This window comes from Streptomyces sp. NBC_00377, from assembly GCF_036075115.1.
Classification (GTDB): domain Bacteria; phylum Actinomycetota; class Actinomycetes; order Streptomycetales; family Streptomycetaceae; genus Streptomyces.
Map to the genome: position 1 here is coordinate 4574622 of NZ_CP107958.1, position 57531 is coordinate 4632152.

General features: G+C 71.4%; 46 protein-coding genes and 1 pseudogene (1 of these 47 cut by a window edge). 22 read left to right on the top strand and 25 right to left on the bottom strand.

Annotated features, from left to right (window positions below; genetic code table 11):
• Positions 1-862: the 5' portion of a hypothetical protein gene (locus tag OHS71_RS20550; protein WP_328480836.1), read on the bottom strand. Its footprint begins 608 nt before the window's first position; 862 of the gene's 1470 nt are visible here — the first part of the coding sequence; the start codon lies at positions 860-862; its stop codon lies off the left edge, out of view.
• A 511-nt stretch (positions 863-1373) separates the two neighbouring features.
• Here OHS71_RS20550 and OHS71_RS20555 point away from each other — a divergent pair.
• Positions 1374-1820 (top strand): hypothetical protein, encoded by a 447-nt coding sequence (locus OHS71_RS20555; protein WP_328480837.1) that lies wholly within the window; start codon positions 1374-1376, stop codon positions 1818-1820.
• Between the two features lie 85 nt (positions 1821-1905).
• Here the strand turns inward: OHS71_RS20555 and OHS71_RS20560 are convergent, their stop codons facing one another.
• Positions 1906-2442, bottom strand: a complete 537-nt coding sequence (locus OHS71_RS20560) for an SH3 domain-containing protein (protein ID WP_328480838.1) — start codon at positions 2440-2442, stop codon at positions 1906-1908.
• Positions 2443-2575: 133 nt separating this feature from the next.
• Here OHS71_RS20560 and OHS71_RS20565 point away from each other — a divergent pair, with 133 nt between their 5' ends.
• Positions 2576-3484, top strand: coding sequence for a hypothetical protein (locus OHS71_RS20565; protein ID WP_328480839.1), 909 nt, complete (start codon positions 2576-2578; stop codon positions 3482-3484).
• Here the strand turns inward: OHS71_RS20565 and OHS71_RS20570 are convergent.
• Positions 3381-4757: an aminotransferase-like domain-containing protein gene (locus OHS71_RS20570; protein WP_328480840.1), complete on the bottom strand. Its 1377-nt coding sequence runs from the start codon at positions 4755-4757 to the stop codon at positions 3381-3383. The two genes, OHS71_RS20565 and OHS71_RS20570, sit on opposite strands and share 104 nt — an antisense overlap.
• A gap of 98 nt (positions 4758-4855) precedes the next feature.
• Here OHS71_RS20570 and OHS71_RS20575 point away from each other — a divergent pair, with 98 nt between their 5' ends.
• The 5 genes from OHS71_RS20575 (at position 4856) to OHS71_RS20595 (ending at position 12278) form a co-directional block, all read left to right on the top strand.
• Positions 4856-5668: an alpha/beta fold hydrolase gene (locus tag OHS71_RS20575; RefSeq protein WP_328480841.1), complete on the top strand. Its 813-nt coding sequence runs from the start codon at positions 4856-4858 to the stop codon at positions 5666-5668.
• Positions 5669-5848: 180 nt separating this feature from the next.
• Positions 5849-7801 (top strand): FUSC family protein, encoded by a 1953-nt coding sequence (locus OHS71_RS20580; RefSeq protein ID WP_328480842.1) that lies wholly within the window; start codon positions 5849-5851, stop codon positions 7799-7801.
• Positions 7802-8104: 303 nt separating this feature from the next.
• A complete protein-coding gene (locus tag OHS71_RS20585) occupies positions 8105-9895 on the top strand; it encodes a VWA domain-containing protein (protein ID WP_328480843.1) in 1791 nt (596 codons plus the stop codon).
• Between the two features lie 108 nt (positions 9896-10003).
• A complete protein-coding gene (gene metG, locus OHS71_RS20590; protein WP_328480844.1) occupies positions 10004-11620 on the top strand; it encodes a methionine--tRNA ligase in 1617 nt (538 codons plus the stop codon).
• 166 nt (positions 11621-11786) lie between these two features.
• Entirely contained in the window at positions 11787-12278 is a 492-nt protein-coding gene (locus OHS71_RS20595) for a hypothetical protein (RefSeq protein ID WP_328480845.1), read from the top strand.
• A 168-nt stretch (positions 12279-12446) separates the two neighbouring features.
• Here OHS71_RS20595 and OHS71_RS20600 read toward each other — a convergent pair whose 3' ends face one another.
• The gene (locus tag OHS71_RS20600) at positions 12447-13790 is read right to left on the bottom strand and encodes a pectate lyase family protein (RefSeq protein WP_328480846.1); all 1344 of its coding nucleotides are present in this window, start codon (positions 13788-13790) and stop codon (positions 12447-12449) included.
• 200 nt (positions 13791-13990) lie between these two features.
• On the opposite strand from OHS71_RS20600, the gene OHS71_RS20605 reads away from it, so the two are divergent.
• Positions 13991-14668 carry a hypothetical protein gene (locus tag OHS71_RS20605; RefSeq protein ID WP_328480847.1) on the top strand — a complete coding sequence of 226 codons (678 nt, stop codon included), beginning with the start codon at positions 13991-13993 and terminating at the stop codon, positions 14666-14668.
• 68 nt (positions 14669-14736) lie between these two features.
• Here the strand turns inward: OHS71_RS20605 and OHS71_RS20610 are convergent, their stop codons facing one another.
• From OHS71_RS20610 to aspS, 4 genes are all read right to left on the bottom strand, one after another.
• Positions 14737-15690, bottom strand: a complete 954-nt coding sequence (locus OHS71_RS20610; protein WP_328484579.1) for an intradiol ring-cleavage dioxygenase — start codon at positions 15688-15690, stop codon at positions 14737-14739.
• A gap of 142 nt (positions 15691-15832) precedes the next feature.
• The gene (locus OHS71_RS20615) at positions 15833-16519 is read right to left on the bottom strand and encodes a hypothetical protein (protein ID WP_328480848.1); all 687 of its coding nucleotides are present in this window, start codon (positions 16517-16519) and stop codon (positions 15833-15835) included.
• 213 nt (positions 16520-16732) lie between these two features.
• Positions 16733-17710, bottom strand: a complete 978-nt coding sequence (locus tag OHS71_RS20620) for an intradiol ring-cleavage dioxygenase (RefSeq protein WP_328480849.1) — start codon at positions 17708-17710, stop codon at positions 16733-16735.
• 202 nt (positions 17711-17912) lie between these two features.
• Positions 17913-19676 carry an aspartate--tRNA ligase gene (gene aspS / locus OHS71_RS20625; RefSeq protein WP_328480850.1) on the bottom strand — a complete coding sequence of 588 codons (1764 nt, stop codon included), beginning with the start codon at positions 19674-19676 and terminating at the stop codon, positions 17913-17915.
• Between the two features lie 167 nt (positions 19677-19843).
• On the opposite strand from aspS, the gene OHS71_RS20630 reads away from it, so the two are divergent.
• Entirely contained in the window at positions 19844-22102 is a 2259-nt protein-coding gene (locus OHS71_RS20630; RefSeq protein ID WP_328480851.1) for a SpoIIE family protein phosphatase, read from the top strand.
• Here the strand turns inward: OHS71_RS20630 and OHS71_RS20635 are convergent.
• Entirely contained in the window at positions 22018-23118 is a 1101-nt protein-coding gene (locus OHS71_RS20635) for an AI-2E family transporter (RefSeq protein WP_328480852.1), read from the bottom strand. The genes OHS71_RS20630 and OHS71_RS20635 overlap by 85 nt on opposite strands.
• A gap of 171 nt (positions 23119-23289) precedes the next feature.
• Between OHS71_RS20635 and OHS71_RS20640 the strand changes: the two genes are divergently transcribed.
• On the top strand, positions 23290-24219 hold the full coding sequence (locus tag OHS71_RS20640; protein ID WP_328480853.1) for a BRO-N domain-containing protein: 930 nt from the start codon (positions 23290-23292) through the stop codon (positions 24217-24219).
• 96 nt (positions 24220-24315) lie between these two features.
• Here the strand turns inward: OHS71_RS20640 and OHS71_RS20645 are convergent, their stop codons facing one another.
• Positions 24316-25287, bottom strand: a complete 972-nt coding sequence (locus OHS71_RS20645; RefSeq protein ID WP_328480854.1) for a pirin family protein — start codon at positions 25285-25287, stop codon at positions 24316-24318.
• A gap of 392 nt (positions 25288-25679) precedes the next feature.
• A complete protein-coding gene (locus OHS71_RS20650; protein WP_189923547.1) occupies positions 25680-26162 on the bottom strand; it encodes an SseB family protein in 483 nt (160 codons plus the stop codon).
• A 206-nt stretch (positions 26163-26368) separates the two neighbouring features.
• Between OHS71_RS20650 and OHS71_RS20655 the strand changes: the two genes are divergently transcribed.
• The 4 genes from OHS71_RS20655 to OHS71_RS20670 all read left to right on the top strand — a co-directional run bounded on the left by OHS71_RS20655 (position 26369) and on the right by OHS71_RS20670 (position 30785).
• Positions 26369-28210, top strand: a complete 1842-nt coding sequence (locus OHS71_RS20655) for an acyl-CoA dehydrogenase (protein WP_328480855.1) — start codon at positions 26369-26371, stop codon at positions 28208-28210.
• A 119-nt stretch (positions 28211-28329) separates the two neighbouring features.
• A complete protein-coding gene (locus OHS71_RS20660) occupies positions 28330-29652 on the top strand; it encodes a M18 family aminopeptidase (RefSeq protein ID WP_328480856.1) in 1323 nt (440 codons plus the stop codon).
• A gap of 91 nt (positions 29653-29743) precedes the next feature.
• Positions 29744-29995, top strand: a complete 252-nt coding sequence (locus OHS71_RS20665) for a DUF6458 family protein (protein ID WP_328480857.1) — start codon at positions 29744-29746, stop codon at positions 29993-29995.
• 295 nt (positions 29996-30290) lie between these two features.
• Positions 30291-30785, top strand: coding sequence for an LURP-one-related/scramblase family protein (locus OHS71_RS20670; RefSeq protein WP_328480858.1), 495 nt, complete (start codon positions 30291-30293; stop codon positions 30783-30785).
• Here the strand turns inward: OHS71_RS20670 and OHS71_RS20675 are convergent.
• Complete coding sequence (locus OHS71_RS20675) at positions 30782-31618, bottom strand: carbon-nitrogen family hydrolase (protein ID WP_328480859.1); 837 nt, start codon at positions 31616-31618, stop codon at positions 30782-30784. The two genes, OHS71_RS20670 and OHS71_RS20675, sit on opposite strands and share 4 nt — an antisense overlap.
• A 223-nt stretch (positions 31619-31841) precedes the next feature.
• On the opposite strand from OHS71_RS20675, the gene OHS71_RS20680 reads away from it, so the two are divergent.
• Entirely contained in the window at positions 31842-32666 is an 825-nt protein-coding gene (locus tag OHS71_RS20680) for a maleylpyruvate isomerase family mycothiol-dependent enzyme (protein WP_328480860.1), read from the top strand.
• A 302-nt stretch (positions 32667-32968) separates the two neighbouring features.
• On the opposite strand, the gene OHS71_RS20685 is transcribed toward OHS71_RS20680, so the two are convergent.
• Positions 32969-33871, bottom strand: a complete 903-nt coding sequence (locus tag OHS71_RS20685; protein WP_328480861.1) for a D-alanyl-D-alanine carboxypeptidase family protein — start codon at positions 33869-33871, stop codon at positions 32969-32971.
• 243 nt (positions 33872-34114) lie between these two features.
• Between OHS71_RS20685 and OHS71_RS20690 the strand changes: the two genes are divergently transcribed.
• Together OHS71_RS20690 and OHS71_RS20695 are read left to right on the top strand one after the other, a co-directional pair.
• Positions 34115-34786: a GntR family transcriptional regulator gene (locus OHS71_RS20690; protein WP_328480862.1), complete on the top strand. Its 672-nt coding sequence runs from the start codon at positions 34115-34117 to the stop codon at positions 34784-34786.
• A gap of 62 nt (positions 34787-34848) precedes the next feature.
• A complete protein-coding gene (locus OHS71_RS20695; RefSeq protein WP_398150450.1) occupies positions 34849-36096 on the top strand; it encodes an MFS transporter in 1248 nt (415 codons plus the stop codon).
• 533 nt (positions 36097-36629) lie between these two features.
• Here OHS71_RS20695 and OHS71_RS20700 read toward each other — a convergent pair.
• Genes OHS71_RS20700 through pdhA (OHS71_RS20710) form a run of 3 tightly spaced genes read right to left on the bottom strand, consistent with a single transcriptional unit; the run spans position 36630 to position 40366 of the window.
• Positions 36630-38138 (bottom strand): dihydrolipoamide acetyltransferase family protein, encoded by a 1509-nt coding sequence (locus OHS71_RS20700; RefSeq protein WP_328480864.1) that lies wholly within the window; start codon positions 38136-38138, stop codon positions 36630-36632.
• A gap of 10 nt (positions 38139-38148) precedes the next feature.
• Positions 38149-39141 (bottom strand): alpha-ketoacid dehydrogenase subunit beta, encoded by a 993-nt coding sequence (locus OHS71_RS20705; protein ID WP_328480865.1) that lies wholly within the window; start codon positions 39139-39141, stop codon positions 38149-38151.
• A 1-nt stretch (position 39142) separates the two neighbouring features.
• Complete coding sequence (pdhA, locus tag OHS71_RS20710; RefSeq protein WP_328480866.1) at positions 39143-40366, bottom strand: pyruvate dehydrogenase (acetyl-transferring) E1 component subunit alpha; 1224 nt, start codon at positions 40364-40366, stop codon at positions 39143-39145.
• A gap of 598 nt (positions 40367-40964) precedes the next feature.
• Between pdhA (OHS71_RS20710) and OHS71_RS20715 the strand changes: the two genes are divergently transcribed.
• Positions 40965-42344, top strand: coding sequence for a phosphotransferase (locus tag OHS71_RS20715; protein ID WP_328480867.1), 1380 nt, complete (start codon positions 40965-40967; stop codon positions 42342-42344).
• An 82-nt stretch (positions 42345-42426) separates the two neighbouring features.
• Here the strand turns inward: OHS71_RS20715 and OHS71_RS20720 are convergent, their stop codons facing one another.
• Positions 42427-44019: a protein kinase domain-containing protein gene (locus tag OHS71_RS20720; RefSeq protein ID WP_328484580.1), complete on the bottom strand. Its 1593-nt coding sequence runs from the start codon at positions 44017-44019 to the stop codon at positions 42427-42429.
• Between the two features lie 354 nt (positions 44020-44373).
• Here OHS71_RS20720 and OHS71_RS20725 point away from each other — a divergent pair, with 354 nt between their 5' ends.
• Complete coding sequence (locus OHS71_RS20725) at positions 44374-46008, top strand: Stk1 family PASTA domain-containing Ser/Thr kinase (protein WP_328480868.1); 1635 nt, start codon at positions 44374-44376, stop codon at positions 46006-46008.
• Positions 46009-46104: 96 nt separating this feature from the next.
• On the opposite strand, the gene OHS71_RS20730 is transcribed toward OHS71_RS20725, so the two are convergent.
• Complete coding sequence (locus OHS71_RS20730; protein ID WP_328480869.1) at positions 46105-46650, bottom strand: bacterial proteasome activator family protein; 546 nt, start codon at positions 46648-46650, stop codon at positions 46105-46107.
• A 163-nt stretch (positions 46651-46813) separates the two neighbouring features.
• Here OHS71_RS20730 and OHS71_RS20735 point away from each other — a divergent pair, with 163 nt between their 5' ends.
• Complete coding sequence (locus tag OHS71_RS20735) at positions 46814-47359, top strand: hypothetical protein (protein WP_328480870.1); 546 nt, start codon at positions 46814-46816, stop codon at positions 47357-47359.
• A 352-nt stretch (positions 47360-47711) separates the two neighbouring features.
• Here the strand turns inward: OHS71_RS20735 and OHS71_RS20740 are convergent, their stop codons facing one another.
• Positions 47712-48704, bottom strand: a complete 993-nt coding sequence (locus OHS71_RS20740; RefSeq protein ID WP_328480871.1) for an NAD(P)H-quinone oxidoreductase — start codon at positions 48702-48704, stop codon at positions 47712-47714.
• A 70-nt stretch (positions 48705-48774) separates the two neighbouring features.
• A pseudogene (locus tag OHS71_RS20745) lies at positions 48775-49473 on the bottom strand (potassium channel family protein); the annotation flags it as partial.
• A 138-nt stretch (positions 49474-49611) separates the two neighbouring features.
• On the opposite strand from OHS71_RS20745, the gene OHS71_RS20750 reads away from it, so the two are divergent.
• Positions 49612-50730: a potassium channel family protein gene (locus tag OHS71_RS20750; RefSeq protein WP_328480872.1), complete on the top strand. Its 1119-nt coding sequence runs from the start codon at positions 49612-49614 to the stop codon at positions 50728-50730.
• Positions 50731-50860: 130 nt separating this feature from the next.
• Here OHS71_RS20750 and OHS71_RS20755 read toward each other — a convergent pair whose 3' ends face one another.
• The 5 genes from OHS71_RS20755 to pdhA (OHS71_RS20775) all read right to left on the bottom strand — a co-directional run bounded on the left by OHS71_RS20755 (position 50861) and on the right by pdhA (OHS71_RS20775) (position 56768).
• A complete protein-coding gene (locus OHS71_RS20755; RefSeq protein WP_328480873.1) occupies positions 50861-52294 on the bottom strand; it encodes a molybdopterin molybdotransferase MoeA in 1434 nt (477 codons plus the stop codon).
• Positions 52291-53226 (bottom strand): NTP transferase domain-containing protein, encoded by a 936-nt coding sequence (locus tag OHS71_RS20760; protein WP_328480874.1) that lies wholly within the window; start codon positions 53224-53226, stop codon positions 52291-52293. Before OHS71_RS20760 ends, OHS71_RS20755 begins: the two co-directional genes overlap by 4 nt.
• Before the next feature lie 82 nt (positions 53227-53308).
• Positions 53309-54631, bottom strand: a complete 1323-nt coding sequence (locus OHS71_RS20765; RefSeq protein ID WP_328480875.1) for a dihydrolipoamide acetyltransferase family protein — start codon at positions 54629-54631, stop codon at positions 53309-53311.
• The gene (locus tag OHS71_RS20770; protein WP_328480876.1) at positions 54631-55635 is read right to left on the bottom strand and encodes an alpha-ketoacid dehydrogenase subunit beta; all 1005 of its coding nucleotides are present in this window, start codon (positions 55633-55635) and stop codon (positions 54631-54633) included. Before OHS71_RS20770 ends, OHS71_RS20765 begins: the two co-directional genes overlap by 1 nt.
• Complete coding sequence (pdhA, locus tag OHS71_RS20775; protein ID WP_328480877.1) at positions 55635-56768, bottom strand: pyruvate dehydrogenase (acetyl-transferring) E1 component subunit alpha; 1134 nt, start codon at positions 56766-56768, stop codon at positions 55635-55637. Before pdhA (OHS71_RS20775) ends, OHS71_RS20770 begins: the two co-directional genes overlap by 1 nt.
• A gap of 175 nt (positions 56769-56943) precedes the next feature.
• Here pdhA (OHS71_RS20775) and OHS71_RS20780 point away from each other — a divergent pair, with 175 nt between their 5' ends.
• Positions 56944-57519 (top strand): Lrp/AsnC family transcriptional regulator, encoded by a 576-nt coding sequence (locus OHS71_RS20780; protein ID WP_328480878.1) that lies wholly within the window; start codon positions 56944-56946, stop codon positions 57517-57519.
• The last annotated feature ends 12 nt before the right edge of the window (positions 57520-57531 follow it).

Sequence of the window (57531 nt, forward strand, 5' to 3'; positions counted from 1 at the left end):
CCCGGGCGGCGGGCACGGCCGACACGACGGGCGCGGGCGAGGTTGCGGGCAGGGGCACGGGCGAGGTTGCGGATGCGGGCACGGGCACGGGCACGGGCACGGGCACGGCCGACGCGACAGGCCCGGGCGAGGTTGCGGGTGCGGACGGGATGACCGGTGCGAATGCAGTGATCGGTGCCGGCGGGGCCATGGGTGGGGACGCAGACATCGGTGCCGACGCCGTCATCGGTGCGGTCGAGGGGGAGAAGACCAGGTCGCCCACCTCTCCCTCGCCCGCGATCCGGGCCAGCGCCGCCTGGTGCAGCCGTTCGACCGCCGGACGGCCGCCGCTGCGCAGTATCGTCGCGACCGCCTTCATGTACGACGGTGCGGCGACGGCCCGCCGTCCCGGTGGCGGGGCGATCCGCCCGTACACGGCCACCGCGGTCCCGCAGTCCAGGACGTTCCCCCGCAGCCAGCCCCAGGTCTCCGGGTCCGCGCGCAGATCGAGCACGACCGTCGTGGACCCGGGCGCCCGCAGCCGCAGCTCCTCCCGGAACCAGTGCCAGGGGAACGCCGTGTACCGCACGGTCGCGGCCGTTGTACGGGCGAGCGCCAGGTGCGGCAACCGCTGCCGCCGGTCCAGTTGCAGCTGCCCCGCGACGAACAGGGTAAGCGGCCCGGGGGTCACCGCGGCGGCCCGCAGCCGGGTCAGCACGGCCTGCGGTTCCAGCGGATCGGCGAGCTCGACGACGTTCGCGGTGTCGGTGCCGGCCAGTACGGGAGGCGGCACGGCGGCCAGCACGGGAAGTACGGAGGCCGCGTCCACCAGGCACCCCTTGCCCATGGGCGAGGCCGCGAGCAGCAGCACGGTTCCGGGCATGGTCCCCTCCCGCATGGTCCCCTCCCCTGTCGATCACGTACCTCAGCACCGTAACCGCTGCTGCTGCAAAGGGGAGCCTCAGGACTGCAAACGTCCCCGTACGGGGCCTTCGTCGGGCGGCGGCGACGGTCGCGGCTTCGGCGCTCCCGGCGCCCCGGGCGCCCCGGGCGGTGCGGCCCCGGTCAGGGTGGGGATGCGGGTGCGGGTGCGGGTGCGGGTGCGGGGCGAACGGCGGATGCCGCACCTCATGAGGTCAGCGAAGCACGAGGGCGGACCGCCCGCATCCGGGGACGGTCTCGGGCGGGGGCGCGTGGCCGCGGCAGCCCGAGCCCGGCGGCAGCGGGCGGAGCGCCTGGTCCGGACGGAGCCCGGGTCCCGCGCACCGGCGCTGTCCGCGACCCGCCGCACGCCGCTGGGCGAGATCCCGCGGACAAACCCGGTGCAGCCGACTTGCCACCGTCTCCGCACAGGTGTGCCCTGGAAGGCGGGGGCGAGAGAGAGGAGTGCTCTCATGGCTCACGCGGCACCCACACCGGGCATGCGGCCCACGCCCGCACGCACCCGTACACCCGACGTCTTCAGCGCACGGACCCACCGGATCGCGCAGGCGACGACAGCCGTGGTCCTGGGACTCGTCTACGGCTACTGGTGCGCGGCCAACAACCGTGACGGTGGCCCGATCACCAGCTGGAACCTCCTGCTGGGCTTCGTCAGCGCGATCGTGTTCGCGGCGCTCTACCTGGGCATCCACGCCCTGGCCCCGCACCTGCGGCGCGAACTGCACGCCCTGCTGTGGTCCGTGTTCGCCGGCTGCGCCTTCGGTTTCCTGTACAGCCAGGCCGACGAAGCCGTCCTGCGCTCCGCGGGCATGGGCCTGGTGATCGCGGGCGCCGTCTTCGCGACGCTGTTCTTCCGCTACTACACGCGCGAGGACGCGGCCGGACACCGCATCCGCTGACCCGACCACCGACCGCGTCCGCGTCAGGACGTACACGGGCCCCGGCGTTGTACGCCGGGGCCCGTGCCTTCCCTCATCCCTCCACTCACCGGCCGACCGGGACCCACTCCCAGTCACCCGACGAGGTACCTGACGTTCCGCCGACGCTGAAGCTCCAGGAGCCCGAGAAGCTGAACGAGCCGGAGGCCGAGACGCGGAACGAGCTGTCGGTGAACGGGTCGTCCCAGTTCGTCCAGTCGCCGTTCTTCCACCGCGGGCACGGGTCGGCGCAGTCGGGCACCCGTACGCCGCCGGTGTCGATCAGGGCCGCGCCGGCCCAGCCCTGGGCGTCGTAGAGCCAGTACCAGTCCGGGTTGCCGTTGACGCTCTGGCCCTTCACCCTGCACTGCACACGGTCGTGGCTGCCGGGCGCGAGCGCGGCGACGACGGGCGCGTGGGTGGTGGGTTCCTGTCGCACGTTCAGCTCGGTGCGGGAGACGACGGTGCCCCGGATCGGGCTGTTTCCGTCGCCGCCGCCGGTCTGTGGGGCCGCCGACGCCGTGGTGCCCAGCGTCGCGCCGGCGAGGGTGCCACCGGCGAACAGGGCTGCGGCCAGAGTCCGCAGGGCCAAAGTGGTGCGCATGATCGACCTCCTTCTCCCCAGATCCAGGAAACACCCGTTCGGATGAACCCTCCACCGGAAGGCGTGGCCGGCACGCCACCCGGACGGCCGTCATGGGCTCGCGCTCCGGGCCCGGGGCCCGTTGCCTGGAGAGGTGTCCCCAAGCCTGCGGACCGCCCTGTCGGCCGTCCTCGTCGCGCTGTCCTGCCTGCTCGTGCCGTTCGGCGCGCTCGCGGCCTGGGCGGCGTACGGCCTGACCGACACCCGCGGTTACGTCACCACGATGGCGCCGCTCGCCTCCGACCCGGCCGTACGGGACGCCGTCGCCGACACGGTGGGTGACGGGGTGGCACGTGAGGCCGGGATGAACCCGGTCTTCCTGCGCGACGCGGTCCGTTCCTTCACCGCGACCCGCGCCTACCGCAGGGCCTGGGACGCGGGCAACGAGGCGGCCCACACGGCCGTGATGAGGGCACTGAACGACGAGAGCGCCGACCGCGACTCCTACCCGGTCACCATGGACCTCGCGTCCGTGACCTCACCGCTGAAACGCCAACTGGCCGCCGACCGCATGCCGTTCGCCGACCGCGTGCCGGTGCGCCACACCCGCGTCGCACTTCTCCCGCCAGGTGAACTGGCCGTACTCCGGAAGGGCTACCACGTGCTCGACGTAGCCGGTTTCTGGCTGCCCCTGGCGGCCGTCCTGTTCGCGGTGGCCGGTATCGCCGTGGCGGCCTGCCGCCGCCGGGCGGTGACGGCGACGGCCCTAGGCACCGCCCTGGGCGGGGCGTTGCTGGGTCTCGCCGTCGCGATCGCCCGCCGCCTGACCCTGTCCGACCTCCCCGACGCGGCCCACCGCCCGGCGGCGGGCGCGGTGTACGACGCGCTCACCGCGACCCTGCGCACGGCCTCCTGGCTGCTGCTCGCCCTGGGCCTGACGGTGGCGGCGGCCACCTGGCTCACCCGCCCCCGCTCCCCGGCGGTCCGGCTGCTGCGACGCCGGCGAGCGTGCGCAGCGCCCGTGCCAGCTCCGCCTCCGGAGCCGACGCGAGTCCGAGCCTGACCGCGTCCGGGGTGCGGTGCGGGTCGACGGCGAAGGCGGTCCCCGGGGTCACCGCGATGCCGTGCGCCGCCGCGGCGGCGGTGAAGGTGTCGGCCCGCCAGGGCGCGGGCAGTTCCCACCAGGCGAAGCAGGCGTGCGGATCGGTCCGTACGGACCCGCCGCCGAGGCGCCCGCTCACCCAGTCGTGGGGCTGGACGAGATGCTCGGTGAGGATCGCCTGCCGCCGGGCGGCGTCCGCCCGTTTCGCCTCGACGAGCCGCCGCACCACCCCGTCCCCCGTCCACCGCACGGCCGCCTCCATCGCGAACCGGGCCGCACTCCACCCGCCGGACCGCACCGCGGCCGCGACGGCCTCCACCCGCTCGTGCGGCACGACGAGGAAGCCGACGGTCAGGCCCGGCGCGACCCGTTTGGACAGACCGTCGACGACGTGGGTGAGCCCGGGGGCGTGGGCGGCGAACGCGGCGGCGTCCGGGCGGAGGAAGGACCAGATGCGGTCCTCGACGACCGGCAGCCCCGACTCCACCACGAGACGGCCGAGTTCGCGCCGCCTTCGCTCGCTCATGGTGGAGGACGTCGGATTGTGGAGCGTCGGCTGAAGGTAGAGGGCGGAGAGCGGGGCGGCACGATGGACGGCGGCGAGGACGTCCGGCCGTACTCCTTCCGCGTCGCCGGCGAGCGGTACGAGGGCCACTCCCAGCCGCCCGGCGATCTCCTTGACCAGCGGGTACGTCAGCTCCTCCACCCCGACCCGGCCGCCCGGCCGGACCAGGGAGGCGAGGGCGGCGGCGATGGCCTGCCGGGCGTTGCCGGTGAACAGGATCTGTGCGGGGTCCGGCCGCCACCGCGGCTGGGCGAGGAGCCGGGCGGCGCTCTCACGTGCTGCCGCTGTCCCGTCGGCGGCGGCCGGACGCAGGGCGTCGGTCAGCACGTCGGTCCGCAGCAGCGGTGCGAGGGAGGCCGCGAGAAGCTCCGCCTGCCCCTCTGCGGTCGGGTAGTTGAGCTCCAGGTTGACGGGTGCGGAGGTGGCCGGCTCGACGAGCGCCCTCCCCTGCCCCACGGCCGGGGCGGCCCGCACGAACGTCCCCCGGCCCACCTCGCCCACCACCAGCCCCCGCCGCACGAGTTCGCCGTACACGCGCCCGGCCGTCGAGGGCGCGATCCGGTGCCGGCGCGCGAACCACCTTTGCGGGGGCAGGCGTTGGCCGGGGCGCAGCCGTCCGGCGGTGATGTCGTCCGCGATGCGGTCGGCGATGAGCCGGAAGTCGGCCATGAGCCCTCCAGAAACCTTCCTTCGAGCTTCGACCAGGATTGCACCGAGGGCAAAGATCTTATTGCACCGAGAAACCGGCCCGCCCTACTGTCGCTCCCATGGCACCCTTCCTCGCATACGAGGACAAAGGCGCGGATACGCCCCCGGCGGTCCCCCTGGTCCTCGTCCACGGCCACCCCTTCGACCGCACCATGTGGGCCCCCCAGATCGAGGCGTTCTCCACCTCCCGCCGGGTGATCGCCCCCGACCTGCGCGGCTACGGCGCCTCCCCGGTGGTCCCCGGCATCACGCTGCTCTCCGACTTCGCCCAGGACATCGCCGCGCTCCTGGACGAACTGAAGGTGGCGGACTTCGTGCTGGCCGGGCTGTCGATGGGCGGTCAGATCGCGATGGACCTCTACCGGCAGTTCCCCGACCGCGTCCGGGGCCTGGTCCTCGCCGACACCTTCCCGGCCCCGGAGACCCCGGGCGGCCGACTGGCACGCAACGCGATGGCCGACCGGCTGCTGGCGGAGGGCATGCGGGGCTACGCCGACGAGGTCCTGGAGAAGATGGTCGCCCCGTACGCGGCCCCCGAGGTCAAGGCCCACGTCCACCGCATGATGACGGCGACGTCTCCCGAGGGCGCGGCGGCCGCCCTGCGCGGCCGGGCCGAACGCCCCGACTACCGGCCCCTGCTGACCCGCGTCACCGCCCCAGCCCTGGTCGTCGTCGGCGAGGACGACGAGTACACCCCCGTCCCGGACGCGGAAGCGATGCACGCGGCACTCCCGCACTCGGCGCTGCGGATCGTCGAGGGCGCGGCCCACCTGCCGAACCTGGAGCGTCCGGACGAGTTCAACAGGGTGTTGGCCGAATTCCTGGCGAACACGGGGACCCGGCCCCCGGGAACGGGGACGCGGCCCACATGAAAGGGGCCGGACCCGAGAACCGCTCGGCGAGCGACGCCCGCTTCCTCCGCCTCGACGGCACCGCCCGCCGCGCACCGCGCACCGCGCACCGCGCACCGGTCGTGAACATCACTCTCCACCAACCCGGACAACCCGGACCTCGGACCCGTTCGGCCGAATCCCGCCGCTCATAATGAGCGCATGTCCCGCGAGTTCCCCATCGGCCTCACCCCTCCCGACTGGCTGGTCCGGAACCTCCGCTCTGCACCGTCCGCCGTCAACCGGCCCGCCGTCGCCCGCGCCGCGCTCGCCATGTCGCTGCCGCTGCTGATCGGCCTCGCCGCAGGACAGCCCGCTTACGGCGCGCTCGCCTCCATGGGCGCCCTGTCCGGCGTCATCGGCGACACCGCCGACGCCTACCGCATGCGGATCATGAACATCGCGATCCCGCAGCTGTTCGGGGCGGTGGGCGTCACCCTGGGATCCGCCGTGTACGGACACGGGTGGCTCGCGGTCACCGTCGTCACCGGCGTGGCCCTGGTCTCCGGGATGATCTCGACGATCGGGGCCGTGGCCTCCGTCTCCGGGCTGCTGCTCCTGCTCAACTCCGTGGTGGGGGCCGGGCTGTCGATGCCGGGCGAGTGGTGGCTGGCGCCGGCCCTGATGACCGGCGGCGGACTCCTCGTCCTGCTCCTCGCCCTGCTGGCCTGGCCGCTGCGCTCCGGAGTGCCGGAACGCACGGCCGTCGCCGCCGCCTACCGCACGGTCGCCGACCTGCTGGCCGCCTGCGGCAGCCAGGTCCCCGGCGAGTACGAGGACGCCCGCCACACCGTCACCCAGTCCCTGAACCAGTCCTACGACCTCGTCCTCGCCCGCCGCACGGGACACCACGGCCGCAGTCCCGAACTGACACGACTGGTGGCCGAGCTGAACGCCATCACCCCGGTGGTGGAGGCGGCCCCCGCGGCCCATCTGAACGGCCGCCCGCTCCCGGCGGAGGTCCCCACGGCCGTGCGCCACCTCGCGCGGGCGGTGGAGACCGGCTTCACCGGACCGATAGGACTCCGGCTGCCCGAGCCCGGCTCCGAGACCGCCCGCGCCGTCGATCACGCCCTGCGGCACGCGGCCGAGGTGGTCGCCGCCCCCGACCTCGACCCCGGGGGCGTCGACGACCGGCTCGGCCGGCCGGCGGGCCTGCGGGTCCGCGCCGCCCGCGCCACCCGCGACGTCGCCCTCTCCGCCGCGTCCTGGCGCTACGGCCTGCGGCTGGCGCTGTGCATCGGCCTCGCCCAGGTGCTGGTCTCGAGCGTCCCGGTGCCGCGCTCCTACTGGGTGGCCCTGACCATCACCTTCGTGATGAAGCCCGACTTCGGCTCGGTGTTCTCCCGGGCGCTGCTGCGGGCGCTGGGCACGGTGGCCGGGCTGGTGGTCGCGGCGGCGGTGCTGTCCCAGGTGCCGCGCGGGTGGTGGGATGTCCCGGCGATGCTGCTGCTGGCCCCGCTGATCCCGGCCCTGACACCCCGCGGGTACGGCTACCAGACCGCCGCGATCACCCCGGTCATCCTGCTGCTGTCGGACATCCTGAACCACCAGGGCACGGCGCTCCTGCTGCCCCGCCTGGTGGACTCGCTGATCGGCTGCGGCATCGCGCTCGTGGCGGGCTACCTGCTCTGGCCGGAGAGCTGGCACACCAGGGTCGGCGACCGGCTGGCGGACGCCGTCGCCGACACCGCCCGCTACGTCGACTCGGCCTTCGGCCCCGACGTCGACCCCGCCGAGCGCGCCCGGATGCGCCGCCGCCTCTATCGCGACCTGTCCGTCATCCGTACGGAGTTCCAGCGCGCCCTGACCGAGCCCCCGCCCACCGGACGCCGGGCCGCGGCCTGGTGGCCGCTGGTCGTCGCGGTGGAACGCATCGTGGACGCGACGACAGCGGCCCGGGTCCGGGTGAAACACGGAGCCGAACCGCCGTCGGTGCGGGAGGTCGGTCATGTCACGCTCCAACTGCGCGAACTGGCCGACGGCCTGCGCGACACGGACATGCTGTACCCCGTCCGCACGGACCTGACGGGCCCGCCGGGCAGCGTCCTGGAGCCCCTGCGCCAGGAGGTCGCGGCGGCGAGGGTGATCACCTCGCCCCACCCGCAAGGGTGACCGCGCGGCGTTCCGACCAGCGGCAGAAGCCAGTGCGCCTTTGACATCCCTTTACATATCCTTGATGCGCCCGTGACATCAGGAGCCCGTGTGTGCGCGGGCGCTGCCGCGGGATGAGCGGAGAGTGAAGCCCCGGCTGTCACAAGGGTGTTGGGCCGGCCCGGAGGGGGCGCCGAGGCGGTATTGACACACCCGGATTCCTTACACTCACCCCTGCCCAAGATCACCGCCCGGGGCCGCTAACCTTACGTGTCCGTCCTGGCCAGGGATTGACGGCTTCAACTCACGCGAAGGGTTGCGCACATGGGCATTCTCACTCTCCTGCGGAACGCGTTCGGACGGTCACGCAAAGAGCGGGCCGCCGATGCAGAGGGTGCGGAACAGGTTCCTTCGCAGGAACAGACCGCTTCCGAGGAGCGGGACCAGCAGTCGAACGGGACCGGCTCCGCATCGGCAGCCTCGCCGACGCCGGCGCCGGAACCGACGGTCCCGTCCCCCTCCCCCGAACCGACCCCGAGGCCCACCCCGACGGCCCAGGTCCCGGAACCCCGCCCGGCCTCCGAGGACGAGCACGACCTCGTCTCCGCCGCCTTCGACAACGTCACGGTCCCGAAGCAGACCCAGTCGACGGAGGCCCTCCGCACACCCACGCCGGAGCCGACCGAGCAGGCCGCGCAGGCAGAGCCGACCGAGCAGGCCGCCAAGGCAGCGAAGGCCCAGGAGGCCGAGGCCGCCGAGGCGATCGCGGAGGTCGAGCCGACAACGGAAGCCGCGGAGGCGGCAGAGGCCGCGGAGGCCGAGGAGACCGCGGCTGAAGCGGAACCCGCGGCTGAGGTGGCGCCGCAGGCCGAGGCGGAAGCCGAGCCGAAGCCCGAGCCGGAGCCGGAGCCCGCAGCGGAAACGGCGCACGAGCCCGAGGCCACGCCGGAGGCGGAGACGGCCGCCGTCACCGCCGAGCCCGCCCCCAAGGCCACCCCCGAGCCCGAGCCGACCGCCGTCACCGCCGAGCCCGAGGTCACCGAGCCCGCTGCGGCAACGGCCGACAAGCCCGCGGACGCCGACACCAAGGCCGAGGCCGAGCCCGAGCCCGAGGCCACCCCCGAGCCCGAGCCGACCGCCGTCTCCGACGAGCCCGAGGTCACGCCGGAGCCTGTGGCAGAGACGTCCGAGGCCGCTGCGCCTGCGACGGAGTCCGCCGAGCCCGAGGTCACCCCCGAGCCTGAGCCGACCGCCGTCACCGACGAGCCCGAGGTCACCGAGCCCGCTGCGGCAACGGCCGACAAGCCCGCGGATGCCGACACCAAGGCCGAGGCCGAGCCCGAGGTCACAACCGAGGCCGAGCCGACCGCCGTCACCGACGAGCCCGAGGTCACCCCCGAGCCCGAGCCGGCCGCCGTCACCGACGAGCCCAAGGTCACCGAGCCCGCTGCGGCCCAGGCCGGGACTCTCACCACCCCGGCCCTCCCCGCCGGCCTCGCCACCGCCTACGCCGCCGCGGCCACCGCCCTGGAGTCGGCGAACCTCACCGGCACCCGAGCGAAGCTCTACCTCGTACTGGACCGGTCCGCGAGCATGCGCTCGTACTACAAGGACGGTTCCGCCCAGGCCCTCGCCGAGCAGACCCTCGCCCTCGCGGCCCACCTGGACCCCGAGGCCAAGGTCCACGTCGTCTTCTTCTCCACGGAGCTGGACGGCACCGGCGAGCTGACCCTCACCGAACACGAGAACAAGATCGACGAGCTGCACGCCGGCCTCGGCCGCATGGGCCGTACCAGCTACCACGCGGCCGTGGAGGCGGTCGTGGGCCACCACGAGAAGGAAGCCGAGCCGGGCACCCCCGCCCTGGTGGTCTTCCAGACGGACGGCGCCCCGGACGCGAAGACCCCGGCGACCCAGTCCCTCACGGACGCGGCGAAGAACCACCCCGCCGTCTTCTTCTCCTTCGTCGCTTTCGGCGAGCACGACAACAAGGCCTTCGACTACCTCCGCAAGCTGAAGACCCCGAACACGTCCTTCTTCCACGCGGGCCCGTCCCCGCGCGAGCTCACCGACACGGAGCTCTACGAGGGCGTACTGGCCACCTGGCGCCCGTAGGCCTCAGCGGCGTCCACCGGGGGGTGGACGGAGCGGACCGTCCGTCCGCCCCGTCCACCCCCCGAACTCATGTGAGTGGATCTTCGTGGGCCCAGTAGGATTTCGGGCATGGCGGCCACTGGAACCGAGAAGCAGGGTGGCAAGGCGTTCTACGTCTCCACCCCCATTTACTACGTCAACGACGCTCCTCACCTGGGCCACGCCTATACGACCGTCGCAGGCGACGTGCTCACCCGCTGGCACCGCCAGCGCGGCGAGAAGGTGTGGTACCTCACCGGCACGGACGAGCACGGTCAGAAGATCATGCGCACCGCGGAGGCGAACGGCGTCAGCCCGCAGGAGTGGGCCGACAAGCTCGTCGACGAGGCCTGGCGCCCCCTCTGGGAGCACCTGGAGATCGCGAACGACGACTTCATCCGCACCACGCAGCAGCGGCACACCGACCGCGTCCAGGAGTTCGTGCAGGACCTGTACGACAAGGGCGAGATCTACAAGGGCGGCTACGAGGGCCCGTACTGCGTCGGCTGCGAGGAGTACAAGCTCCCGGGCGAGCTGCTCGACGGCGAGGGCGACTTCGCGGGTCAGAAGCTGTGCCCGATCCACAAGAAGCCCGTGGAGATCCTCAGCGAGGAGAACTACTTCTTCAAGCTGAGCGAGTACGGCGACAAGCTCCTCGCCCTCTACGAGGCGAACCCCGGCTTCATCCAGCCCGAGTCCGCGCGCAACGAGGTCGTGAACTTCGTCCGGCAGGGCCTTCAGGACCTCTCCATCTCGCGTTCCACCTTCGACTGGGGCATCCCGATCCCGTGGGACCAGAAGCACGTGATCTACGTGTGGGTCGACGCGCTGCTGAACTACGCCACGGCGGTCGGTTACAACGAGAACCAGGAGAAGTTCGAAGCCACCTTCCCGGCCGACGTCCACCTGGTCGGCAAGGACATCCTCCGCTTCCACGCGGTGATCTGGCCCGCGATGCTGATGGCGCAGGGCCTCCCGCTGCCCGGGAAGATCGCCGCGAACGGCTGGCTGATGGTCGGCGGCGAGAAGATGTCGAAGTCGAACCTGACCGGCATCAAGCCGCAGGACCTGACCTCGCACTTCGGCGTGGACGCGTACCGCTGGTACTTCCTGCGCGCCATCGCCTTCGGCCAGGACGGCTCGTTCTCGTGGGAGGACTTCTCCGCCCGCTACACGAGCGAGCTGGCGAACGACTACGGCAATCTCGCCTCCCGCGTGGCCGCGATGGTCGGCAAGTACTTCGACGGCGTCCTGCCCGGGGCCACCGCCGACAGCGAGGCCGAGAAGGCGCTGCACGACGGTCTGGCGAACGCCGTGGCGGTGGCCGACCGGAAGATCGGCGAGGAGCTGGACTTCCAGGGCGGCATCCTGGCCGTGTTCGACTTCGTCAAGCAGGTCAACGGTTACATCACGGAGCAGGAGCCGTGGAAGGTCGCGAAGGACGACTCGGCCGAGGGCCGGGCCCGCCTCGCGACCATTCTCTACACCGCCGCGGAGTCCCTGCGTGCTGTGGCCGTACTGCTGAACCCCGTCATGCCCGAGACCTCCCAGAAGCTGTGGGACTCGCTGGGTGCCGAGGCGGTCCTGGGTGCTCTCGCGGACCAGCGGGTCCAGGAAGCCGGCACCTGGGGCATCCTCCCGGCCGGTACCACGGTCACCAAGGGAGCGGTCCTCTTCCCGCGCCTGGAGGAGAAGCCGACCGCGTAGCGTGCGGGCCGGACTCCGCTGCGCGGTGACTGACGAGGGGGTCCGGGAACGAACCGTTTCCCGGACCCCGGTCAGAAATCCGGACCCCGGCCGGAAGACGCGGATGTGGCCCTGTAGAGGTCTCCCCGCCTCCGGTGTGTTCCCGCCAAGCCGTATGGTTTCCGCCATGGCAGTCCCCAACGTCATCCCGATCGCCTACGAGCCGAGGCACCGCACCGAGTCCATCGGGCGGTACGCGGACGGCCAGTTCCTCGCGTCGGTCACGTACGCCTTCCCGGAAGGGTTCCGTCTCGACGACGGCTGGGAAGAGCACAAACGCCTCTACACGGTGCTGCACACCTTCGACGAGGACGGCAACTACCGTGACTCGGACATCTGGTGCGCCGGTACCTGGGCCGAGCAGCAGCGGGACCCGCACGGCGACGACTCGGTCCTCACCCGGGCCCGTGTCCGCCTCGCCACCCTCCTGCGGAGCCTGCCCCGCCGCTCCTACACGGACATAGCCGTCCGCCCCTTCCGGCTCACCTACGAGGGCGTGCTGTTCGGCCTGGTGATCCGTGAGGACAAGGACGAGGACGGCGCCCCCGACACCTGGGCGGAGCTCTACCCGGACCGCCTCGCCTTCGCCGAACCCTGGGACGGCACGTACGACACGTGACGGGCCCCGCCCGGCACCCGGAGCTGTCCGGACTCGCGATCGGGCTCGGTGACGGGGGCCGCGGCACGCGGGTGTCCGCGCCGCGCACGCCTCGTCCGCGCGCGCTTCCCCGTTCGGGACGCGAGGGCCGGGGGCTCGTGGTCTCCCGGCCCTCGCGCGTCTGGTGTGTTACTTCAGGACGCCCGCGCCCGTGGTCGTCGCCAGCGAGGTCGGCAGGTTCTTCGCCGAGGTCTCCAGCCCCGCCGTCAGGGTCGGGGTCCAGTTGACCGTCGTCTTCAGGTCCTTCGACGAGGCCGCGTTGTACGCGGCGACGAGGTCGGTGGCCGTGCCGTTGACGAGGTTGCCGGTGCCCTTGACCGCGCCCGTTCCGTCGCCGCTGAGGAGCTTGGCGACCTTGCCGCCGGTCGGCACCTTCCAGTAGTTGTTCTCCGCGACGACCTGGGCCTTGGCGCGGGAGTTGATGCTGTACTGCGTCGCGTAGCCGTTGAGGGTCGTGACGTCGTAGTAGTTGTTGTAGATGTGCACCTGGCCGACCCGGGCCAGCGGGGCGCGCTGGACGATGCCCTTCCAGATGTTGTGGTGGATGGAGACGCGCAGCTTGCCGGCGGGCTCGCTGTCGCTGCTGCCGATCAGCATCGTCTTGTCGTGGTTGGTGAACTGGTTGCGCGAGACGGTCACCAGGTCCGAGCTCTTGGTGATGTCCAGGGCGCCGTCGTGGATCTGGTACTCGCGGCCGTAGTACTTGGGGTTGACGCTGTCGAGGTGGGGCGCGTCGGTGAACGTGTCGTGGTCGGCCCAGACATGGGTCGCGCCGCGCAGGGTGACGGAGTCGTAGTTGGAGTTCCAGTTGCCGTCGGCGCCGTCGGTCGGGTCCCACTGGGGGAAGCAGTCCTCGGTGGCGGCGAAGTTCAGGTTGCGGACGATGACGTTGTCCACGTTCTGGATCTGGAGCATGCCCCCGGATATCCCGGCCGCCGTGCCCGGCACACCGACCACGGTCGTGTTGGCCGGCACCTTGAAAACGATGTTCTTCGCCTGCTTGGTCTGCGCGGCGGCACGCGCCTTCTCCTGGGTGCCGGAAGGCAGTTTCGACCGGCCGTAGGAGGAGGGGTCGTACGCCTTCAGATAGGCGGAGAGCGAGTAGCCCGTGCCCGACGCGTAGTCGGCGCAGGTCAGCTTCTTGCCCGCGTCGTTCGTGTTGGCGTCGATCGTGCCCTTGACCTTGATGATCCGCGGGGCCGTGTCGGAGGCCGACCCGAGGGCCTTCACCAGCTCGGCGCGGGTGGAGACCGTGAAGGTGTGCGCGGCGTCGGCCTTGGTCCCACCGATGGTGCCCGTGCCGGAGGAGGCCCAGCCGTCCTTGGCGGCGAGCGTCTGGTGGTAAAGATCGACGGTCCCGGCGTTCGCGTTCATCACGACGACACCGGCGCCGACACCCGCGGCCACTGCGGCGGCCGTGACGAGGAGGGCGCGGCGCGAGCGGAGGGACCGGCGGTGGGAGGGAGCTGCCACGGGGGATCCTTACAGGGAGGAGCGGGGGTTACGTCCTGTCAGTGGTCGCCGCCGCGTGAAGAGTTGCCGCCCGATGAGGATTTTTTCGGAGACCCGCGCACAAAGGGCCGGCACAGGCCGCGGCACACTGGGGGCACGCACAGGGGCCGACGCCGGCGCGACTGCCACGCCCACCCGGTCACACCTGGTACGACTACTCGGTGGACCTTCTCCGACCCCACCTCCGTCTCCTCGCCGAGGCGTTCGACGCCGCCACCGCCGGCGCTCCCTGGGCGCTGGCCGGCGGCTATGCGCTCCAGGCACACGAACTGATCCAACGCCCGCACGCGAACGTGGACTTGGCGACGGAGAGCGCGGAGCCGATGCCCCGGCTCGCCGAGGCGCTGGCCGCGGCGCTCACCTCCGGGGGCCGTCACGAGGCGGCGCTACAGGACTCGGATCCGCTGTCCGCGCACCTGGCCGTGCTGGACCGCACCACGGACACGGTCCTCCGGTTGGCCCTGCACAAGGAGACCTTCTGGAGCCCGCCCGTAGCGACCTCCTACGGTCCGGTGCTCTCGCTCCCGGACGCGGTGGGCACGAAGGTCCGGGCGCTGTACGACCGTGGCCTGGCCGTCGACCTGATCGACGCGCGGGCGGCGTCCGCCCGTTTCACCCACCCCGACCTGGAGGAACTGGCCCGCCGCCACGCACGGGACGACTTCGACCTGCCCACCCTCCAGGCCCGCCTGACGGGCACGGACCACTACCCGGACTCGGCGTTCACGGCCTACGGCCTGGCCGAGGACCAGCTCACGGACCTGCGTGCGTGGGCCCAGAGCTGGTCGACGGACATCGCGGAGCGCCTGCTGGAGGAGGGCGCGTCACCGGACGAGTGAACGGGACGCCCCGGCCGCCGGATCAGCCGACGGGTCGGTCGACGCCCCGGCCAGGGGACCGGCCGGGATCAGCCGGCGGAGGCGGACGCCTCGGCCGAGGCCGTCTCGGACGCGCCCGGCTGGACGGCGTCGTCGGTGCCCTCGTGGGTGGCGTCGGGTTCGACGCCCATGGTGAGGGAACCCACGACACCCCTGGCAATGTTCTTCTTGTCGTACTTCAGCTTGAGCAGACCACCCTGGACGCCGCTCTGGTCGTAGATCGTGTCCTCGGTGAGGGTGGTGCGCTCGGTGGTGCTGGTGGAGTACGGCGCCACCTCGGCCGAGGCGAGCACGGACTCCTCGTCGAAGAAGAACTGCCCGGTGTGGCAGGTGTTTCCGCCCTCGTAACCGGCGTCGGTCCACTCACCGCCCACGTGCACCTTGGTGTGGATGTGGACGGTGCGGCCGCGGTACCAGCCGGGGAAGACCGTCTTGAAGGTGACGCGTCCCTGCCGGTCGGTCTTCCACGTCCCGCGCAGATAGCGCTCGTCGTCGGTGGGCTCCTCGTGCGTACCGCCACCCCCGCCGCCCCCGGACGGCGGCTCACCGGTCGGGGCGCCCGAAGGAACGTCGGTCGGCGTACCGGTCGGGGTGCCGGAGGGCGCGCCACCTCCTCCGCCACCGGTGGAGAGGCTCTCGTATCCCGAGTAGATGCCGAGGGCGTCGCAGTGCCAGACGTCCACGGCTGCGTTCACGACGGGCTTGCAGGTCTCGGAGTCGATCACCTTCAGTGCGAGGGTGAGCGGGATGCCCTCCTTGTCCTCGGTGATGTCCTGACGGAGCTTGTCCGCGTCGATGTAGTACGGGCCTTCGGTGGTCTCGGAGGTGAGCTTGTAGCAGGCCTCACCGGCGCCGGCGGAGGCGGCGGCCCCGGGCTTGCTCCGGCCCTTCTCCCCGGCGAAGGCACCGGCGGCGAGGGCCCCGCCCGCCCCGACGGCGACGGCCGCGCCCGCACCGGCGACGACCACCTTCCGGCGGGTCAGATCACGCTTGTGCCGGGGCCTCTGCCGGTCGTTCCCGGTACCGGCCGTGTTCGCTGCCTTCGCCTCGGTCTCTGTGTTCGCTGTGTTCGCTGTGTTCTCTGCGTTCTCTGCGTTCTCTGCGTTTCCCGTCATGGCCGCGAAGCTAGGACGCGGCCCTGTCAGGGGTGTGGGACTGACCTGTGAAATTCCAAGGGCAGGTAAAGGAGCGCTTCGGCGGGCGGACCGGGACGGCGGGACACGGCGTTCGTCCACCGCCCCAACGGGTCCTGACCGCGCACATCCCCACCGCTCCCGCCTCCGAGTCCTCCCCCGAGACAGGGGCCGCGACATGGGCCGACCCCGAGCCGATGTCCAGCGCCGCACGCGCCACCCGGAGATGTTCCAGCCCTTCCTTCGCCACCCGCGTGACCTCCCCGTACTCGCCCGCCGTACGGGCTCCCTCCAACAGCGCGCGCGCCGCGCGATGACACTCCGCCGCGCTGGTCAGCGCCCGCTCCGCCGAGTCGTCCGCGCCCGCCCAGGCCCGCGCGCCGGGTGGGACCAGACCGCCGCCCAGCCGTATCAGCCAGTGGTTCGCCTCCACCTCCGCGTCGAGGTCGGACGGTCCGGACGACCCGGACGATCCGAAGGGTCCGAACGGTCCGGGTGCCTTGGACGAGCCCGAAGATCGGGGCAGACCTGCCGGACCTGCCGTATCGGACGAACCTGCCGGGCCTGCCAGGCCGGACGGGCGCCGGGCGCGCGTCGTGCGGCGCCGGGCCACGCGCCCGGCCATCGCACCGGCGATCAACAGCACCGAGAGCGTGATCATGTACGCCGTGGATCCCATGGCTGTGGCTTCCTCCCCTCACCCCGCCGACCGGTGCCGGCGTACCACCAGGAGACGACGCGCCGCTGTGCTTCCCCCGCGGGCTTCCTGTGCGCCTCCGGTGAGGTTGCGGGGACGGGATCGGGGCGGAGCGGACCGGAGTGATCCGTGAAGCGGGCCACGCCCCCGGCGCGCGTCGGAGCGCAGGTCGGGGGCGTGGCCGGAAGGAATCCGTCAGGTTCCGGAAGCCGGGGGTGAGGCCGGGGCGGAGGCGAAGTCCGACGCCGAGGTGCTCGGTCGGGGCGGCGAGCCCTGGCCGTCCTCCGTCGCGTCCGGGTCGACGCCGACCGTGATCGACCCGTGGACGCCCCTCGCGATGTGCCGCTTGTCGTAGCGCAGCTTCAGCAGCCCGCCCCGGGTGCCGCTCTGGTCGTAGATCGTGTCCTCGGTGAGGGTCGTCCGCTCGGCGGTGTTGCTCGCGTACGGCTCCACCGCCGCCGAGGCGAGCACGGACTCCTCGTCGAAGAAGAACTGGCCGGTGTGGCAGGTGTGCCCGCCCTCGTATCCGGCCTCGGTCCACTCGCCGTCGACGTGCACCTTGACGTGGATGTGGACACACCGGCCCCGGTACCAGCCCGGGAAGACCGTCCGGAAGGTCACCTGACCGTGCCGGTCCGTCCGCCACGTGCCGCGCAGGTAGCGGCTGTCGTCCGTGGGCTCCTGGTGGCCGCCTCCCGGGGGCGCCCCGGTGGGGGCGCCGGTCGGAGGTTCGCCGGTCGGGGGCTCCCCCGTCGGAGCGGGGCCGCCGCCTCCACCGCCCCCGTTACCCTGGTCTTCGTATCCCGAGTACACCCCCGCGGCATCGCAGTGCCAGATGTCGACGGCCGCGTCACGGATCGGTTTGCAGCTCTCCGAGTCGATCACCTTCAGGCCGAGGAGCAGGCCAATGCCCTCCCGGTCCTCCGTGACGTCCCGGCGGATCTTGTCGGCGTCGATGTAGTAGGGGCCCTCGACCGTCTCCGAGGTCAGCCGGTAGCAGTCCTCCCCGTCGGTGCCGGCCCCGGTGCGGTTCGGTCTGCGGTGGTCGTCGGCGGCGCTCGCCGCGAAGGCGGTGCCGCCCAGGCCCGCCGTGGCGATGCCGCCCGCGGCGACGGCCACGACCTTGCGGCGCGATAAGTCCCGTTCGCTGTGTGGTTCCTGGGATCTCGTCATGAGGCCGGGACGTTAGGGACCCAACCTGTCAGGAGCATGGGGAAGGGCTGTCAGCTCCCGGGGAAAACGAGAGTGGCGCGGAACCGACGTCGGTTCCGCGCCACTCTCATTCGTTCACACCACGGGTCTCGTTCGTTCGCACCACGGGCTTCCGCCGTCACGACCGGCCTCCGCCGCTCGTGGCTGCTTCCGCCGGGTACCGCTACTTCGGCTGCGGCTTGCGCACCGAGAGGTGCAGCTCCCTCAACCGGGCCTCCTCCAGCTCCGTCGGCGCGCCCATCATCAGGTCCTGGGCGTTGCCGTTGAGCGGGAAGGAGATGGTCTCGCGGATGTTCGGCTCGTCGGCCAGCAGCATGACGATGCGGTCGACGCCCGGCGCGATCCCACCGTGCGGAGGGGCGCCGAAGCGGAACGCGCGCAGCATGCCGGCGAACTTGTCCTCGACCGTCTCCCGGTCGTAGCCCGCGATCTCGAACGCCTTGAGCATGATCTCCGGCTCGTGGTTCCGGATCGCGCCGGAGGACAGCTCCACGCCGTTGCAGACGATGTCGTACTGCCAGCCGAGGATGTCCAGCGGGTCCTGGGTCTCCAGGGCCTCAAGACCGCCCTGCGGCATGGAGAACGGGTTGTGCGAGAAGTCGATCTTGCCGGTCTCCTCGTCCTTCTCGTACATCGGGAAGTCGACGATCCAGCAGAAGCGGAAGACGTTCTCCTCGAAGTGCCCGGCACGCTTGGCGGCCTCGACCCGCACCGCGCCCATGATCTTCGAAACCTCGTCGTACTCGCCCGCACCGAAGAACACCGCGTGACCGGCGGCCAGCGACAGGCGCTTGGTCAGCTCGGCGACGTTCTCCTCGGTCAGGAACTTCGCGATCGGGCCGGTCAGCGAGCCGTCCTCGGCCACCCGGACCCAGGCCAGGCCCTTCGCGCCGAGCGTCACCGCGAAGTCGCCGAGCTGGTCGAAGAACTTGCGGGGCTGCGCGGAGACGTCCGGCACCGGCAGCGCGCGGACGTGCTTGCCCGCGAAGGCCTTGAACTCCGAGCCCTCGAAGATGTCGGTGATGTCGACGAGTTCCAGCTGAGCCCGCAGGTCCGGCTTGTCGGAGCCGTACTTCAGCATCGACTCGCGGAACGGGATGCGCGGGAACGGGGAGGTGACATGGCGGCCGCCGCCGAACTCCTCGAACAGCTCCGTCATGAGCTTCTCGATCGGCTGGAAGACGTCCTCCTGCTCGACGAAACTCATCTCGACGTCGAGCTGGTAGAACTCGCCGGGCGAACGGTCCGCGCGCGCGTCCTCGTCACGGAAACAGGGCGCGATCTGGAAGTAGCGGTCGAAGCCCGAGATCATCAGCAGCTGCTTGAACTGCTGCGGGGCCTGCGGCAGGGCGTAGAACCGGCCCGCGTGCAGGCGGGACGGGACGACGAAGTCACGGGCGCCCTCGGGAGAGGTCGCGGACAGGATCGGCGTCGCCATCTCGTTGAAGCCCAGCGCCGTCATCTTGTGCCGCATCGCCGAGATGACCGACGTACGCAGCATGATGTTGCGGTGCATGCGCTCACGGCGCAGGTCCAGGAAGCGGTACTCGAGGCGCCGCTCCTCGTTGACCCCGTCCTCGGCGTTGATCGTGAAGGGGAGCGGCTGGGCCGCGCCGAGCAGCTCCACCTCGCCGACCTCGACCTCGATCTCGCCGGTCGGCAGATCCGCGTTGACGTTCTCAGCGCCGCGCGAGACGACCTTGCCGTCGATGCGGACCGTCGACTCCTTGGTCAGCTTGTCGAGGGCCTCGTACGCGGGCGTGCCCGGACGCGCGACGAGCTGCGTGATGCCGTAGTGGTCGCGCAGATCGATGAAGAGGATGCCGCCCAGGTCGCGCCGATTGTGCAGCCAGCCGCTCAGCCGGACGTCGGTGCCGACGTCAGAGGCGCGGAGCTCGCCGCAGGTGTGGGACCTGTACCGATGCATCGTCGTTCATCCAGTCTTCGCGGATCAGGGGGCGCGTTTCACATGAAACAAGGCCCTGTTTCACGTGAAACAACCTCCAGCGTACCGGCCAGCCACTGATCACCTCCCCTCAATACCGGTCCGGCGATCAGTGGCACTTCTGGAGTCCATCTTCTTAAAGTGGGGCAATGCGCACTGGCGAGCCGTTGCCCGCCGTGGGGGAGGTCCTCGCTTCCCTCGCGACCGGCCTGTGGCACTGGGACACCGCCACCGGGCTGGTCACGGTCGATGCCGAGGCCGCCCGGCTGCTCGGGCTGCCCCCGGAGCAGGCCGTCCTCACCGAGGCCCAGACCCGGGCCCGTCTGCACCCGGTCGACTGGAACGAGATCACCGGGGTGATCCAGCTCGCCGTCGCCGAGGGCACGCTCGCCGAGGTACGCATCCGGATCATGGACGACCGCGGACGGATCGTCCGGGTCGTGCGCAGCCGCTCCAAGCCGTCCTTCGACCCGGACAAGAAGGCGTACGAACTGATCGGCACTCTCCAGGAGGTGACCGAGCCGACGCCCGGCACCCCCGCCGGACGGACCGCCGTCACCGGCGACTGGCGACGCTCGCGTGAGGCGTTCCTGCTGGACGCGGGCCGGGCGCTGGCGGAGGCGCGGTCCACCGAGGAGGTCCTGCGGGTCGCGGCGGCCCTGTCCATGCCGGGCTTCTCACCGGACGGGCTCGCCGTCTTCGGCGTGGAGGGCGACCGGCTGACGATCGTCGGCCACCACGGACACCAGTCGGGCGACGAGGAGCCCTTCACCCAGATGTCCATCCATACGGACTATCCCGCCGCCGAGGTGGTGCGCACCGGACGGGCCGTGTACCTGTCCTCCCCCGAGCAGTACAAGGAGCGCTACCCGCTGACCTGGCCGCTGGCCGCCGGCTTCGGCCGTCACTCGTGGGCGTTCCTGCCGCTGACGGTGGCCGGCCGCACGATGGGCGCCTGGATGGCCGCCTTCGCCTATCCGGTGGCGTTCACCCCGGACGAGCGGTCCGTGCTCACGACGGTCGCCCGCATGCTCGCCCAAGCCCTCACCCGGGCCGGCGCGGCGGAGACCCAGCGGGAGCTGACCGACGGCCTGCAACGCTCCATGCTCCCCACCCTCGGCCCCGAGATACCGGGGATGACCCTCGCCGCCCGCTACATACCGACCGGCGGCGGCCTCCAGGTCGGCGGCGACTGGTACGACATGATCCCGCTGCCCAGGGGACGGTTCGCCCTGGTCATCGGTGACGTCCAGGGCCATGACGTCCGCGCCGCGGGCCTCATGGGCCAGCTGCGCATAGCCGTACGGGCGTACGCCGCCGAGGGCCACCGCCCCGACGCCGTGCTCTCCCGCGCCTCCGGCTTCTTCCACGGCCTCACCGCCACGGACGGCGGAACCGGGACCGACGCGCGGTTCGCCACCTGCCTGTACATAGAGGTCGACCCGGTGACCGGTGTCCTGACGGCCGCCCGGGCCGGGCACCTGGACCCGGCGATCCGGATGGCCGACGGCACCGTGCTGGTGCGCGCCACCTCCGGCGGCCTGCCCCTGGGCATCGACCCGGACGCCGACTACCCCACCACCCGGCTCGCCCTGGAACCCGGCGAGGCGCTGATGCTGTGCACCGACGGCCTGCTGGAGACCGGCGGCCATGACCTCGACACCGGCTGGCGGCGCGTCCGCAAGACCCTCGAGACACACCAGGGCGACTTGGAGGAGCTGGCCGACGCCCTGGTCCAGGCGGTCCACGGCCCTTCCTCCCACCACACCACGGGGCCTCTCGCCGACCGCCGCGAGGACGACATCGCCGTGCTGCTCCTGTGCCGCCAGGGCGAAGGCGGCTGCGGCCCGGCTGCCGCCCTGGTACCGATGCGGCAGCCGGTGCGCCGCTCGATGCTGACGGTCGCGCAGGCCGAGCCCGAGCGGATCGCGGCGGCCCGGCAGCAACTGCGCGAGCTGCTGCACGACTGGACCTGCGAGGAGCAGGTCGACTCGGCGGTCCTCCTCGTCTCCGAGACCCTGACGAACGTCCTCGTCCACACCGACGTCGACGCGCTGCTCGTCGCCGAGGTCACCGGCGCCCCCGGCGAACGCCGGCTCCGCATCGAGGTCACAGACACCGGCGACGACCTCCCGCACATGCGCCGCCCCGGCGAACTGGCCTCCTCGGGGCGCGGCCTGGTCCTCATCGAACTGCTCGCGGACACCTGGGGGGTGGCACCACGAGGCAAGGGCAAGAGCATCTGGTTCGAGCTCGTCGAGCCCCAGGAGACCCACACACCCTCTGGATCCCACAAGCCCCACGAGCCCCGGCATCACGAGCCTTACGCGTCCTCCGCCGAGGGTGGCTCCGACGCGTACCCGCCGGAGACATCCTCGTCGGAGACGGGTTCGCCGGAGACCTCGTAGCGCCCCCGCAGCTCGTGCACGACCCCGAAAGCGGCGGCCGTCACGGGGACGGCCAACAACATGCCCAGGATGCCGGCCACGGAGGCCCCGGCCGTGATGGCGACCATCACCACCGCCGGATGCATCTGCACGGTCCGGCTCTGGATCATCGGCTGAAGCACATGCCCCTCCAGCACCTGCACGGCGAGCACCACCCCGAGCGCCCACAGCGCGATCACGAAGCCGCGGTCCGCGAGCGCGACCAGCACGGCGACGGCCCCGGAGAGGAAGGCGCCGAGATAGGGGATGTAGGCACCGACGAAGACCAGGGCGCCCAGCCCGACCGCGCCCGGCACATCGAGGACGAGCAGCCCGATCGTGATGCAGACGGCGTCGATGAAGGCGATGAAGGTCGTACCGCGCATGAACCCCTCCACCGCGCGGAAGGCCCGCCGGGCCATGGCCTCCAGGGTGTCGCCGGTCCCGCGCGGAGCGACCGACCGCAGCGTGCCGACGGCCCGGTGCGAGTCCCGCAGGAAGAAGAAGACGAGCAGCAGCGCCAGCACGGCCATCGCGATGCTCTCGCCGACGACGCTGACCCCGCTGATGACGTTGGAGGCGGCCGTCCCCCCGAACTTGGTGAGCAGTTCCTTCGCGTTGGACGCGAGGTCGTCGAGCGAGGTCCCGGCGGCACCGAAGTGCTCGGCCACACCCCGCGACGCCGACCTGAGCGCGGCGACGATCTGATCCCCGCTGTCGATCAGCGCGGCGACGACGATGTACACGGCACCGCCGACCACGGCGACGACGGCGACACACGTCAGCCCCGCCGACAGCGACCGGGGCACCCCGGCCCTCACCAGCCTCCGGTACAGCGGCCTGAGCAGCGCGGTCCCCAGCAACGCGAGCAGGACGGGCGTGACGGCCGTACGAAGCTCGGCGCACAGCCGGATCCCCACGTACCCGACACCCGACGCCAGAAGGATCACGGCGCACCAGGCGGCGAACCGGCGAGCGGGGACGGGGAGCAGGTGCACGGGTCCAGCGGATCACGGAAGCACCGGGTTGTCCTGACCTGACGGCCGCCCGGGTGAGGGGACATGACTCGGCCTCAGAATCGAACACCCGCTCCTGAAGGGTGAACATCCTTGCCTACGCGGCCCGTTGTCGTGGCATATGCCTACCGTCCGAGACGGAGGTGATGCTCGATGTACGAGCAGAACAACACACCGCCGCCGGACCGGTCGGCGGCACGGCAGGACGCGATCGATGTCAACGACTTCGTGTTCGCGGCGACGGGGGCGCGGCTGCGGAGGCTGACGCTGCCGCATGGGGAGCACTGGTTCGTGGCGGCGGACGTGGCTACGCAACTCGGGTACGCAAACACGCGCCAAGCGCTCCTTGCTCATGTTCCAGCAAACTGTCACACAGCACTGAGCGATCTTGCTCGAAGTGTCTATGGAGCAGACGCTTCACGCAAGATTGCAGTTCACGGGCTCAAGAAGTCGATGAGGATGGTGAACCTAAAAGGGCTCATCAGCCTCGTCAACGGTTGCAGCAAACCCGAGTGCGCACCATTCAAAGCCTGGGTCGACGAAGTCATCCAGACCGTCCAACAGCAGGGCTCCTACTCCCTGGAACCGGCCCCCGGACGACCCGCCCCCGTCGGCGGTACCGCGTACGTCATGCCCGAGCAGGTCGTCGAAGCCATCGTGCGGCTCGAGGAGCGCAACCTGTATGCGGACGAGATGCTGGCGGCCGCCACAGGGGAGCGCAACGACCTGCTGCGGCAGATCACCGACAGCCAGAACAGGATGGCCGACGCGCTGAGGGACATCGCCGAAGCCCTCAGGCGGCCCGGCCACAGCGCCCCCACGCCTGGACTGACTGCCCAGCAGCTTCTCGACACGTGGAAGAAGAGGCACCTCCTCGTCACGGATGACGTGCACACAGTCGCCGCCGTCCTCGCCCCGGCACTGGCGCGTGGTGAGGCCCGCTACCGCGTCGAGGAGATCGCCGCCCGGACCGGTATGTCGCAGGATCGCGTCCACGACTGCCTGCGCATGCTGCTCAAGCGCGGCTGTATGCGGCAGACCGGCTGCTCCACTGACGGAGCGCCCGTCTACGTACTGCCGTAGCGGCGTCACCGCGAGATGGGACAGGCCCGAAGTCGCAAACCAACGTTGCGGCTTCGGGCCTTGTCACACCGTAGCGGTTGCGGCGGGGCCGGGGGGCTAGATGCCCTCCGCCGTCATCCCGTGCACCGCCGGAATCGTGCCCAGGCGGCCCTTCTGGAAGTCCTCGAAGGCCTGCTGGAGCTCGTCCCTGGTGTTCATCACGAACGGGCCGTAGTGGGCCATCGGCTCACGGATCGGCTGACCACCGAGGAGCACGACCTCCAGGTCGGGCGTGTGGGAGTCCTGCTTCTCGTCCGCGCGGACCGTCAGCGAGGAGCCCGCGCCGAAGACCGCCGTCTGCCCCATGTGGATCGGGCGGCGCTCGGCGCCGACCGCACCGCGACCCGCCAGGACGTACGCGAGGCCGTTGAAGTCCTCGCGCCACGGAAGAGTGAGTTCCGCACCCGGCGCGAGGGTCGCGTGGACCATCGTGATCGGGGTGTGGGTGATGCCGGGACCGGCGTGACCGTCGAGCTCGCCCGCGATGACGCGCAGGAGCGCACCGCCGTCGGGGGAGGCGAGCAGCTGGACGCTGCCGCCGCGGATGTCCTGGTAGCGCGGGGCCATCATCTTGTCCTTGGCCGGCAGGTTCACCCACAGCTGGAGGCCGTGGAAGAGACCGCCGGACATGACCAGCGACTCCGGCGGCGCCTCGATGTGGAGGAGGCCCGAGCCGGCCGTCATCCACTGGGTGTCGCCGTTGGTGATGGTGCCGCCGCCGCCCTGGCTGTCCTGGTGGTCGAAGATCCCGTCGATGATGTAGGTGACGGTCTCGAAGCCGCGGTGCGGGTGCCAGGGGGTGCCCTTCGGCTCGCCCGGCGCGTACTCCACCTCGCCCATCTGGTCCATCATGATGAACGGGTCGAGGTGGCGGTAGTTGATCCCGGCGAACGCGCGGCGCACCGGGAAGCCCTCGCCCTCGAAGCCGCTGGGCGCGGTCGTGACGGTCAGCACGGGACGGGCGACAGCGTCGGCCGCCGCCGTGACGCGCGGCAGGGTCAGCGGGTTCTCGACGGTCACTGCAGGCATGTCCGTACCTCCTTGGGCGATGTGCGTCCCAGTTTAGTTGAGCATTGAACTTTCTGCCACCCGTAACGACGGGAACCCGGAGGACATTCCCATGAGGAGACGACCGCGAGAGACCGATGCGCGGGGCGCACGGGGGCACAGGGCGTACAGGGCGTACAGGAGGGCGCTGGGATGCGACCCCCGGGGAACCCTATGACATGACTTTGACAATCAGGGGCTGCTCCTGGCCCGCGGGAAGCCATCCCGGCAGCGCACGGTGAGAAACCCGGGCAGCGCACGGTGAGAAACCCGGGCAGCGCACGGTGAGAACCGGAGCCGCGGCGAAACGGGGCCGCGGAGAACCGGAACCGGCGAGAAGCAGAGGAGACAGGGAGAGGAGGACGGGCGGCTGCTCAGCCGTACATCCGCCGCATCGCGAACTCGACCATCTGCTCGACCGCCTTCGCGTCGAACACCATCCGGTGCTCGCCCTCCATGTCCAGGACGAAGCCGTAGCCGGTGGGCAGCAGGTCGATCATCTCGGAGCCGGTGATCACGAAGTACTTGGACTCCTTGCCCGCGTACCGGCGCAGCTCCTTGAGCGAGGTGAACATCGGGATCACCGGCTGCTGGGTGTTGTGCAGGGCGAGGAAGCCGGGATTGTCGCCGCGCGGGCAGTAGACCTTGGACGTCGCGAAGACCTGCTGGAAGTCCTCCGCGGCCAGCTGCCCGGTGGTGAAGGCCCGCACCGCGTCCGCGAGGGACGGCGGGGACGGCTCGGGGTAGAGCGGCGGCTGCTGACCGTACCCGCCGTGGCCGCCGGCCATCGGCTGCTGCGGCGGGGCGTACTGCTGCTGTGCAGCACCGCCGTCCATGGGCTGGCCGTATCCGTACATGGGCGCAAGCGTACCGAGCGCGCCCGGCGGACGGGGCGGTACGGGGGCCCGTCCCGGGCCGGCGTGACGCGTTACGCGTCACAGATGGCCGGATCGGGGTTGCGACTTATTACCGACGGGTAGCATCATCGGTAGCTACTTGTTGGTATCTGAACTAGCGCGAGGATCCCAGTCCCTCGCCGATCTCTCTTTACGGAGCCGTCGCCATGGGGCACTACAAGTCGAATCTCCGCGACATCGAGTTCAACCTCTTCGAGGTGCTCGGGCGCGACAAGCTGTACGGCACCGGCCCGTTCGGGGAGATGGACACCGAGACCGCGAAGAGCGTCCTCGAGGAGCTGACCCGCCTCGCGGAGAACGAGCTGGCGGAGTCCTTCACTGACGCCGACCGCAACCCGCCGGTCTTCGACCCCGAGACCAACTCCGCGCCGGTGCCCGCGTCGTTCAAGAAGAGCTACCAGGCCTTCATGGACTCCGAGTACTGGCGGCTGGGCCTGCCGGAGGAGATCGGTGGCACGACCGCCCCGCCGTCCCTGATCTGGGCGTACGCGGAGCTCATCCTCGGTGCGAACCCGGCCGTGTGGATGTACTCCTCCGGCCCGGCCTTCGCCGGCATCCTCTTCGACGAGGGCAACGACGTCCAGAAGAAGATCGCGCAGATCGCCGTCGACCGGCAGTGGGGTTCCACGATGGTCCTCACCGAGCCGGACGCCGGCTCGGACGTCGGCGCGGGCCGCACCAAGGCGGTCCAGCAGGAGGACGGCACCTGGCACATCGAGGGCGTCAAGCGCTTCATCACGTCCGGTGAGCACGACATGTCGGAGAACATCCTCCACTACGTCCTCGCCCGCCCCGAGGGCGCCGGCCCCGGCACCAAGGGCCTGTCCCTCTTCCTCGTCCCGAAGTACGAGTTCGACTTCGAGACCGGCGAGCTGGGCGAGCGCAACGGCGTGTACGCCACGAACGTCGAGCACAAGATGGGCCTCAAGGCCTCCAACACCTGCGAGATGACGTTCGGCGACCGGCACCCCGCCAAGGGCTGGCTGATCGGTGACAAGCACGACGGCATCCGCCAGATGTTCCGCATCATCGAGTTCGCCCGCATGATGGTCGGCACGAAGGCCATCTCCACCCTGTCGACCGGCTACCTCAACGCGCTGGAGTACGCCAAGGAGCGCGTCCAGGGCTCGGACCTCGCGCAGTTCGGCGACAAGGCCGCGCCGAAGGTCACCATCACGCACCACCCCGACGTGCGCCGCTCGCTGATCACGCAGAAGGCGTACGCGGAGGGCATGCGCGCCCTCGTCCTCTACACGGCCTCGATCCAGGACGCGATCGCCGTCAAGGAGACGAACGGCGAGGACGCGAAGACCGAGCACGCGCTCAACGACCTGCTCCTGCCGATCGTCAAGGGCTACGGCTCCGAGAAGGGCTACGAGCAGCTCGCCCAGTCGCTCCAGACGTTCGGCGGCTCCGGGTTCCTCCAGGAGTACCCGATCGAGCAGTACATCCGTGACGCCAAGATCGACACCCTGTACGAGGGCACCACGGCGATCCAGGGCCAGGACTTCTTCTTCCGGAAGATCGTCCGCAACCAGGGCGCCGCCCTGAACTCGCTCGCCGAGGACATCAAGAAGTTCCTGGCACTCGGCACCGGCGGCGAGCAGCTGGCCGGCGCCCGTGAGCACCTGGCCAAGGCCGCCGTCGAGCTGGAGGCCATCGTCGGCCTGATGCTGACCGACCTCGCGGCCACCGAGCAGGACGTCAAGAACATCTACAAGGTGGGCCTGAACACCACCCGCCTGCTGCTCGCCTCCGGCGACGTCATCGTCGGCTACCTGCTCCTCAAGGGCGCGGCCATCGCCGCCGAGAAGCTGGAGTCGGCCTCCACGAAGGCCCTGTCCGCCAAGGACGTGGCCTTCTACACCGGCAAGATCGCGGCGGCGAAGTTCTTCGCGGCCGACGTCCTGCCGGGCGTCACCCTGGCCCGCAAGGTCGCCGCGGGCGTCGAGCTCGACCTGATGGAGCTGGACGAGGCCGCCTTCTAGCACCCAGAGGCCGCGTTTAAGGACGCATCCGCACAACCGCGCAGCACTCCACATTGTCCTCACGAGGGCCCGCTCCCCATCACAGGGAGCGGGCTCTCGTACGTCGTTAAGGTGAACCCATGAGCGCACCCTCCCGCTTCGACCGCGGCCACACCGACGACCTCATGACGTTCCTGACGGCGAGCCCGTCGCCGTACCACGCCGTGGCGAACGCGGCCGAACGCCTGGAGAAGGCCGGGTTCCGGCAGGTCTCGGAGACGGACGCCTGGGACGCCGAGGCATCGGCGGCCTCCGCCGCGGGGACCGGTGGCCGATACGTGCTGCGCGGGGGAGCGATCGTGGCCTGGTATGTCCCGGAGGGCGCCGCGCCGCACACACCGTTCCGGATCATCGGTGCGCACACCGACTCCCCGAACCTGCGCGTCAAGCCGCAGCCCGACTCCGGGGCGCACGGCTGGCGCCAGGTGGCCGTGGAGATCTACGGCGGTCCGCTGCTCAACTCCTGGCTCGACCGCGACCTGGGCCTGGCGGGCCGGCTGACCCTGCGGGACGGCTCCACGCGCCTGGTCGACGTCGGCCGCCCGCTGCTGCGCGTCCCCCAGCTCGCCATCCATCTGGACCGGGCGGTCAACACCGACGGACTCAAGCTCGACAAGCAGCGCCATCTCCAGCCGGTCTGGGGTCTGGGGGGCGATGTGCGCGACGGCGACCTCATCGCCTTCCTGGAGCAGGAGGCCGGGCTGACCGCGGGCCAGGTCACCGGCTGGGATCTGATGGCGCACTCCGTGGAACCGCCCGCCTATCTGGGCCGTGACGAGGAGCTGGTGGCCGGCCCCCGGATGGACAACCTGCTGTCCGTGCACGCCGGCACGGCGGCGCTGACGGCCGTGGCGACCGGCGGCGAGAGCCTGCCGTACATCCCGGTGCTGGCAGCGTTCGACCACGAGGAGAACGGCTCGCAGTCGGACACCGGCGCGGACGGCCCGCTGCTGGGCAACGTGCTGGAGCGTTCGGTGTTCGCGCGCGGTGGGTCGTACGAGGACCGGGCGAGAGCCTTCGCGGGGACCGTCTGTCTGTCCTCCGACACCGGTCACGCCGTCCACCCCAACTACGCGGAGCGGCACGACCCCACGCACCATCCAAGGGTCAACGGCGGCCCGATCCTCAAGGTCAACGTCAACAACCGCTACGCGACGGACGGTTCAGGCCGGGCGATCTTCGCCGCCGCCTGCGAGAAGGCGGGCGTGCCGTTCCAGAACTTCGTCTCCAACAACTCCATGCCGTGCGGCACGACCATCGGCCCGATCACCGCGGCCCGGCACGGCATCCGCACGGTCGACATCGGCGTGGCCATCCTGTCGATGCACAGTGCCCGGGAGTTGTGCGGTGACGCCGACCCGTACCTGCTGGCCAACGCGCTGGTGGCGTTCCTGGAGGGCTAGCAAGTCGGCGGCCGCGCATGGTAGTCGGACCTCTGGGTACCCGGATCGTGGTGAGCCGGAACGGCCGGTACACCGGACAGGAGGCGACATCATGGGCCTCGGCGGGTGCATCATCCTCATCGCCGTGGGAGCCATCCTCACGTTCGCGACCGACTGGGACATGCAGGGCGTCAACCTCGACCTGGTCGGCGTCATCCTGATGATCGTCGGTCTGATCGGCGTGACGACGTTCAGCAGCATCGCCCGGCGCCGCCGGGTGATGGTGCCTCCGGCCTCGACCACGGTCGTCGAGACGGAGCGGCACCGACGCGGCGACGGCTACAACGACGGCTACGGCGCCTGACCGCGGCCCTGACCCCGATTCGTGGTCAGGCGCCCGGTCCGGCAAGCACCGAGTACATCCGGTCGGCCCCACCCCCCCCTTGGGGCCGACCGGACCTTCCCGGCCTTCGACCGGGCCCGTTCGGGCCTGCCCGCCTGCTGATCGAGCGGGGTGAGCGGCGGCCGGACGTGGTGGCCGCGAGCCGTGGTCCGGGCTCCGCGACGAGTCCGCGCACATGGGTGGGACACCTGGCCGGACTCGGCCCATCGGCCTACCGGCGGCGTTTCGGACCGGCCGCCGGGGAAGCCGTAACGGCATGAGATTCCTCGTGCGCGACCGACTCCTCGGCATCGGTGACGACTACTGGATCGAGGACGACCACGGCAACAAGGTGTACCTCGTCGACGGCAAGGCGATGCGACTGCGGGACACCTTCGAGCTGAAGGACACCCGGGGGCGGGTCCTGATCGACATTCACCAGAAGATGTTCGCCCTGCGGGACACGATGGTGATCGAGCGGGACGGCGAGCCGCTGGCCACGATCCGGCGCAAGCGCCTGTCGCTGCTGCGCAACCACTACCGGGTGGCCCTGTCGGACGGCCGCACCGAACTCGACGTCAGCGGCAAGATCCTCGACCGGGAGTTCGCGGTCGAGTACGACGGCGAACTGCTGGCCGTCGTCTCCCGGCGGTGGCTGCACCTGCGCGAGACCTACGGAGTCGACGTCGTACGGGAGGACGCGGACCCGGCGCTGCTCATCGCGGTGGCGGTCTGCGTGATCCACCTCGCCGACAAGGAGCGGGAGGACTAGGTCCGGCGTCCGGGGGCGGGCAACCCGAGCACCCGGTCCTTCAGGGCCGGGAACTGCTCCCGGGTCGCGGCGACCCTGGACGGATCGAAGTCGACCGTCAGGACCTCCTCGCCGGGACCCGCCTCCGCCAGCACCTCGCCCCAGGGATCGACCACGATCGAGTGACCCGCCTGCGGAACTCCGGCGTGCGTCCCGGCCGTTCCACAGGCGAGCACGAACGCCTGGTTCTCGACCGCCCGCGCTCGGGCCAGCAGCGTCCAGTGCGCCCGGCGGCGCTCCGGCCAGCCCGCGGGGATCACCAGGGTCTCGGCGCCGGCGTCGACAAGACCGCGGAAGAGTTCGGGGAAACGGAGGTCGTAGCAGGTGGCGAGGCCCACGGTCGTCTCCGGGAGGCGGACCGTCACCAGTTCGTCGCCCGCGCCCATCAGTACGGCCTCGCCCTTGTCGAAGCCGAAGCGGTGGATCTTGCGGTAGGCGGCCGCCGGCTCACCGGAGGGGGAGAAGACGAGAGACGTGTTGTAGAGGGGGCCGAGAGGACCCTCACCCGTGGCGGAGCCGCTGGGGGAAGGCGCCCGCTCCGGGATCGAACCCGCGTGCAGCCAGACGCCCGCGTCGCTCGCGGCCTTGGCCATCGCCTCGTACGTCGGCCCTTCCAGGGGCTCTGCCCCGCTGCCGAAGTCCTCATAGGCGAACGCGCCGGTCGTCCACAGTTCCGGCAGCACCACGAGGTCGGCGGCACCCGCCTGTTCTCTTACCAACCCGGCGACCCGCAGCCGCCGCGCTTCGACCGATTCGCCCTCTTCTACAGCGATCTGGATGAGGGAGGCGCGCACACTACCACCGTCCTGGCATTCGAGTCGTCCACACGGGCCTACGATCGTCACACGAAAGCACTGCCGGGGTGCCTCCCAGCAGCGTAACTTGGGGATCCCCCCGACCTCGAGCGCAGCCGGGAGCCGGGGGACCACCCGAGACACCCGCCGACACCCTGCCACCTCCCGCTGGCATCGCCGCCACAACCCACCCGAGTACCGACCGCCGAGGGGTCCCGTTTCCGTGAGTCTGCATCCCACCCTCCAGCCCTACGCCGACGCCTGGACCCACTCCATCGAAGCGATATCCGAGCTGGTGCAGCCGCTGGTGGAGGCGGACTGGAACCGCCGGACGCCGTGCCCGGGCTGGTCGGTCCGCGACATCGTGTCGCACGTCATCGGGCTGGACTGCGAGATGTACGGGGATCCGCGTCCCATCCACACCCTCCCGCGCGACCTGTTCCACGTCACCAACGACATCCAGCGCTACATGGAGATGCAGGTCGACGTCCGCCGCCACCACACGGCCCCGGAGATGACGTCCGAGCTGGAGTACACGGTCATCCGCCGCAACCGTCAGCTGCGCAACGAGTCGCGCCAGCCTGGCACGGTGGTGCGCGGCCCGCTCGGTACCGAGCTCACGCTCGAGGAGTCCATGCACAGGCACGCGTTCAACGTGTGGGTGCACGAGCAGGACCTGCGTACCGCGCTCGGCCGCCCCGGCAACCTCGACTCCCCCGGCGCGCACATCGCCCGCGACGCGCTGCTCGCCGAGCTCCCGGCGGTCGTCGCCGAGAAGGCCGACGCCCCGCGCAGTTCGGCGGTCGTGTTCGACGTGCACGGGCCGATCGAGTTCCTGCGCACCATCCGCGTCGACATCCAGGGCCGCGGCACCCTGGAGACGGCGCCCGCGCTCGGCCCGGCCGCCGCCTTCACCCTCGACTGGGAGACCTTCGTCCGGCTGGCCTGCGGCCGGGTCACGGCGGAGGCGGTCTCCGACCGGGTGAAGGCGGAGGGAGAGCCGGAGCTGACGGCGGCGATCCTGCGGAACTTCGCGGTCACGAAGTAGGAACGGTCACGAAGCGACGGCTCCTACGAAGCAGGGGCGGTCGAGCGAGGGCTGTCCCGAAGCGGGGGCGATCAGCGGGGGCTGTCCCGAAGCAGGGGCGGTCGAGCGAGGGCTGTCCCGGAGCGGAGGGAGCTCCGGCCGGGTCTCACCGGCGGGGCGCTCATTCCGCAGAAACGGTCGCTCCGGGCGGAGACGGTCGTCCGGACGGGCGCGCCTCTGGACCGGGCGCTCCACACGACGGAGCGGGCCCGCCGTGACGATCACGACGGGCCCGCTCCATGGACCTGGCGGTCGAGCGGGTGTCAGCCCAGCCGGGCGAAGCCGTAGTTCAGCAGCTTCGTCGCGTCGGCGGCGCGCACCGTCGCGTTGGTGGAGGCCAGCACCGTGCCCACGACGGTCTTGCCGTTACGGGTGGCGGCGAAGACGAGGCAGTACTTCGCCTCAGGGCCGGAGCCCGTCTTCACGCCGATCGCGCCGCTGTAGCTGCTCAGCAGCGTGTTGGTGTTGATCCAGGCTCCCATGGTGCGGGTGGAGCCGGTCTTGGTGATCGTCTTGGCCGTGTAGGACTTGGTCTTGACGATCGCACGGAAGTTCGCGCTCTTCAGCGAGTTGCTGGCGAGCTTCGTCAGGTCCTTGGCGGTCGAGTAGTTCGACCCGTTGCCGATGCCGTCGAACGAGTCGAAGTGCGTCCGCGTCATGCCGAGCGTCTTCGCCTTGCTGTTCATCTTGGCGATGAAACTCTTCACGCGCGCGGCCCGCGTCGTGCCCGTGCCGAACTTGTCGGCCAGGGCGTACGCGGCATCGCAACCGGACGGCAGCATCAGCCCGTAGAGCAGCTGACGCACGGTCACCTTGTCGCCGACGATGAGCCGGGCGGACGAGGCGCTGTTCGCGACGATGTAGTCGCTGTACGCCTTCTGAATGGTGACCTTGGTGTCCAGGTTCAGGTTCGTCTGCGACAGCACGACGTTCGCCGTCATGATCTTGGTGGTGGAGCCGGTGGACAGCTTGGTGTCCATGCCCTTGTTGTAGAGCGCCGCACCGTTCGCGTTGTTCATCACGTAGCCGGTCTTGGCGGCGATCGTGGGCGTCGTGACTGCCTGCGCGGGTGCCGCGGTGAGGGCTCCGGTCGCGAGCACTGCGCCGGCGGTGACGGCAACGGCGGTGGCCCTGCGGACTCGAATGCCCTTGATGGCGGTTATCAACTGAAATACCCCGATTACGTCGAATGCCCCTGCGATGCGGCCAAGTTGAAGGGGGGAAAAATGGGCCGCACATGTGTGACACGTAAGTAGCACACAAAGTTGTGCGTCTGCCGGGCAGAATTTCCGATTACTTGGCCTGACTCATACCCGGACCGCCGAACCGGCCCCGCCCGGCCCCGTCACATCAGGTCCGCATACTGGAACGGCCCCCCGATGCGTACGTGTTGTATCTATCCTGTGGGCATGCCGTCCTCCGCCCCGCCCGCTCCCGTTCCCGTGAGACAGCCGCCCGCCGCCGACCGCGTGTACGCCCACGTCAAGCAGGGCGTACTGGACCGCCGTTACGAGGGCGGCACCCTCCTCACCGAGGGCGAGCTCGCCGACGCCGTGGGCGTCTCGCGCACACCGGTGCGGGAAGCCCTGCTGCGCCTGGAGGTGGAGGGGCTGATCAAGCTCTACCCGAAGAAGGGCGCGCTGGTCCTGCCGGTCTCCGCACAGGAGATAGCGGACGTGGTGGAGACCCGCCTCCTGGTGGAGGAACACGCGGCGCGCAAGGCGGTGCCCGCCCCGGCCGGACTGATCGAGCGCCTGGAGGAACTGCTCGCGAAGCAGAAGGAACAGGCGGCCGCGGGCGACCTGGCAGCGGCCGCCGTGACAGACCGCTGCTTCCACGCGGAGATCGTCCGCAGCGGCGGCAACGCGATCCTGTCGAGGCTCTACGACCAGCTCCGTGACCGCCAGTTGCGGATGGGCGTCGCCGTGATGCACTCCCACCCCGACCGGATCGCCAAGACGCTGGGCGAGCACGAGGAGATCCTCCAGGCACTGCGCTCCGGCGACGCCGAGGCCGCCGTCGAGATCGTGCACCGGCACGTCGGCTGGTTCTCGCACCTGGCCCGCGGGGAGGTCCGATGAGCACCGCGTCCCGCCGCGTGAACTCCACCCTTCCGGGTGATCCGCCGGGCGGACGGCGCGCGATGGCCGTCTGGGGGATCGGAGTCTCGGTCTACTTCGTCGCGGTCATCTTCCGCACCTCCCTCGGAGTGGCCGGCCTGGACGCCGCCGACCGCTTCCAGGTGAACGCCTCGGCCCTGTCCACCTTCTCCATCCTCCAGCTCCTGGTCTACGCGGGCATGCAGATACCGGTGGGCCTGCTGGTCGACCGGCTCGGCACGAAGAAGGTGCTGACCATCGGCGTCGTGCTGTTCACGGCAGGACAGCTCGGCTTCGCCTTCTCCCCCTCCTACGGCACGGCCCTCGCCTCCCGCGCGCTGCTCGGCTGCGGGGACGCGATGACGTTCATCAGCGTGCTGCGGCTGGGGACCAGGTGGTTCCCGGCGCGCCGCGGACCGATGGTCGCCCAACTGGCCGGCCTGGCGGGGATGGCGGGCAACCTGGTCTCGACCCTTGTCCTGGCCCGCCTCCTGCACGGCGTCGGCTGGACCGCGGCCTTCGCAGGCAGCGCGCTGGCGGGAGTGGTCGTGCTGGTCCTGCTGCTGCTCTTCCTGAAGGACCACCCCGAGGGGCACGAACCCGAGCCGTTCCCGCACCGGGGCGCGGCCTACGTCCGCCGCCAGATCGCCGCGTCCTGGCGCGAGCCCGGCACCCGTCTCGGTCTGTGGGTGCACTTCACCACCCAGTTCCCGGCGATGGTGTTCCTGCTCCTGTGGGGCCTGCCGTTCCTCGTGGAGGCACAGGGCCTGTCACGGGCGACGGCCGGCGAACTGCTGACCCTGGTGGTGCTGTCCAACATGGTCGTAGGCCTGGTCTACGGCCAGGTCGTCGCCCGCCACCACGCGGCGCGGCTGCCGCTGGCCCTGGCCACGGTCGGCGCGACGGCCCTGATGTGGGCGGCCACGCTGCTCTACCCCGGTGACCGGGCGCCGATGTGGCTGCTCGTGGCGCTCTGCGCGGTTCTGGGGGCGTGCGGCCCCGCCTCCATGCTCGGCTTCGACTTCGCCCGCCCGGCCAACCCGCCCGAGCGTCAGGGCACGGCCTCCGGCATCACCAACATGGGCGGTTTCGTGGCGTCGATGACGACGCTCTTCGCGATCGGCGTGCTGCTGGACGCGACGGGCGACGACTACACGATCGCCTTCTCCTGCGTCTTCGTCCTCCAGGCCCTCGGCGTCAGCCAGATCCTGCGGCTGCGCCGACGGGCGGCCCGGCGTGAGCGGGAGCGACTGGTGGCCAGCCGAGTGGAAACGGTCCACGTACCGGCGTAGTCCGGGGCCGGCGTAGTCCGGGGCCGGCGTAGTCCGGGGCCCGGCGTAGGCCGGGGCCCGGCGTAGGCCGGGGCCCGGCGTAGGCCGGGGCCCGGCGTCCGGCGTTCCGGCGTCACGGCGTCACGGCGTCACGGCGTCACGGCGTCACGCCAACCGTGTCCGGGGCCCGACGTTCATGGCTCCGGCATACGGCGTTCCGGCATCACACCAACCGCGCCCGGGGCCCGGCGTCATAGCTCCGGCATACGGCGTTCCGGCATCACGCCAACCGTGCCCGGAGCCAGGCGTTCCGGCATCACGCCAGCCGTGGCGGGGGCCAGGCGTCCGGCATCACGGTTCCGGCCTCACGCCAACCGTGGCGGGTGCCACCCGCCACCAGACCCGGCGTCATGCCAAGGCACCCGGGGCGACCTCCCGCCGCCTGGCCCGGCTCACGCACCGGCGTCCGGCGTCACGCGCCCTTGGATAGGGCCGTGCGTCCGGCAGCCGGCTGGAGCGGGGCCGCGCCTTTCGGGGCGCGGCCCTTCCTTCGGCTAGCCCCAGGTGATCAGCTTCTTCGGCTGCTCCAGGATCGCCGCCACATCAGCCAGCACCTTGGAACCCAGCTCCCCGTCCACGAGCCGGTGGTCGAAGCTCAGTGCCAGTGTGGTCACCTGACGTGGCTTCACCTTGCCCTTGTGGACCCACGGCTGGAGCTTGATCGCGCCGATCGCGAGGATCGCGGACTCGCCGGGGTTGAGGATCGGCGTGCCGGTGTCGACACCGAAGACGCCGACATTGGTGATGGTCACCGTGCCGCCCTGCATGGCGGCCGGGGACGTCCGGCCCTCCCGTGCCGTCGAGACCAGCTCGCCCAGGGACTCCGCCAGCTGCGGCAGCGTCTTGGCGTGGGCGTCCTTGATGTTGGGGACCAGCAGTCCCCGGGGAGTCGCGGCCGCGATGCCCAGGTTGACGTAGTGCTTGACCACGATCTCCTGTGCCGCCTCGTCCCAGGAGGCGTTGATCTCCGGGTGGCGCTTGACGGCGATCAGCAGGGCCTTGGCGATCAGCAGGAGCGGATTGACCCGCAGGCCCTGCATGTCCTTGTCCTGCTTGAGCTCCTCGACCAGCTTCAGCGTGCGCGTCACGTCGATCGTCACGAACTCCGTGACGTGCGGCGCGGTGAACGCCGAGCCGACCATCGCCGCCGCGGTCGCCTTGCGGACACCCTTGACCGGGACACGGGTCTCCCGGGTCGTGTCGTACGACGGCACGAAGCCGGGCGCGGGGGCCGTGACCGGGACCGGCGCCATGGGCGCCGCCGGCTGGACGGCGGGTGCGGCCGGAGCCGCCGGGCTCACCGCCGCGTGGACGTCCTCGCGGGTGATGATGCCGTCCGGACCGGACGGGACCACCGTGGCGAGATCGACCCCGAGGTCTTTGGCCAGCTTGCGCACGGGCGGCTTGGCCAGCGGCCGTTCCTTCACGGCGGGCGCGCCGCCGTGTCCGTTCAGCTCCGCCTGGACCGTGTCCGGAACCTGGGGGACCGCGATCTGCGGGCCCTTGCGCGGACGGCGCTTGGTGGAGGAGGCGGCCACGCCGTACCCCACGAGGACCGGCTGCCGGCCCGAGCCCACGGACTTCGCCGCCTCGGCCTTCGGTTCTTCGGCGACCGGTGCAGCGGCGGTGGACGCTGCGGCCGTGGATGCTGCCGCGACCGGCTCCGGCCTCGGCTCCTGGGCGGCCGGCGCCTGCGCGCCCGCCTGCGCCGGCACCTCGGCCACCGGGGCGCCCCCGGCTCCGCCCGCCACATCCACCGCGATGATCGACATCCCCACGTCGACCGTGGTGCCCTCGGGGAAGTGCAGCGCGCGGACCACCCCGTCGTAGGGGATGGGCAGTTCGACGGCGGCCTTGGCCGTCTCGACCTCGCACACCACCTGGCCGTCCGTCACGGTGTCACCGGGCTGGACGTACCACTTGAGGATCTCGGCCTCGGTGAGCCCCTCGCCCACGTCGGGCATCTTGAACTCGCGTACGGACGCTTCCGTCATCGTCGTCACGACCCTCTCCTCAGTACGCCAGGGCACGGTCGACGGCGTCGAGCACCCGGTCCAGGCCAGGCAGGTACTCCTCCTCCAGGCGCGCCGGCGGGTACGGGGCGTGGTAGCCGCCGACCCTGAGCACCGGGGCCTCCAGGTGGTAGAAGCAGCGTTCGGTGATCCGGGCGGCGATCTCCGCGCCCGAGCCGAAGAACACCGGCGCCTCGTGGACGACGACCAGGCGGCGGGTCTTCTCCACCGACGCCTGGATCGAGTCGAAGTCCAGCGGCGACACCGACCGCAGATCCAGGACCTCCAGGTTCTTGCCCTCCTCGGCGGCCGCGGCGGCGACCTCCTGGCAGAGCTTCACCATCGGGCCGTAGGCGACGAGAGTCAGGTCCGTGCCCTCGCGGACCACCTGGGCCCGGTGCAGGGGGCCGGGGATCGCCTCGGTGTTGACCTCGCCCTTGTCCCAGTAGCGCCGCTTCGGCTCGAAGAAGATCACCGGGTCGTCGCTCTGGATGGCCTGCTGCATCATCCAGTACGCGTCGGACGCGTTGGACGGGGAGACGATCTTCAGGCCCGACACGTGCGCGAAGAGGGCTTCCGGCGACTCGGAGTGGTGCTCGACCGCGCCGATGCCGCCGCCGTAGGGAATGCGGACGACGACCGGCAGTTTGACCTTGCCGAGCGAGCGCGCGTGCATCTTCGCGAGCTGGGTGACGATCTGGTCGTAGGCCGGGAACACGAAGCCGTCGAACTGGATCTCCACCACCGGACGGTAGCCGCGCAGGGCCAGTCCGATGGCGGTGCCCACGATGCCGGACTCGGCGAGCGGGGTGTCGATGACGCGGCTCTCGCCGAAGTCCTTCTGCAGGCCGTCCGTCACCCGGAAGACGCCGCCGAGCTTGCCGACGTCCTCACCCATGATCAGGACCTTGGGGTCCGCTTCCAGGGCGCGGCGCAGCGACTCGTTGATCGCCTTGGCCAGGGCCAGGTTCTTGGACGTCACACTCTCCGCCATGTCAGTTTCCCCCCGAACCCGCGGCGAAGCCGCTGTCAGATTCCGTCGCGAACGATGCCTGGTAGGCGGCGAACTGGGCCCGCTCCTCATCGACGAGGGCGTGTCCGTCCGCGTACACGTTCTCGAAGATGGCGAATCGGTCCGGGTCCGGCATGGCGCGGACCGCTTCGCGCACTCGCCTGCCCAACGCCTCGCTCTCGGCCTCGAGTTCCGCGAAGAATCCCTCGTCCGTGTGGTTTGAGGCCTCGAGGTAGCGGCGAAGGCGCAGGATCGGGTCCTTGGCCTCCCATGCCTCGCGCTCCTCGTCGGCCCGGTACTTCGTCGGGTCGTCGGAGGTGGTGTGGGCGCCCATGCGGTACGTGTACGCCTCGACGAGCGTGGGTCCGGCGCCGTCGCGGGCCCGGTCCAGCGCCCACCGGGTGACCGCGAGGCAGGCCAGGACGTCGTTGCCGTCGACGCGGACGCCCGGGAAGCCGTAGCCCTGTGCCCGCTGGTAGAGGGGCACCCGGGTCTGCTTCTCGGTGGGCTCGGAGATCGCCCACTGGTTGTTCTGGCAGAAGAACACCACCGGCGCGTTGTAGACCGCCGAGAAGGTGAAGGACTCCGCCACATCGCCCTGGCTGCTGGCGCCGTCGCCGAAGTAGGCGATCACCGCGCTGTCCGCGCCGTCCTTGGCGACTCCCATCGCGTAGCCCGTGGCGTGCAGCGTCTGGGAGCCGATGACGATCGTGTAGAGGTGGAAGTTGTTGCCGTTGGGGTCCCAGCCTCCGTTGTTCACGCCCCGGAACATGCCGAGCAGGTTGGTCGGGTCGACCCCGCGGCACCAGGCGACGCCGTGCTCCCGGTAGGTCGGGAAGACGTAGTCGTCGTCGCGCAGCGCCCGGCCGGAGCCGATCTGGGCGGCCTCCTGGCCGAGCAGCGAGGCCCACAGACCCAGCTCGCCCTGACGTTGCAGGGCGGTGGCCTCGGCGTCGAAGCGGCGGGTGAGCACCATGTCGCGGTAGAGGCCGCGGAGCTCCTCGGGGGTGACACCGGCGACGTACTTGGCGTACTCGGCGTTCTTCGCGTTCTTGACCCGCTTGCCCTCCGGCGTCAGCAGCTGCACGAGTTCGGGCTCGGCGGCCTTCCTGGCGGTGGTGCGGGTGGTGCGCTCGGCGCCGGTGGTGCCGGCCTTGCTTCCGGCGCTGCGTCGCGGCTTGCGCGCGGCAGTGCTCTCCACGGTCACGTGTGCTCCTCCGTCGGTCCGGCCCCCGGGGTTGCCGGGATACCAGTGCGGCTCACCATTTCCGACACTCGTGCACGGGGTGGGTGCCACTCGGTCGGAACAGGTGTGACAGGTGCCCCGGCGAGCGCCCTGCGGTCATCACGTTACCCAGTGCTTCACATTTCTGTGAAACCCCTCCTGACCTGCGTTTTTGCTTGGATTTCCAAGTAAATCGGCAAAGTCGGGAGAGAGCCTGGTCACAGCCTTGCAGGAGGCCGGAGCAACGGCACGTTATCCCGGCCACCCAGTCCACGGGAAGACTCCGTTTGTGAGACCGGGTACACACCCGAAGGTGGAAAAGTCATTGTTTTTCCACTCGCCGACCACCAGAAGGTGCGGCGCGGAATCAGTGCGACGCCGTCGGTCGAGGGCGATTTCGAGACGGTCGACGGAGCCGCCCGCCCCCGGGGTCGGTGACCGTACATACACCGGGCGCGACCTGAAGCGACCGCGTGTGACACCTGTTGATCTTTGGTGACTGTCTGTGACAATGCCCAGCTCACAGCCTAGGCTCGTGCCCTAACATCGGGGCGTGCCGCGCTCCTGTGTACCCCCCTCCATGCTCCACGCGCCCCCTCTGGGCGCCCTGCTCCGCCGGTACGCCGCCGGCACCGCGCTCGCCTGCGAGCCCGTCGACGAAGGGCTGCTGAACCGCGGCTACCGGCTGCGCACCACTCGCGGCCGCTACTTCCTCAAACATCATTTCGACCCGGAAACGGCCGACCCCGTCTCCATCGCCCGCCAGCACCGGGCCACCGAGCGTCTGGCCGCGCTCGGCGTCCCGGTCGCCCCGCCGCTGTCCTGCCACGACGGACGCACGGTCGCTGTCGTCGGCGGGCACGCCTACGCCCTGCACCCCTGGATCGACGGCCGCCACCGCCACGGCGCCCAGCTCACCCCCGGCCAGTGCGGCCGCCTCGGAGCCTTGCTGGGGGTGGTGCACGCCAGCCTGGAACAGGTGATGCGGGCGCAGGGCGAGCGGCCGCCTCCCGGGCGCACGGACCGGCCGTCCCCCGCGCGCGGGGAGCGCGTTCCCCAGGAGCGCGCCCACGACGCGGGGCGCAGGGACAGCCGAGGGCGCGGCGACATCCCAGGCCGTGAGGGCATCGGCCCGAGCCGTGGGGGCGGCGCAGGGCGCGGGGACGGTGCGCCACCGGCTCGCGAACCGGAGCGCCGCAACACCGCGTCCGAGCGGTCCGAGCGCCTCGCCCGCCCTGCAACCACGGGTCTCCCCGAACAGCGCGCCCGTGGTCAGGCCCTCAAGGGGCCTGCGCCCTCTGCCGAGCACGCCACGTCCGGCGAGCGCGCCACCGGTGCCGGGTGCGTCCCGCCCGGCGGGACCGCTGCCCCCGGCGTGACGGCCGCGCCCGTCACGAGCCCCGACCCCGCCGACACCTTCGTCCTCATCGACGACCTGCTCGCGCGCGTGCGCCGAGACCGCCCCGCCGACTCCTTCGACGAGCTCGCCCGCCACCGCCTCCTGGAGCGGCGCACCCTGCTGGAACGGCACGCGGACCGGCGTCCCCCGCACAGCGGCCCGGCCGGCTGGGTGCACGGGGACTTCCACCCCTTCAACCTGCTCTACCGCGGGGACGCCCCGGCCGCCATCGTCGACTGGGACCGGCTGGGCGTGCAGCCCCGCGCCGAGGAGGCCGTGCGCGCCGCCGCGATCTTCTTCGTCCGTCCCGACGGCACCCTCGACCTGCCGAAGGCGAGGAAGTACGCACGCGCGTACCGGCGCGCGGCCGGGGCCACGCCCTCCGAACTCGCGGCGGCCGTGCACCGCGTCTGGTGGGAGCGCCTGAACGACTTCTGGATGCTGCGCTGGCACTACGAACGGGGCGACACCCGCGCGGACTCACAGTTCCCGGCGGCCTCGGCCCTCGCGGTCTGGTGGACCCGGGAGTACGACGCGGTGTGCGACGCGTTCGCGGAGTGACCCCGACCGCCCCGGAACGCACAAGCGCGCGTGGAGCCCGGCGAGGGGCCCACGCGCGCGTGAGGCGGATCGAGACGTGCGGTCAGCCGAGGCTGCCGAGCGTGGTACCGCCCTGGTCCGCACCGCTCGTGGTGCCGCCCGTCTCGCCGGTTCCGCCGTCCGTCCCCGGGTCGGACGACTCCGGGGCGCTCGGCTCGTTCGACGGCTGGGGATCCGTCTCCTCCTCGCTCGGCTCACTGCTGGCCGACGGGGAGGAGGAGTACGACGGCTTGGACGAGGGCGTGTACGAGGGCGACCAGTTCGAATCCGTGTTCGAACCGGAGCTGTCGTCCGAGTTGTTGTCCGAGGCCGTGTCGGACGGCTCGTCGCTCGGCGTCGCGCTCGCCGCGCCGTCCGAAGCGGACTGCGAGGTGGACGGCGACGGCGAGGTGTCCGCGTCTCCGCTGCCCTTGCCCTTGCCGTTCAGCGCCAGTGCGACGCCCGCGGCGATGGCGATCACCGCGAAGACGGCGAGGATCCACAGCTTGCCGCGACCGCTGCCCCTGTTGCCGTGCCCCTCGAAGCCGCCGTCGTCACCGCCGCCGTAACCGGTGGGAAGGATCGGCTGCGGGATCTGCGAGGTGCTGGAGCCGCCGTCGGCGCCGTGCGGCAGCACGGTCGTACTCGCGAAACCGCCCGCGGACGTGCCGCGGCCGTCGGTCGCACCGACCGGGCCGGTGTTCCAGGTGCCGGTGTGGCCGCCCTGGTCGTACAGCATCTGGAGTCCGTACTGGACGAGCCCGCGCATCTCCTCGGCCGTCTGGAACCGGTCGTCGGGGTCCTTGGCCAGGGACCGCATGACGAGACCGTCGAGTTCCGGAGGGCACTCCCCCTCGGAGGTCTGCGACGGCGGCACCGGAATGTCCTGCACGTGCTGGTAGACAACGGACAGCGGCGTCTCACCGGTGAAGGGGGGCCGCAGGGCGAGGAGTTCGTACAGCAGACAGCCCGTCGCGTACAGGTCGGAGCGGTGGTCGACGGCCTTGCCGAGCGCCTGCTCCGGGGAGAGGTACTGCGGGGTGCCCATGACCATGCCGGTCTGCGTCATCGTCGTGGACGCGCCGTGCAGGGCGCGCGCGATGCCGAAGTCCATCACCTTGACGGCGCCGTTGTGTGTGATGATCACGTTCGCCGGCTTGATGTCGCGGTGCACGATGCCGTGCTGGTGCGAGTAGGCGAGCGCCTCCAGCACACCCGAGGTGATGATCAGGGCCTGCTCGGGGCCCGGCGCCTCGGCGTTGAGGAGCAGGTCGCGGATCGTGCGCCCCTCGACGATCTCCATCACGATGTACGGCACGCTCTGGCCGCCCACGAAGTCCTCGCCGGAGTCGTACACGGCGACGATGGCATGGTGGTTGAGGCCGGCCACAGACTGTGCCTCGCGCGTGAAGCGGGCCTTGGACACCGGGTCCTCGGCCAGGTCGGCGCGCAGCAGCTTGACCGCGACGGTGCGTCCGAGGCGTACGTCCTCGGCGGCGAACACCTCGGCCATGCCACCTCGGCCGAGTCTGCGGGTCAGCCGGTATCGGCCGTCCCCGACCAGTCCGCCGTTGCCCCAGTTCTCCGGCGCATCTGACATACCGCCGCCAGTCGCCTCGGGGTCGGACGGGCCCTGAGCGCGCTGCTGTGCCATCAGTCCTCGCCGTCGTTTCTGCCCGCGGTGCGCGCGGTGTTGTCACGGTCTCCGTCGGCCACGCTACAGCCTCCGCGCAAGCCTCCGGCCCGGGACGATCCCCGGAACACCGCCCGGGACGGGCCCGGGTGCCGGTCCTGGACCGGCCGGTCATCAAACCTGCACTCCGTACCGACGTGCAAATTCCGTGTACCGGCCGTACGGCACCTGTAACGCTTGCGCGACGCTTCTTTCTCGTAGGGTCACGGAACGGGCACCGAGCTTGACGTGTCGGTGCCCTGCGGCAGACTTGGCCCGAATAGCACTATCGATCAACGACAGTCAACGGCGCCTGAGGGCCTACGGGGGACGCAGAAGATGAGCCAGGACGGCGCGCAGGGCCGGTACGCGGGGCGGGCGCTCGCCGGCCGCTATCAGCTGCGCGACTTGCTCGGCGAGGGCGGTATGGCCTCGGTGCACCTCGCCTACGACGCCGTGCTCGACCGTCAGGTCGCGGTGAAGACACTGCACACCGAACTCGGCCGCGAGCAGGCCTTCCGCGAGCGCTTCCGCCGCGAGGCCCAGGCCGTGGCCAAGCTCACGCACACCAACATCGTCTCCGTCTTCGACACCGGCGAGGACGACGTCGGGGGATTGACGACCCCGTACATCGTCATGGAGTACATCGAGGGACGCCCCCTCGGCTCCGTGCTCGACGAGGACGTGCGCCGGCAGGGCGCCATGCCCGCCGACAAGGCGCTGAAGATCACCGCGGACGTGCTGGCCGCGCTGGAGATCAGTCACGAGATGGGGCTCGTCCACCGCGACATCAAGCCCGGCAACGTGATGATGACCAAGCGTGGCGTGGTCAAGGTGATGGACTTCGGCATCGCGCGCGCGATGCAATCCGGTGTCACCTCGATGACGCAGACCGGCATGGTCGTCGGCACCCCGCAGTACCTCTCGCCCGAACAGGCCCTGGGGCGTGCGGTGGACGCCCGGTCCGACCTGTACTCGGTCGGCATCATGCTGTTCCAACTGGTCACCGGACGGTTGCCGTTCGAGGCGGATTCACCGCTTGCGATCGCGTACGCGCACGTGCAGGAGGAGCCGGTGGCTCCTTCCTCGATCAACCGGGCGCTGCCGCCGGCCGTCGACGCGCTGGTCGCCCGCGCGCTGAAGAAGAACCCGAACGAGCGGTTCCCGACCGCCGTCGCCATGCGGGACGAGTGCCTGCGCGTCGCCGCCTCCTTCCAGCCGGCCCCGCCGAGCATCGTCCCGGGAGCGCAGACGTCGAGCGGCGCGGGCGTCGGTTCCGCGGTGTTCCCGCCGGTCGGCCAGGGCACCCCGGCACCTCAGCCCGGCGTCCAGACGCCGTACCAGCCCGCCCCGACCCCGAACCCCTACGGCACCCCGACGCCGTCCCCCTCCTACGGCTACCCGAGCCAGGGCGGCTACCAGACGCCCGCTCCGGCCTACGGCCACCAGCAGGCCCCGCACACGCCGCCCGCGTACAACCTCAGCCCTCAGCCGTCCACCTCGGTGTCCTCGGGCGGCGGGGGCCGCAGGAACAGCAAGGCGGTGCTCATCGGCTCGGCCGTGGTCGCCGTGACGGTGGTCGGCGGCCTCATCGCCAGCCTCTCCCTGAACGACGGCAACGGCGACGACGCCAAGGGCGGTACCACCAGCTCCTCGCCGTCGGCGTCGAAAGCGGCGGACTACCGCGGGCCCGACACCGCCAAGACGATCGAGTCGACGGAGTGCTCCGAGCCGCAGGAGTCGTACAACGACCCCGACAAGATCCGGGTGCCGAACTTCAAGTTCAAGTACATCGACTCGGTCAAGGAGTGCTTCCAGGCCGCCGGCTGGCAGTACAAGATCACGAAGATGGACGAGAACACCTACGGCGACGGGGCGGTCATGGACCAGTTCCCCTCCGCCGGAACGGACGTCGACCCGAAGGACATGCCCGAGATCGAGATCAAGGTCTCCACGGGCAACCCGGCGTCATGACCCCGTGACGCGAGACGAAAGGGCCCGGCGTCGGACGCCGGGCCCTTCTCTTACGGCTACGGGCAGGGAAGTGAGTACGGGTACGGGCCTGCGGCCCTAGAGGTACGGCCCGCCGGAGCGGCCCCCCGCGCGCGGTTCATCGGCGCCGTCGAGGCTCGCCCCCGGCGGCAGCGCCCGCCTCATCTGCTCCAACTGGGCGCGCGCCGCCATCTGCTGGGCGAAGAGGGTGGTCTGGATGCCATGGAAGAGGCCCTCCAGCCAGCCGACCAGCTGGGCCTGGGCGATGCGCAGCTCCGCGTCGCTCGGGGTCGAGTCCTCGTTGAACGGCAGGGAGAGCCGCTCCAGCTCCTCGACCAGCTCAGGCGCCAGGCCGTCCTCCAGCTCCTTGACCGAGCTCGAGTGGATCTCTTTCAGCCGGACCCGGCTCGCCTCGTCCAGAGGAGCCGCGCGCACCTCCTCGAGCAGCTGCTTGATCATGCTGCCGATCCGCATGACCTTCGCCGGCTGCTCGACCTGCTCGGTCACCGGGATCTCACGGGAGTCCTCGTCAGCGTCGATGTCACCGAGCGCCATGCCGTCCTGGCCTACGACCAGGATCTTCTGGGCGTTCTCCGGCGACCTTTCGTTCCTCGGCATCTCCATGCCGCCATTCTCTCGCACACCCCCACCTCATCACCGGGGCGCCCCCCGGGAAAGGTGATCCACTGTTTCCGTTCGGCGGAGTCCGGAATGCGGCGGTGAATCACGGATGTGAGGCTTGTTGCGTCTTTTCTTGGCGACCGGGCACCGGGAGGGGGTCACGGACGTGACTCCATGGCAGCAGGCGTGGCGCGTGAAGCGGGCCGGCGTGGGAGTCGGGGCGGGCGTGCTGGGTGTACTGGTGCTGTCCTACGGGGGAGTCCCGTCGTACGCGGCCGTCGCGCCGTACGCCGCCGTCTCCGCGTCCCCCACCCCCGCGCCCTCCTCCTCCGCCGAACCGGACCGGGCCGGGAGCCGGGCGGGCGAAGGACGGCAACGGCCCGGGCGGGCGGGCGACCGCGCCGACGAGGAGTCGGGTGAGGACGCGCAGGACACGGAAGGCGAGGACAGCGGGGACGAGGACGCCTCGGACGAGGACGCGGGCGGGACCGGGGACGGCGACGGCGACGGCGACGGCCCCGACGACAGCGCCGCGCCCGCATCGCCGGGGGCCACGGCTCCCGTGCCCTCGGCGGCGCCACGGCAGGCCGTCGGACAGAGGGAGCGGTCCGACGGTCCCGTGCTCCAGATCCTGCCGCTGGGCAGCGGTCTCGTCCTCATCGGCCTCGGCATCGCCCTGGCCCTCGCCGCCCTGCGGCTGCGCCGCGCCTAGGCGCCGGTTGCCCGCACCCGGGGCGGCGCGGCCGACGGACGAGACGGGCGGGACCGGGGACGGCAACGTCCCCGACCACACCGCCGCACCGGGTCACCTGTCTGCCGTACCCGGCGCCGTACCGTCGCCCCGGCGCCGTCGAGAAACACCGCCCGCCGCTCCGCATGCCCCGGGTGCCGCTGCTGCGGCTAAGGGCTGTCCCGCAATCCCTGGCGGGCGCGCGACGACAGCTACGGCACCTCGCCGCGTTGTCGGAACGCCCGAATACATCCGGTATGCGGACGTGCCTCCGCCTTGCGATGCACCGCATCTGACGCCGCGCACTGATCCACCAGGGATTACGGGACAGCCCTTAGGCCTTGCTCGCGGGCGTGACCAGCAGGACCTTGCCGACGTGGCCACTGGCCTCGACGTGCCGGTGGGCGGCCACGGCCTCGCTCATCGGGAACTCGCGGTCTACGACGGGGCGTACAAGGCCGGCGGCCAGCAACGGCCAGACGTGTTCACGGACAGCCGCCACGATGGCCGTTTTCTCCTCCAGAGGGCGGGCCCGCAGCGAGGTCGCGCTGATCATTGCCCGCTTGGCGAGGAGCGCGCCGATGTTGAGTTCGGCCTTGGCCCCGCCCTGCATGCCGATGATCGCGAGGCGGCCGTTGACGGCGAGTGCCTGCACGTTGCGGTCCAGATACTTCGCACCCATGTTGTCGAGGATGACATCGGCCCCGGCGCCGTCCGTGGCCTGCTTCAGCTCGGCGACGAAGTCCTGCTCGCGGTAGTTGATCAGGATGTCCGCGCCCAGCGCGGCGCACTGCTCCAGCTTCTCCTTGGTGCCCGCGGTCACGGCGACCCTGGCGCCGACGGCCTTGGCCAGCTGGATCGCCATGGTGCCGATACCGCTGGAGCCCCCGTGCACGAGGAACGTCTCGCCGGGGCGGAGATGGGCGATCATGAAGACGTTCGACCAGACGGTGCTGGTCACCTCGGGGAGCGCGGCAGCTCGCCGGAGATCCACGCTCTCCGGCACGGGCAGCAGCTGACCGGCCGGTACGGCGACCTTCTCGGCGTATCCGCCCCCCGCGAGCAGCGCGCACACCTCGTCGCCGACGGCCCAGCCGGAGACACCCGGACCGACCGCGGCGATCCGGCCGGAGCACTCGAGGCCGGGGTAGGGGGAGGCGCCGGGCGGCGGGTCGTAGAAGCCCTGCCGCTGAAGGATGTCGGCACGGTTGACGGCGCTGGCCACCACCTCGACCAGGACCTCGCCCGCCCCGGCTACCGGATCGGGGACCTCGTCCCACACCAGCGCCTCGGGACCACCAGGTTCGGGAATCGTGATCGCATGCATGCCGCCGACGCTACTCCTCCCGCGTCCTCGCCCCGGTCTCCGCCCGCGCGAGCGCGGGTGACGGCGCTCCTCAGGCCGGCGGGAGGGGTGGGACGCCGGGCATGCCGGGTGTCCCGAGGGCGCCCCGGCTGCGGTCCGGGCCCACCCGCACGATCGTGACGACCCGGTCCGTCGGTTCCAGCCTGCCGATCGCCGGGTCGTCGTAGGCGAGGACCCGGTGCCCCCGGACCACGCTCACCACGAGGTCGTCCGTCTCACGCGGTCCACGGCCCACCTCGGCCTTGGTGACGGTCCGTTCGACAAGGTCGAGACCGTCACCCTGCTGGATGAGGTCCTCCATGACCTTGCCCGCGGCCGGGCTGAGCACGGACAGGCCGAGGAGCCGGCCGGCCGCACCGGCGCTGGTGATGACCTCGTCGGCGCCCGACTGCCTGAGCAGCGGCGCGTTCTCCTCCTCGCGGACCGCCGCCACGATCTTCGCCGCGGGGTTGAGCTGGCGGGCCGTCAGCGCCACCAGGACGGCCGTGTCGTCGCGCTGGGTCGCGATGACGATCCGCCCCGCCCGCTGCACCTCGGCCCGCCGCAGCACGTCACTGCGGGTGGCGTCGCCGACCACGCCCTCGTAGCCCTCGGCCCTCGCCGCGTCGATCGCCTTCGCACTGGGGTCGATCACCACGACCTGCTCCTTGCGCAGGCCCGCCGCACAGGCCGTCCGGATCGCGGACCGCCCCTTCGTACCGAAGCCGACGACGACAGTGTGGTCGCGCAAGGGGACCTCCGGGATCATGGACGTCTGTGGACTCATGGACATCCGTGGACTCATGGACACGTGTTGCTTCACGACGGGCGCGAACCCGCCGGGAACCATGGTGCCCACCGATCGGATCACCACCACAGGGGGCACACGATGAAGGATGACGAACGACAGCCGGGCCGCCCGGCGAGGCTCTCCCTCTTCAGGTCCCTCTGGTACCGCTCACGCACCGAGGCCCGGGACGACGCCGAGGCGGGCCGCGCCATCACGATGCCCATGCGCATCGGTGCACCCCCGCTCCAGCAGGTGCTGCGCCGCCTCGCCATGGGCCTGCTGGTGCTGGCGCTCACCACGCTGATCGTCTATGCCGACCATGACGGCTACAACGACAACTCGGACGGCTCCGTCGGCCTCCTCGACGCCGCCTACTACGCCACCGTCACGCTCTCGACCACTGGCTACGGCGACATCACCCCGGTCAGCGACTCGGCCCGACTCATCAACATCCTCGTCATCACACCACTGCGTGTGATCTTCCTGATCATCCTGGTCGGCACCACCCTGGAGGTGCTCACCGAGCGCACCCGCCAGCAGGTCCGCGTGCACCGCTGGCGGGCCCGCACCAGCAACCACGTCGTGGTGGTCGGATACGGCACGAAGGGCCGCCACGCGGTGGAGACACTCGTCGGGCAGGGCATCGCCAAGGACCGGATCGTCATCGTGGATGCCCAGCGCAAGGCCGCGCTCGCCGCCGGCGACGACGGACTGGTGTCCGTGACCGGGGACGCCACCCGCTCGGAGACACTCCTCAAGGCCGAGGTCCAGCACGCCTCCCGGGTGATCGTCTCCCCGCAACTCGACGAGACGGCCGCCCTGGTCACGCTCACCGCCCGGCAGATGAACCGGCGCGCGACGATCGTCGTGGCAGCCCGGGAGGACGAGAACGTCCCACTGCTCAAGCAGAGCGGTGCGGACACCGTGATCACCAGCTCCAGCTCCGCCGGGCGCCTGCTCGGCGTCTCGATGGTCAGCCCGACCGTGGCCAGGACCCTGGAGAGCCTGATGACCCTGGGCAGCGGCCTGGACCTCATCGAGCGTCCGGTCAGCCAGGCGGAGGTCGGAAAGGCGCCGCGCAGCTGCGCGGACCTGGTCGTGGCCGTCGTCCGGGGCAAGGAACTGCTGGACTACACCGACCCCCGGCTCACCCGTCTCCATCTGGGGGACCGTGTGATCACGGTCAGCCGCGCCGTTCCGGCCGCCGAGCAGACATGACGCGCCGAGGTTTCCGGCTCACGCGCCACCGCTGAGACATGGCGATGTTTCACGTGAAACAGGGACGAGCAGGGACCGTTTCACGTGAAACACGGATGGATGGGCACGGACAGGCCGGACGGGCACTGTTTCACGTGAAACAGGCGTCGATCCCGACCGTCGCCCACGGCAGGTCGATGAGTTCCGTGGTCTGACCCGCCCGCGCGCCACCTGGCGGTACGACGGCGAGGGCGTCGGCCGCCGCGATGCCCCGCAGCATGGCCGGGCCGTTGTAGTGCAGCGGCACGGCATGATCACCCCGCAGGACGACCGGGATCAGCCGGGTGTCGTACGGATGCCCGTGGACCGCCTGACTCAACGGCAGAGCGTACGACTCGGGAGCCGGGCGGGCGGCGAGCGTGCGCAGCAGCGGCTCGGCGAGCGTGAGCAGACCGGAGACGGCCGCCAGGGGATTGCCGGGCAGGCCGACGAGATGCTGGTCGTCCCCGAGGCGGGCCAGCAGCATGGGGTGACCGGGCCGCACCTCGACACCGTCGACGAGGAGTTCGGCGTCGAGGCGGCGCAGGGTGGGATGGACGTGGTCGACGGGTCCCGAGGCGGTGCCCCCGGTGGTGACGACGAGATCGGCGACGGAGGCGGTGACGGCCCTGTAGAGGGCCTTGGCGTCGTCGCCGAGCCTGCGTACGGCGGCGACCTCGGCGCCCAGAGCGCGCAGCCACGGCGGCAGCATCGGGCCGAGCGCGTCGCGGATCAGGCCGTCGTGCGGGCGGCCCTCGGTGAGCAGTTCGTCCCCGAGAACGAGTACCTCGACCCGGGGCCGGGGAACGACGGTCAGGATGTCGTACCCGGCGGCCGAGGCGAGGCCGAGGACGGCCGGGGTCACCAACGCTCCGGCACGCAGCAACTGATCCCCGCTGCGGCACTCCTGACCGCGCGGGCGAATGTCCTGGCCGTGCTGCATCTCGCGGGTCGGGTGCAGTCGGCCGTTGTCGTCGGTCCGGCCGTGCTCGCTGCGCAGTACGGCGGTGGTGTCCGGGGGGATCCGGGCGCCGGTGGCGATCCGTACGGCCTCGCCGTCGGCCAGGGGTACGGGTGCCGCGCTCCCGGCCAGCAGGCCCTCCTCCCGTACGTGCCAGGGACCGGGGCCGGCGACCGCCCACCCGTCCATCGCGGAGGTGTCGAAGGAGGGCAGGTCGGTGAGGGCGGTCAGCGGGGCGGCCAGGGCGAGGCCGAGGGCGTTGCCGAGGGGCACGGACACGGACGCGCGGCGGGCGGCGGCGGACCGGGCGGCGCGGGCGGCGACCGTACGGGCCTCGGGCCAGGGAGCCGCGCGGTGACGGTGCTCCGCGCCGCCTTTGCGGTGACCGGCCTCCGGGGAGGAGGCAGCGTGGGGGGACGGGGCGCCGCGGCTGCTGCCGTGGCTCGTGCCGTCGCCCTCGCACTGCCCGGGGCCGCGCTCGGCGGCTGGGCGGCCGGTGCCGTTGCCGTCCTTCACGAGGGCGAGCGCCTCCTCGACGTCGAGGTCCTCCGCGTCGAGGCCCTGCCCGGTGCCGCGGGCGGTCATCCGGCGTCCGGTCCCGAGCCGGCGGGCCCGGCGCTCGTCCCCGGCCCGGCATTTCCCTGCCCGGCCGTCTCCTCGGGGGCCTTCTCCTGCGCGGCTTCCTCCGCCCAGCGCAGCGCCAGCGCGGCGGCCTTGCGGGCGGCGTCGGCGACGGCTTCGGGCCCGCCCTGGGCCTGCGCGGCCGCGTAGCCGACCAGGAAGGTGGTCAGCGGGGCCGCGGGTCTGGCCACGCCGTGGGCGGCGTCACGGGCGAGATCGAGGAGAACGCCGGTGTCGACGTCGAGGTCGATGCCCAGTTCGTCCTTGACTGCGGAAATCCATTCATCCAACACGTGGCCATGCTCCCTGATACGTGCCCTGGCGGTGGCGATGTCGTCCCAGGTGTCGCAGTCGAACGAGGCGACCGGGTCGGGGACGCGGGTGAGGTCGAGTCCGGCGGTCAGCCGACGCAGCGGCTGGCCCGTGAGCCCGCCCCGGCCGGCGGTGAGCGCCGCCAGTTCGCGGCGCAGGGCGGCCGTGCGGTACGCGGCGACGAGCGGCTGGTCGCGGCCGTCGGCGTCGGTGAGCAGCACGCCCTCGGCTCCGCCGGCGCGCAGCGTGCCCAGCAGCCGCCGCACGGTGTCCGCCGAGAGAAAAGGCAGGTCGGCGGAGAGGACGAGCACGTCGTCCGCCGCGGCCTGGCGCAGTCCCGCGTCGAGTGCGGCGACGGGTCCCGCCCCTGGCGGGTCCTCTCGTGCCCACCGCACGGGGCGGGCGGTGGGGCGGGGCTCGGCGACGACGACGGTGGTGCGTGCGTCGGCGCAGGCGGCGAGCACCCGGTCGAGCAGCGCGCGCCCGCCCACCCGCACGCCCGGCTTGTCGGCGCCGCCCAGCCGGCGGGCGCCGCCACCGGCCAGCACCACGGCGTCATGGGCGGCGGGCTCGTTCGAGGTCACCCCCCGAGTATGCGGGCCGCCCCGGGGATGCGTGCCCGCCCGATCCCTGGAAACCCGGGGGACGCCGGGGCGGGGCCCGCGATCACAGTGTGCGCAGCAGCACCGCCGGCTGCTCCACGCAGTCCGCCACGTAGCGCAGGAAACCGCCCGCCGTTCCGCCGTCGCAGACCCGGTGGTCGAAGGTGAGCGACAGCTGGACGACCTGGCGCACCGCGAGCTCCCCCTCGTGCACCCAGGGCTTGGGGATGATGCGGCCGACACCGAGCATGGCCGCCTCGGGGTGGTTGATGATCGGCGTGGAGCCGTCGACGCCGAACACCCCATAGTTGTTCAGGGTGAAGGTGCCGCCGGTCAGGTCGGCCGGGGTGAGGCGCCCCTCGCGGCCCGCCTCGGTGAGCCGGGCGAATTCCTCGGTCAGTGCCTCGGCGTTGCGGGCGTGGGCGTCGCGGACGACGGGCACGACGAGTCCCCGCTCGGTCTGCGCGGCGAAGCCGAGGTGGACATGGTCGAACTGCACGACCTCCCGGGCCGCCGTGTCGACGGTGGAGTTGAGCTCCGGGAAGCGGACCAGCGCCGCGGTGCAGATACGGGCGAGCAGCGCGAGGAGGGAGATCTTCGGCATGCCGGACGCGTTCATCGCCGCCCGCGCCCGCATCAGTTCGGTCGCGTCGGCGTCCACCCAGCAGGTCGCGTCGGGAATCTCGCGCCGGCTGCGGGAGAGCTTGTCGGCGACGGCTCCACGAACGCCCTTGAGGGGGATGCGGCGGCTTCCCGCGGGAGCGGGGGTCACAGGCGACTGCTGTGCCGCCTGCTCCCGGGGGACGGCCTCCCGCAGCGCGTTCTCCACGTCCGCCCGCAGGATCAGGCCCTCGGGACCGGAGCCCGTGAGCTCCCGCAGGTCCAGGCCGTTCTCCCGGGCGAGCCTGCGCACCAGCGGGGAGATCACGGGAACGGGTCCGCCGGACCCCCCGTCCGGCGCGGCCGGGAGGGCCGGGACCGGCAGGACTGCCGGAGCGACGGCGTCGACGGTCACGGAAGCGGCGGGCTCGGGCCGCGCCGACCGGATCCGGCGCCTGCGTGCGGGCGCCTGCGAGGTGCCGTAGCCGACGAGCACGTTGCCCGAGCCCTCGGTGTGCGCGGGCGGACCGCCGGAGGCCGGCGCACCGACGGCCACCGTGATCAGCGGGGCGCCGACGGGCAGTTCGGCGCCCTCCTCGCCGAAGCGGGCGGTGACCACACCGCCGTAGGGGCAGGGCACCTCCACCATCGCCTTGGCCGTCTCGACCTCGACGACCGGCTGGTCGACGGCGACGACATCACCGACCTGGACCAGCCAGCGGACGATCTCCGCCTCGGTGAGCCCCTCCCCGAGGTCGGGCAGCTTGAACTCCAGCACCTGTGCCATCAGTTCCCGGCCTCCCACTGCAAGCGGGCCACGGCGTCCAGGATGCGGTCGACGCCGGGCAGGTGGTGACGCTCCAGCATGGGCGGCGGGTACGGGAGGTCGAATCCGGCGACGCGCAGCACCGGCGCCTCCAGGTGGTGGAAGCAGCGCTCCGTGACGCGGGCCGCGATCTCCCCGCCCGGGCCGCCGAAGGAGCCCGACTCGTGGACGACGACCGCGCGGCCGGTCCGCCGTACCGAGGCGCAGACCGTCTCGTCGTCGAACGGCACCAGGGAACGCAGATCGACGACTTCGAGGTCCCAGCCCTCGGCCTGCGCCGCCTCGGCGGCTTCGAGGCAGACCGGCACCGAAGGACCGTAGGTGATGAGCGTGCCGCTCCGGCCCGGGCGCCTCACCACCGCGCGGCCGATCGGTTCCACGCTCTGCGGTTCCTCCGGGTTCCAGGAGTCCTTGGACCAGTACAGGCGCTTGGGCTCAAGGACGACGACCGGGTCGTCGGAGGCGATGGCGGCCCGCAGCAGACCGTAGGCGTCGGCGACCGTGGCGGGGGTGACGACATGGAGGCCCGGGGTCGCCATGTAGTACGCCTCGGAGGAGTCGCTGTGGTGTTCCACGCCGCCGATGCCGCCGCCGTAGGGCACCCGGATCGTGATCGGCAGGGGCATACGGCCGCGGGTGCGGTTGCGCATCCGGGCCACATGGCTGATGAGCTGCTCGAACGCCGGGTAGGCGAAGGCGTCGAACTGCATCTCCACGACCGGCCGCAGTCCGTACATGGCCATGCCGACGGCGGTGCCGAGGATGCCTGCCTCGGCGAGCGGGGTGTCGGTGCAACGGTCCTCGCCGAACTCCTTGGCGAGCCCGTCGGTGACCCGGAAGACGCCGCCGAGGGTGCCCACGTCCTCGCCCAGGACGTGGACGGACGGGTCGGCGGCCATCGCGTCCCGCAGCGCGCGGGTGAGGGCCTGCGCCATGGTGGCGGGCTTGAGCGCGACGGTCGTCATCAGTGCGCGCCTTCCTGCTCGGCCTCGAGCTCGGCCCGCAGCAGGTCGCGCTGTTCGCGCAGTTGCGGGGTCGGTTCGGCGTACACGTGGGCAAAGAGGTCCATGGGGTCGAGCACCGCGTCCTGGTTCATGCGGGCGCGCAGGTCGGCGGCCATCGCCTCGGCGGCGTCCCGCGCGGACTGCTGCGCGTCCTCGTCGAGCAGCCCGCGCGCGGTGAGTTCGCGCTCCAGCAGCTGGATCGGGTCGTGTTCGCGCCAGGTCTCGACCTCGGCGTCGCCGCGGTAGCGGGTGGCGTCGTCGGCGTTCGTATGGGCCTCGATGCGGTAGGTCACCGCCTCCACGAGGGTGGGGCCGCCGCCCTCGCGCGCGTGCCGCACGGCGTCGGCCAGCACCTCGTGCACGGCGACCGCGTCGTTGCCGTCGACCAGGCGGCCCGGCATGCCGTACCCGACGGCCTTGTGGGCCAGCGAGGGGGCGGCGGTCTGCTTGGCGAGCGGCACGGAGATCGCGAAGCCGTTGTTCTGCACGAGGAAGACGACCGGCGCCTGCCACACGGCGGCGAAGTTCAGCGCCTCGTGGAAGTCGCCCTCGCTGGTGCCGCCGTCGCCGACCATGGCCAGCGCGACCACGTCGTCGCCCTTGAGGCGGGCGGCGTGCGCGAGGCCCACGGCGTGCGGGAGCTGGGTGGCGAGCGGCGTGGACAGGGGCGCGACCCGGTGTTCGTAGGGGTCGTAGCCGGTGTGCCAGTCGCCGCGCAGCAGGGTGAGTGCCTCGACGGGGTCCACCCCGCGTGCGACGACGGCGAGGGTGTCGCGGTAGCTGGGGAACAGCCAGTCCCGCTCCTGGAGGACGAGCGCGGCGGCGACCTCGCAGGCCTCCTGGCCGGTGCTGGAGGGGTAGACGGCGAGTCTGCCCTGCTTGGTCAGGGCGGTGGCCTGGACGTTGTAGCGGCGGCCGCGCACCAGCTGGGCATACAGCCGGCGCAGCAGTTCCGGGTCGGCCTGCGCGGCCGCGTCGGTGCCGAGGACGCGGTACGGCTCGGCGTCGGGCAGCAACGGCGCGGGGTCTGTGCGGGGCTGCCAGGCCGGCGGCGGGGTCGGCCGGTACGCGCCCCGCTGCTCCATGACCGTCATGACGGCACCTCCTCGTGGGAGCGGCTACGGGAGACGTGTCGGTTGTGACCCGCCTCACCTACCGATTGTTCGGTCGTCGGCACATTTTGGCTACAGGGCCCCTCAGGCTGTGGACAAACGGTTCTCCACAGCCTGAGATGGGTGCAGTACGTCCATGGCAGGGAGGCAGGGGGACATGGCACCTGAACAAATGGCCGAGGGGCCGGAGAACGGCACGGCGCCGCCTCCGGGTAATCCTCCGCCGTCGGCCGGTGCCGCGCTGCCGAGCAGCCTCCCTACGCCGAGCGGCGCCCCGCTGCCGCCGCCGCGCCCGCTCGACGCCATCGATCAGGACATCCTCCAGATGCTCCAGGCGGACGGCCGCGCCTCGATACGGTCGGTCGCCGAGCGGGTCCACGTCTCGCGCGCCAACGCCTACGCGCGGATCAACCGGCTCCTCGAGGACGGCGTCATACGCGGCTTCGGCGCCCGAGTCGACCATGAGCGCGCCGGGCAGGGCACCAGCGCCTACATCACGCTGAAGATCGTGCAGAACTCCTGGCGGACGGTGCGCGAGCAGCTCAGACAGCTGCCCGGCGCCTCCCACATCGCCCTCGTCGGGGGCGATTTCGATGTCCTGCTGCTGGTGCACACGCCCGACAACCGGGCGCTGCGCGAGGTGGTGCTCACCCGGCTCCAGGCGATCCCCGAGGTGCTCAGCACGCGCACGCTGCTGGTGTTCGAGGAGGAGGACCTCGAACCACAGGGCTGAGCCCGGGGGAGC

Bases quoted from the DNA above. Each gene is read 5' to 3' on its own strand.
- OHS71_RS20665 (WP_328480857.1), top strand. From the start codon at position 29,744: ATGGGCCTCGGCGGGTGCATCATCCTCATCGCCGTGGGAGCCATCCTC.
- OHS71_RS20615 (WP_328480848.1), bottom strand. From the start codon at position 16,519: ATGGGATCCACGGCGTACATGATCACGCTCTCGGTGCTGTTGATCGCC.
- metG (WP_328480844.1), top strand. From the start codon at position 10,004: ATGGCGGCCACTGGAACCGAGAAGCAGGGTGGCAAGGCGTTCTACGTC.
- OHS71_RS20780 (WP_328480878.1), top strand. From the start codon at position 56,944: ATGGCACCTGAACAAATGGCCGAGGGGCCGGAGAACGGCACGGCGCCG.
- OHS71_RS20575 (WP_328480841.1), top strand. From the start codon at position 4,856: ATGGCACCCTTCCTCGCATACGAGGACAAAGGCGCGGATACGCCCCCG.
- OHS71_RS20770 (WP_328480876.1), bottom strand. From the start codon at position 55,635: ATGACGACCGTCGCGCTCAAGCCCGCCACCATGGCGCAGGCCCTCACC.
- OHS71_RS20555 (WP_328480837.1), top strand. From the start codon at position 1,374: ATGGCTCACGCGGCACCCACACCGGGCATGCGGCCCACGCCCGCACGC.
- OHS71_RS20725 (WP_328480868.1), top strand. From the start codon at position 44,374: ATGAGCCAGGACGGCGCGCAGGGCCGGTACGCGGGGCGGGCGCTCGCC.
- pdhA (WP_328480877.1), bottom strand. From the start codon at position 56,768: ATGACGGTCATGGAGCAGCGGGGCGCGTACCGGCCGACCCCGCCGCCG.
- aspS (WP_328480850.1), bottom strand. From the start codon at position 19,676: ATGCATCGGTACAGGTCCCACACCTGCGGCGAGCTCCGCGCCTCTGAC.
- OHS71_RS20655 (WP_328480855.1), top strand. From the start codon at position 26,369: ATGGGGCACTACAAGTCGAATCTCCGCGACATCGAGTTCAACCTCTTC.
- OHS71_RS20750 (WP_328480872.1), top strand. From the start codon at position 49,612: ATGAAGGATGACGAACGACAGCCGGGCCGCCCGGCGAGGCTCTCCCTC.
- OHS71_RS20670 (WP_328480858.1), top strand. From the start codon at position 30,291: ATGAGATTCCTCGTGCGCGACCGACTCCTCGGCATCGGTGACGACTAC.
- OHS71_RS20660 (WP_328480856.1), top strand. From the start codon at position 28,330: ATGAGCGCACCCTCCCGCTTCGACCGCGGCCACACCGACGACCTCATG.
- OHS71_RS20690 (WP_328480862.1), top strand. From the start codon at position 34,115: ATGCCGTCCTCCGCCCCGCCCGCTCCCGTTCCCGTGAGACAGCCGCCC.
- OHS71_RS20630 (WP_328480851.1), top strand. From the start codon at position 19,844: ATGCGCACTGGCGAGCCGTTGCCCGCCGTGGGGGAGGTCCTCGCTTCC.
- OHS71_RS20620 (WP_328480849.1), bottom strand. From the start codon at position 17,710: ATGACGAGATCCCAGGAACCACACAGCGAACGGGACTTATCGCGCCGC.
- OHS71_RS20765 (WP_328480875.1), bottom strand. From the start codon at position 54,631: ATGGCACAGGTGCTGGAGTTCAAGCTGCCCGACCTCGGGGAGGGGCTC.
- OHS71_RS20580 (WP_328480842.1), top strand. From the start codon at position 5,849: ATGTCCCGCGAGTTCCCCATCGGCCTCACCCCTCCCGACTGGCTGGTC.
- OHS71_RS20730 (WP_328480869.1), bottom strand. From the start codon at position 46,650: ATGGAGATGCCGAGGAACGAAAGGTCGCCGGAGAACGCCCAGAAGATC.
- OHS71_RS20595 (WP_328480845.1), top strand. From the start codon at position 11,787: ATGGCAGTCCCCAACGTCATCCCGATCGCCTACGAGCCGAGGCACCGC.
- OHS71_RS20650 (WP_189923547.1), bottom strand. From the start codon at position 26,162: ATGTACGGATACGGCCAGCCCATGGACGGCGGTGCTGCACAGCAGCAG.
- OHS71_RS20705 (WP_328480865.1), bottom strand. From the start codon at position 39,141: ATGGCGGAGAGTGTGACGTCCAAGAACCTGGCCCTGGCCAAGGCGATC.
- OHS71_RS20740 (WP_328480871.1), bottom strand. From the start codon at position 48,704: ATGCATGCGATCACGATTCCCGAACCTGGTGGTCCCGAGGCGCTGGTG.
- OHS71_RS20570 (WP_328480840.1), bottom strand. From the start codon at position 4,757: ATGGCCGACTTCCGGCTCATCGCCGACCGCATCGCGGACGACATCACC.
- OHS71_RS20715 (WP_328480867.1), top strand. From the start codon at position 40,965: ATGCTCCACGCGCCCCCTCTGGGCGCCCTGCTCCGCCGGTACGCCGCC.
- OHS71_RS20585 (WP_328480843.1), top strand. From the start codon at position 8,105: ATGGGCATTCTCACTCTCCTGCGGAACGCGTTCGGACGGTCACGCAAA.
- OHS71_RS20645 (WP_328480854.1), bottom strand. From the start codon at position 25,287: ATGCCTGCAGTGACCGTCGAGAACCCGCTGACCCTGCCGCGCGTCACG.
- OHS71_RS20640 (WP_328480853.1), top strand. From the start codon at position 23,290: ATGTACGAGCAGAACAACACACCGCCGCCGGACCGGTCGGCGGCACGG.
- OHS71_RS20695 (WP_398150450.1), top strand. From the start codon at position 34,849: ATGGCCGTCTGGGGGATCGGAGTCTCGGTCTACTTCGTCGCGGTCATC.
- OHS71_RS20560 (WP_328480838.1), bottom strand. From the start codon at position 2,442: ATGCGCACCACTTTGGCCCTGCGGACTCTGGCCGCAGCCCTGTTCGCC.
- OHS71_RS20755 (WP_328480873.1), bottom strand. From the start codon at position 52,294: ATGACCGCCCGCGGCACCGGGCAGGGCCTCGACGCGGAGGACCTCGAC.